48 protein-coding genes and 1 tRNA gene (2 of these 49 cut by a window edge) are annotated in these 56,771 nt (G+C 68.8%); 13 read left to right on the top strand and 36 right to left on the bottom strand.

Annotation, left to right across the window (positions count from 1 at the left end):
- The 4 genes from ACJ8AT_RS37630 to ACJ8AT_RS37615 form a co-directional block, all read right to left on the bottom strand.
- A protein-coding gene (locus ACJ8AT_RS37630) for a hypothetical protein (RefSeq protein ID WP_407742806.1) crosses the window boundary here: on the bottom strand, positions 1–529 show its 5' portion. Its footprint begins 146 nt before the window's first position; 529 of the gene's 675 nt are visible here — the first part of the coding sequence; it begins with the start codon at positions 527–529; its stop codon lies beyond the left edge, outside the window.
- Positions 530–604: 75 nt separating this feature from the next.
- Positions 605–4,351 (bottom strand): glycosyltransferase, encoded by a 3,747-nt coding sequence (locus tag ACJ8AT_RS37625; protein WP_407742805.1) that lies wholly within the window; start codon positions 4,349–4,351, stop codon positions 605–607.
- 128 nt (positions 4,352–4,479) lie between these two features.
- Entirely contained in the window at positions 4,480–5,820 is a 1,341-nt protein-coding gene (locus tag ACJ8AT_RS37620) for an ABC transporter ATP-binding protein (RefSeq protein WP_407742819.1), read from the bottom strand.
- Positions 5,821–5,834: 14 nt separating this feature from the next.
- On the bottom strand, positions 5,835–6,614 hold the full coding sequence (locus ACJ8AT_RS37615; RefSeq protein ID WP_407742804.1) for an ABC transporter permease: 780 nt from the start codon (positions 6,612–6,614) through the stop codon (positions 5,835–5,837).
- A gap of 240 nt (positions 6,615–6,854) precedes the next feature.
- Here ACJ8AT_RS37615 and ACJ8AT_RS37610 point away from each other — a divergent pair, with 240 nt between their 5' ends.
- From ACJ8AT_RS37610 to ACJ8AT_RS37600, 3 genes are all read left to right on the top strand, one after another.
- The gene (locus ACJ8AT_RS37610) at positions 6,855–10,109 is read left to right on the top strand and encodes an AMP-binding protein (protein WP_407742803.1); all 3,255 of its coding nucleotides are present in this window, start codon (positions 6,855–6,857) and stop codon (positions 10,107–10,109) included.
- A 61-nt stretch (positions 10,110–10,170) separates the two neighbouring features.
- On the top strand, positions 10,171–10,914 hold the full coding sequence (locus ACJ8AT_RS37605; protein ID WP_407742802.1) for a hypothetical protein: 744 nt from the start codon (positions 10,171–10,173) through the stop codon (positions 10,912–10,914).
- Positions 10,915–10,946: 32 nt separating this feature from the next.
- On the top strand, positions 10,947–11,561 hold the full coding sequence (locus tag ACJ8AT_RS37600; RefSeq protein ID WP_407742801.1) for a hypothetical protein: 615 nt from the start codon (positions 10,947–10,949) through the stop codon (positions 11,559–11,561).
- A 2-nt stretch (positions 11,562–11,563) separates the two neighbouring features.
- Here ACJ8AT_RS37600 and ACJ8AT_RS37595 read toward each other — a convergent pair whose 3' ends face one another.
- The 4 genes from ACJ8AT_RS37595 to ACJ8AT_RS37580 form a co-directional block, all read right to left on the bottom strand.
- A complete protein-coding gene (locus ACJ8AT_RS37595; RefSeq protein ID WP_407742800.1) occupies positions 11,564–12,946 on the bottom strand; it encodes a TolC family protein in 1,383 nt (460 codons plus the stop codon).
- 180 nt (positions 12,947–13,126) lie between these two features.
- Entirely contained in the window at positions 13,127–16,228 is a 3,102-nt protein-coding gene (locus ACJ8AT_RS37590; protein WP_407742799.1) for an efflux RND transporter permease subunit, read from the bottom strand.
- Between the two features lie 27 nt (positions 16,229–16,255).
- Entirely contained in the window at positions 16,256–17,380 is a 1,125-nt protein-coding gene (locus tag ACJ8AT_RS37585; RefSeq protein WP_407742798.1) for an efflux RND transporter periplasmic adaptor subunit, read from the bottom strand.
- 31 nt (positions 17,381–17,411) lie between these two features.
- The gene (locus tag ACJ8AT_RS37580; RefSeq protein WP_407742797.1) at positions 17,412–17,945 is read right to left on the bottom strand and encodes a GbsR/MarR family transcriptional regulator; all 534 of its coding nucleotides are present in this window, start codon (positions 17,943–17,945) and stop codon (positions 17,412–17,414) included.
- A gap of 353 nt (positions 17,946–18,298) precedes the next feature.
- Here ACJ8AT_RS37580 and ACJ8AT_RS37575 point away from each other — a divergent pair, with 353 nt between their 5' ends.
- The 3 genes from ACJ8AT_RS37575 to ACJ8AT_RS37565 all read left to right on the top strand — a co-directional run bounded on the left by ACJ8AT_RS37575 (position 18,299) and on the right by ACJ8AT_RS37565 (position 21,531).
- Positions 18,299–19,492, top strand: coding sequence for a vWA domain-containing protein (locus ACJ8AT_RS37575; RefSeq protein WP_407742796.1), 1,194 nt, complete (start codon positions 18,299–18,301; stop codon positions 19,490–19,492).
- Between the two features lie 12 nt (positions 19,493–19,504).
- Positions 19,505–20,722, top strand: coding sequence for an extracellular solute-binding protein (locus ACJ8AT_RS37570; protein WP_407742795.1), 1,218 nt, complete (start codon positions 19,505–19,507; stop codon positions 20,720–20,722).
- 140 nt (positions 20,723–20,862) lie between these two features.
- Entirely contained in the window at positions 20,863–21,531 is a 669-nt protein-coding gene (locus ACJ8AT_RS37565) for a hypothetical protein (protein ID WP_407742794.1), read from the top strand.
- Here the strand turns inward: ACJ8AT_RS37565 and ACJ8AT_RS37560 are convergent.
- Genes ACJ8AT_RS37560 through ACJ8AT_RS37550 form a run of 3 tightly spaced genes read right to left on the bottom strand, consistent with a single transcriptional unit; the run spans position 21,528 to position 23,798 of the window.
- Positions 21,528–22,517, bottom strand: a complete 990-nt coding sequence (locus tag ACJ8AT_RS37560) for an MvdC/MvdD family ATP grasp protein (protein WP_407742793.1) — start codon at positions 22,515–22,517, stop codon at positions 21,528–21,530. The two genes, ACJ8AT_RS37565 and ACJ8AT_RS37560, sit on opposite strands and share 4 nt — an antisense overlap.
- Positions 22,514–23,536, bottom strand: a complete 1,023-nt coding sequence (locus ACJ8AT_RS37555; RefSeq protein ID WP_407742792.1) for an MvdC/MvdD family ATP grasp protein — start codon at positions 23,534–23,536, stop codon at positions 22,514–22,516. Before ACJ8AT_RS37555 ends, ACJ8AT_RS37560 begins: the two co-directional genes overlap by 4 nt.
- 34 nt (positions 23,537–23,570) lie before the next feature.
- Positions 23,571–23,798: a microviridin/marinostatin family tricyclic proteinase inhibitor gene (locus ACJ8AT_RS37550; protein WP_407742791.1), complete on the bottom strand. Its 228-nt coding sequence runs from the start codon at positions 23,796–23,798 to the stop codon at positions 23,571–23,573.
- Between the two features lie 299 nt (positions 23,799–24,097).
- Between ACJ8AT_RS37550 and ACJ8AT_RS37545 the strand changes: the two genes are divergently transcribed.
- Positions 24,098–24,328: a tyrosine-type recombinase/integrase gene (locus tag ACJ8AT_RS37545; protein ID WP_407742790.1), complete on the top strand. Its 231-nt coding sequence runs from the start codon at positions 24,098–24,100 to the stop codon at positions 24,326–24,328.
- Positions 24,329–24,385: 57 nt separating this feature from the next.
- On the opposite strand, the gene ACJ8AT_RS37540 is transcribed toward ACJ8AT_RS37545, so the two are convergent.
- The 4 genes from ACJ8AT_RS37540 to ACJ8AT_RS37525 form a co-directional block, all read right to left on the bottom strand.
- Positions 24,386–24,460, bottom strand: a tRNA-Gly gene (locus tag ACJ8AT_RS37540).
- 73 nt (positions 24,461–24,533) lie between these two features.
- Positions 24,534–25,214, bottom strand: a complete 681-nt coding sequence (gene pgsA, locus ACJ8AT_RS37535) for a CDP-diacylglycerol--glycerol-3-phosphate 3-phosphatidyltransferase (RefSeq protein WP_407742789.1) — start codon at positions 25,212–25,214, stop codon at positions 24,534–24,536.
- 11 nt (positions 25,215–25,225) lie between these two features.
- Positions 25,226–27,259, bottom strand: a complete 2,034-nt coding sequence (locus ACJ8AT_RS37530) for a tetratricopeptide repeat protein (RefSeq protein WP_407742788.1) — start codon at positions 27,257–27,259, stop codon at positions 25,226–25,228.
- On the bottom strand, positions 27,216–27,899 hold the full coding sequence (locus ACJ8AT_RS37525) for a lytic transglycosylase domain-containing protein (protein ID WP_407742787.1): 684 nt from the start codon (positions 27,897–27,899) through the stop codon (positions 27,216–27,218). Before ACJ8AT_RS37525 ends, ACJ8AT_RS37530 begins: the two co-directional genes overlap by 44 nt.
- A gap of 84 nt (positions 27,900–27,983) precedes the next feature.
- Here ACJ8AT_RS37525 and nadB point away from each other — a divergent pair, with 84 nt between their 5' ends.
- The 3 genes from nadB to ACJ8AT_RS37510 are packed head-to-tail and all read left to right on the top strand — an operon-like array spanning position 27,984 to position 30,906.
- The gene (nadB, locus tag ACJ8AT_RS37520; RefSeq protein WP_407742786.1) at positions 27,984–29,573 is read left to right on the top strand and encodes an L-aspartate oxidase; all 1,590 of its coding nucleotides are present in this window, start codon (positions 27,984–27,986) and stop codon (positions 29,571–29,573) included.
- A gap of 6 nt (positions 29,574–29,579) precedes the next feature.
- Complete coding sequence (locus tag ACJ8AT_RS37515) at positions 29,580–30,311, top strand: rhomboid family intramembrane serine protease (RefSeq protein WP_407742785.1); 732 nt, start codon at positions 29,580–29,582, stop codon at positions 30,309–30,311.
- 1 nt (position 30,312) lies between these two features.
- On the top strand, positions 30,313–30,906 hold the full coding sequence (locus ACJ8AT_RS37510) for a TIGR00730 family Rossman fold protein (protein WP_407742784.1): 594 nt from the start codon (positions 30,313–30,315) through the stop codon (positions 30,904–30,906).
- Positions 30,907–30,912: 6 nt separating this feature from the next.
- Here the strand turns inward: ACJ8AT_RS37510 and ACJ8AT_RS37505 are convergent, their stop codons facing one another.
- The 9 genes from ACJ8AT_RS37505 to ACJ8AT_RS37465 form a co-directional block, all read right to left on the bottom strand.
- Positions 30,913–31,542 carry a hypothetical protein gene (locus ACJ8AT_RS37505; RefSeq protein WP_407742783.1) on the bottom strand — a complete coding sequence of 210 codons (630 nt, stop codon included), beginning with the start codon at positions 31,540–31,542 and terminating at the stop codon, positions 30,913–30,915.
- The gene (pyrE, locus tag ACJ8AT_RS37500; RefSeq protein ID WP_407742782.1) at positions 31,539–32,105 is read right to left on the bottom strand and encodes an orotate phosphoribosyltransferase; all 567 of its coding nucleotides are present in this window, start codon (positions 32,103–32,105) and stop codon (positions 31,539–31,541) included. Before pyrE ends, ACJ8AT_RS37505 begins: the two co-directional genes overlap by 4 nt.
- Complete coding sequence (locus ACJ8AT_RS37495; protein WP_407742781.1) at positions 32,106–32,945, bottom strand: ParB N-terminal domain-containing protein; 840 nt, start codon at positions 32,943–32,945, stop codon at positions 32,106–32,108. It lies immediately after the preceding gene.
- 71 nt (positions 32,946–33,016) lie between these two features.
- The gene (locus tag ACJ8AT_RS37490) at positions 33,017–33,685 is read right to left on the bottom strand and encodes a polymer-forming cytoskeletal protein (RefSeq protein ID WP_407742780.1); all 669 of its coding nucleotides are present in this window, start codon (positions 33,683–33,685) and stop codon (positions 33,017–33,019) included.
- A gap of 3 nt (positions 33,686–33,688) precedes the next feature.
- Positions 33,689–34,012: a polymer-forming cytoskeletal protein gene (locus ACJ8AT_RS37485; RefSeq protein WP_044192222.1), complete on the bottom strand. Its 324-nt coding sequence runs from the start codon at positions 34,010–34,012 to the stop codon at positions 33,689–33,691.
- 57 nt (positions 34,013–34,069) lie between these two features.
- The gene (bacN, locus tag ACJ8AT_RS37480) at positions 34,070–34,411 is read right to left on the bottom strand and encodes a bactofilin BacN (RefSeq protein WP_407742779.1); all 342 of its coding nucleotides are present in this window, start codon (positions 34,409–34,411) and stop codon (positions 34,070–34,072) included.
- Positions 34,412–34,460: 49 nt separating this feature from the next.
- A complete protein-coding gene (locus ACJ8AT_RS37475) occupies positions 34,461–35,300 on the bottom strand; it encodes a lysophospholipase (RefSeq protein WP_407742778.1) in 840 nt (279 codons plus the stop codon).
- Between the two features lie 14 nt (positions 35,301–35,314).
- Positions 35,315–37,183: a tetratricopeptide repeat protein gene (locus ACJ8AT_RS37470; protein WP_407742777.1), complete on the bottom strand. Its 1,869-nt coding sequence runs from the start codon at positions 37,181–37,183 to the stop codon at positions 35,315–35,317.
- Positions 37,184–37,226: 43 nt separating this feature from the next.
- On the bottom strand, positions 37,227–39,731 hold the full coding sequence (locus ACJ8AT_RS37465) for an ATP-binding protein (protein WP_407742776.1): 2,505 nt from the start codon (positions 39,729–39,731) through the stop codon (positions 37,227–37,229).
- Between the two features lie 194 nt (positions 39,732–39,925).
- Between ACJ8AT_RS37465 and ACJ8AT_RS37460 the strand changes: the two genes are divergently transcribed.
- The 3 genes from ACJ8AT_RS37460 to ACJ8AT_RS37450 all read left to right on the top strand — a co-directional run bounded on the left by ACJ8AT_RS37460 (position 39,926) and on the right by ACJ8AT_RS37450 (position 44,555).
- A complete protein-coding gene (locus tag ACJ8AT_RS37460; protein WP_407742775.1) occupies positions 39,926–42,121 on the top strand; it encodes an OmpA family protein in 2,196 nt (731 codons plus the stop codon).
- 33 nt (positions 42,122–42,154) lie between these two features.
- Positions 42,155–43,759 carry a hypothetical protein gene (locus ACJ8AT_RS37455; RefSeq protein ID WP_407742774.1) on the top strand — a complete coding sequence of 535 codons (1,605 nt, stop codon included), beginning with the start codon at positions 42,155–42,157 and terminating at the stop codon, positions 43,757–43,759.
- Between the two features lie 88 nt (positions 43,760–43,847).
- A complete protein-coding gene (locus ACJ8AT_RS37450) occupies positions 43,848–44,555 on the top strand; it encodes a hypothetical protein (protein ID WP_407742773.1) in 708 nt (235 codons plus the stop codon).
- 33 nt (positions 44,556–44,588) lie between these two features.
- Here ACJ8AT_RS37450 and ACJ8AT_RS37445 read toward each other — a convergent pair whose 3' ends face one another.
- The 12 genes from ACJ8AT_RS37445 to ACJ8AT_RS37390 all read right to left on the bottom strand — a co-directional run.
- The gene (locus ACJ8AT_RS37445; protein ID WP_407742772.1) at positions 44,589–45,143 is read right to left on the bottom strand and encodes a Uma2 family endonuclease; all 555 of its coding nucleotides are present in this window, start codon (positions 45,141–45,143) and stop codon (positions 44,589–44,591) included.
- 165 nt (positions 45,144–45,308) lie between these two features.
- Positions 45,309–46,235, bottom strand: a complete 927-nt coding sequence (locus tag ACJ8AT_RS37440; RefSeq protein WP_407742771.1) for a pirin family protein — start codon at positions 46,233–46,235, stop codon at positions 45,309–45,311.
- Between the two features lie 12 nt (positions 46,236–46,247).
- Positions 46,248–47,000 carry a TlyA family RNA methyltransferase gene (locus tag ACJ8AT_RS37435; RefSeq protein ID WP_407742770.1) on the bottom strand — a complete coding sequence of 251 codons (753 nt, stop codon included), beginning with the start codon at positions 46,998–47,000 and terminating at the stop codon, positions 46,248–46,250.
- On the bottom strand, positions 46,997–48,745 hold the full coding sequence (locus ACJ8AT_RS37430) for a 1-deoxy-D-xylulose-5-phosphate synthase (RefSeq protein WP_407742769.1): 1,749 nt from the start codon (positions 48,743–48,745) through the stop codon (positions 46,997–46,999). Before ACJ8AT_RS37430 ends, ACJ8AT_RS37435 begins: the two co-directional genes overlap by 4 nt.
- Complete coding sequence (locus ACJ8AT_RS37425) at positions 48,742–49,635, bottom strand: polyprenyl synthetase family protein (RefSeq protein ID WP_407742768.1); 894 nt, start codon at positions 49,633–49,635, stop codon at positions 48,742–48,744. Before ACJ8AT_RS37425 ends, ACJ8AT_RS37430 begins: the two co-directional genes overlap by 4 nt.
- A gap of 5 nt (positions 49,636–49,640) precedes the next feature.
- Entirely contained in the window at positions 49,641–50,030 is a 390-nt protein-coding gene (locus ACJ8AT_RS37420) for a PleD family two-component system response regulator (RefSeq protein ID WP_407742767.1), read from the bottom strand.
- Between the two features lie 23 nt (positions 50,031–50,053).
- Positions 50,054–50,386 (bottom strand): exodeoxyribonuclease VII small subunit, encoded by a 333-nt coding sequence (locus ACJ8AT_RS37415; protein ID WP_407742818.1) that lies wholly within the window; start codon positions 50,384–50,386, stop codon positions 50,054–50,056.
- 76 nt (positions 50,387–50,462) lie between these two features.
- A complete protein-coding gene (gene xseA / locus ACJ8AT_RS37410) occupies positions 50,463–52,199 on the bottom strand; it encodes an exodeoxyribonuclease VII large subunit (RefSeq protein WP_407742766.1) in 1,737 nt (578 codons plus the stop codon).
- Positions 52,196–53,854 carry an FHA domain-containing protein gene (locus ACJ8AT_RS37405; protein ID WP_407742765.1) on the bottom strand — a complete coding sequence of 553 codons (1,659 nt, stop codon included), beginning with the start codon at positions 53,852–53,854 and terminating at the stop codon, positions 52,196–52,198. The genes xseA and ACJ8AT_RS37405 overlap by 4 nt, the downstream gene beginning before the upstream one ends.
- A 111-nt stretch (positions 53,855–53,965) precedes the next feature.
- On the bottom strand, positions 53,966–55,549 hold the full coding sequence (locus tag ACJ8AT_RS37400) for an FHA domain-containing protein (protein WP_407742817.1): 1,584 nt from the start codon (positions 55,547–55,549) through the stop codon (positions 53,966–53,968).
- A gap of 21 nt (positions 55,550–55,570) precedes the next feature.
- A complete protein-coding gene (locus ACJ8AT_RS37395) occupies positions 55,571–56,464 on the bottom strand; it encodes a type II secretion system F family protein (RefSeq protein ID WP_407742764.1) in 894 nt (297 codons plus the stop codon).
- Positions 56,465–56,474: 10 nt separating this feature from the next.
- Positions 56,475–56,771, bottom strand: partial view of a type II secretion system F family protein gene (locus tag ACJ8AT_RS37390; protein ID WP_407742763.1) — the 3' portion only. It continues 549 nt past the right edge of the window; 297 of the gene's 846 nt are visible here — the last part of the coding sequence; the start codon falls outside the window, past its right edge — the gene reads right to left on this strand; it ends in the stop codon at positions 56,475–56,477.

The raw sequence follows: 56,771 nt of genomic DNA, 5'->3' as shown, positions 1-56,771 counted from the left end.
GGTCCGCGGGCCGCCGGCTGCCCATCAGGGGAGACAGCTCCCAGGCGATGGCCGAGCGCGTGCGCTGAGAGGCGGCCTCCGCGCGCACGTCCCGGACGTCATCGCGCCGATCGCGGCGGTCATCCCTCAAGTCGTGGCGATCATCCGCGGTCACCACAGGCCGGCCCCACATCTCGTCGCGCCGGACCTCGCGCCGGTCCCCGCGCACCTCCCGGTTGTCCCTCCGGACCTCGGCCCGGTCGCGCGACATCTCGGCACGGCCCTCAGCCAGCTCCTCACGCAGCAGCTCGCGCAGCCGCGCTTCCACCGCGAACATCTCTTGCTCGTTGCGCTGGGCCCAAGCGTTGTCGAAGCGGGTCAGCACGGCCTGCAGGTCGGCCAGATCCTGGCGATCGTCCCGGATCGCGCGCTTGTCCTGGCGCAGCTCCTTGTGGTCCTGAGCGCGTTCCTGGCGGTTGCGCCAGTCCTGGGCGTGCGCGGCGCCGGCAATGAAGAGTGAGGCAAAGAGGGCGGAGGAGATCTTGTTCATGGCGTGCGTCCTAGGCGTTCGGGGGAGTCTGCTGTGCTCCCATCCACGGTGGCCATGGACGAGCCTAGCGGATTTTTATTCGAACCCCAGAAGCCGGTGAAGCACCTGATCCACCTGCGCCTCCCAGGTGGTGCGCCCCACCCGCTCGATCGCCGCCGCGGAGAGGCGCTCGCGGAGCGCCGTCTCCTTCACGGCCCGTCGCAGCTGCTCCAGGATGCAGGAGACGGTGGGCTCGGCAAGCAGGCAGTTGCGCTCGTGCTCGAGCAGCCAGCGGTTGGCCGGGTTGTCGTTGGTGACTACGGTCACCCCGCAGGCCATCAGCTCGAAGGGCAAGTACGAGGGGTGCTTGGTGAACATGAAGCACAGCCCCACATCGCACTCGCGGTACAGGTCCGCCGTCTTCTCGTAGGGCAGCACTCCCAGGTTGGTGATGACGCCCTGGAGCCCATAGTGCTCCGGGTTCCACCGCTCGCCCGCCGAGACGATCTCCACGGCCGCGCCCAGCTCGGACTTGAGCTGACGCAGTGTGGCAAGCCCCAGCTCGAAGGCGTTCCGCTCACTGCCAGGGCGCCCGTAGAAGAAGATCCGGGTGGGGCCCTGCCGCCGCGGCCGCCGAGCGTGGAAGATGTCGCGCTCCACCGCCGGCTCGAACCAGCAGCCCTCCATCGGGTAGTGCGACGTGACGTAGTCGTGCAGGCCCTGCGTGTTGAAGATGCCGTACATCCCCAGCCGGTACGTCTGCTCGGCCAGCGCGGACTGGGTCCCCGCGGGCAGGAACGCCGGCTCGAAGTCCTGGACGAAGTACGCCTTCGCCGTCGCTCGAGGGTGCGACAGGACGGCGTAGGCGGACTTCCAGAGCGTCGCCACGGCGAGATCGCACTCGGGCAGGCCGGCGACCTCCTCCAGCCCCTGGAGCACGCGGAACGTCCCCGGAGGCTTCGGGAAGAGCACCGAGACCCGCGCCGTCATCTCCGCCGCCGTCACCCCCGGGTTGTCGTAGATGACCAGCTCGCTCTGGGCACCGTGGCGCTCGCGCAGCAACTGCGCGAAGCGGAGGATGGTGTGGATGCCCGCGTATGGGTGGTGGAATGAAGGCACGAACCACGTGATGCGCTCCAGCTTCCGCTTCTTGCGCAGCGCCGCGAGCCTCACCGGAGCCTGGGCCCGAGCCTCTCGCACCTGCGCGGAGGTGTGATCCAGCGCCGGGAGGTGATCGGCCACGTGCCGCTGTCTGCGCGCCCGCTCGACGGCGGCGGGATCCTGCCCGCTGGGGAGATCCCGTGCCAGCGTCCGCAGGGCCAGCTCCTCGCCGTCCTCCGTGTGGCGCCGCAGCGAGCAGTCCGGCCCGAGCAGCGTGAGGTTCGGGTTGTAGAAGGGATCGCCGCTCCGCAGATACGGACGATAGGAGACGAAGGACTCCCAGAAGTCACCCTCGGGGAGGCTGTCCAGCCGGCGGCTCGCGGACTCGTGGTGGTACAGCTTCGCGTGCGGGGTGTAGACGACGCGCAGCCCCCGGGCCACGGTCCGCAGCCCCAGATCCACGTCGCTGCCACAGACGATGAAGCGCTCGTCGAACCCGCGCAGCTCCTCGAAGAACTCGCGGCGCAACATCACGCAGGCGCTCGTCACCGCCAGGAAGTCGCGCGTCCAGTCGGGCAGGCCAAAGGGCGTCCACTTCCCATCGTCCGGCAGGCGCCAGAACGGGTGCCCCGCGAAGCCCGTCATCCCCACCATGACGCCCGCGTGCTGCACCGTGCCGTCCGGGAACAGGAGCTTCGCCCCCACCTGCCCCACCTCCGGACGCTGCGCCTGGCTGATCAGCTCCTCCAGCCAGTCCGGGTGGATGATCTCGATGTCGTTGTTGAGGAACAGCAGCAGCTCGCCCCGAGCCTCGCGCGCCGCGAAGTTGTTGACGGCCGGGTAGTTGAACGGGTGATCCCACGTCAGCTTGCGGATGCGCGGATCCGTGAGGCTCTCCAGCAGCGCGAACGTCTCCGGCTTCGTGCTGTTGTTGGAGACCAGCAGCACCTCGTAGTTCGAATAGGCGGTCTTCCCCAGCAGGCTCGTCGTGAGCGTGCGCAGCAGCTCCGGCTTGTCCTTGAAGGGAACGATGATCGAGACGAGCGGCTGGCCCTTCACCGGGTAGCGCACCCGGTAGTGCCCGGGGCTCACCTCTTCGGCCACGCCCTCCTCGCCCTGCCGCTTCAGGTGCTCGGTCAGCGCGCGGACTCCCGCCTCCGAGGCCGCCTTGCGATCCCGCCCGTCCGAACCGTCCGCGCCGCGCTGGTGGTAGAGCACCGCGGGCACGTGGGCGATGCGCCGAGCCCGCTCCGAGAGGCGCAGCAGCAGATCGTACTCCTGCGCGCCCTTGAACTCCGGCCGGAGCCCTCCCACCGTCTCCAGCAGCGCGCGGCGCACCACCGCGAAGCGGCGAATGTAGTTCACCGAGCGCATCAGATCCGGAGACCAGTCCGGCTTGAAGAACGGATCGAAGCGGCGGCCCGTGTCATCGCAGCGGTCCTCGTCCGAGTACAGCAGGTCCGTCTCCGGCTCCCGGCCGAGGCGCAGCACCACCTCCGCCAGGGCGTGGGGCGACAGCAGATCGCCCGCGCCCAGCAGCCCCACGAACTCTCCTTGGGCCAGGGTAAGGCCGGCATTGAAGGCCTCGGCGCTCCCTCGGCCCGCCATCCGGACGAAGCGGATGCGCGGATCCTCGCGGGTGTACTTCTCCAGCATCCGCACGGCCGAGGAGCCCTGCGTGCCCTCATCCACCACGCACAGCTCCCAGCGCTCGTAGGACTGGGCTCGGACCGACTCGATGCAGGCGCGCAGCAGCGCCTCCGGCGTCCCGGAGACCACCGAGACGAGGCTCACCAGGGGCCGCCGCTCAAGCCCCTTCACCGCCTCCGCCGCGTGCGCGAAGGCCTGGGGCTCACGCTCGCCATACCAAGCCGTGTAGTCATCCGCGCTCGGGAGTGACGCCGGGGTGCGCGTGCCCAGCATGTCCGCCAGGCAGAGGGTGATCTCCTGGTTGTAGGCAATCTGCCGCCGGAACACCTCGCGCCACAGCGGCGAGGACACCCGCGCTCCGAGCGACTGTGCCCGGCCGAGCGGATCCGCCTGCCTCAACAGCTCGGCCACCCGCTCCGCGGCCTCTTCCGGCGAAGGCGGACGAGGCTTCACCGCGTCCGCGAGCAGGTCCACCGCCTTCTGGTTCCACTGGCGCTGGCCCGCGAGCAGATCCCGCAGCAGCGGCCCGAGTGCCGTCAAGTACGAGCGCTTCATGAGCCTCACCGCGCGCCCGAGCCCCTGCCGGCGGTGGCTCGGGATCTCCCACTCCGTGGGCTCCAGCAGGGGCGTGAGCCGCTTGCGCACCCACTCGGAGAGGTCCGTCTGCGTGCTGGTGGCGCGCATGCCGAACAGGTGCTCGAGGACGGCGAGCAGCTCCCGATTGAAGGCGTGCTGCGGCCGCAGCATCTCCACGTGGAAGGGCTTCAGCCCTTGCGTGAACGCGCTCTTGGCCGCGGTGATGGCCTGCCCCAGCTGCTTTCGGTGAGACGCGGGGACCTGGAACTGGAACACGTCCGCCACCCGCTGGGCCGCCTGCACGGGCGTGTGGGCCCGCGCCTGGGACTCGGGCAGGCGCCGCCGCAGTTCCTCCTCCAGGAAGCGCAGGGTGCGCTCGTGGGCCGTCAGCTGCGCGCAGTCCGGGCCGCTGCACGGCCTCAGCTCCTCCACGAGCCGCCGCTGGGCCGCGATCATCTCCGCCAGATCCCCTGCTCCGAAGCGCCCGCCCGAGGACTCCATGTCGCTGTCCGGCAAGGTGGGCAGGGGCAGAGGCCGCGAGCGTCCGGGCGGAACAGCCCCCGTCGCGGGGCGAGGTGTCAGGGGGTCTTGGGGCATGGCTCACGAGAGGGCCCCGCCAAGCGCGGAGCCGCGAAGAGGAGCGATCAGAGTTCAGCGGCCCGGGGGGCCTCGGTCTCGACCGCGCGAGCGGCTTCCACGGACCAGGTGTGAGGAGGCCGGGTAATCCCCTGGTCCTGAAGGCTGGAGCGGACCTGCAACGGGTGCAGATCCCGCTGCAAGTCGTAGTCCGGCCCGTGCTTCGGGTGGGCTCGCACGTGGACGGAGTAGCTCCCCGGCAGCAGGCCCACCCGCCCCAGAGACATGCGCAGCACGCCCGAAGGAGGCAGCGGCACGGGCAGCGCCACGCCCTCAATGAAAGTGCTCGTCTCGTAGACCCGCGTCCCGTTCTGGAAGAACGCGATGCTGAACCCCACGTCCTCCACCGGACGCCGCGCCATGAACTCCAGGCAGATGTCGAGCGGCTCCTCGGTGTCCACCTCCTGGAGCTGCTCCCCCGAGGGCTTGCAGAAGCGCACCGAGGAGATCTCCACCTCGTAGCTCCCCGAGCGCAGGTGCGGCGAGACCTTGGGGCCCGTCAGCGGCTCGTTCACCTGCGCCGCCATCACCTGCGGCAGCGCCCCGCCATCCTTCGCCAGCGCCGCGGGGCCCAGGGCCATCGACTGCTCCTCCGCCAGCGCCACCGCCCGCTTGTACTCCTCCACCAGCGCCGAGGAGTTGCCCACGCCGCGCACCCGGCCCGCGTCGATCCACACCGCCATGTCGCACCACCGCTCGATGGTGCTCAGATCGTGCGTCACGAGGACGATCGTCTTCCCCGCCTTCTTGAACTCCGTCATCTTCGCCATGCTCTTCTTGGCGAAGTGCTCGTCTCCCACCGCGAGGATCTCGTCGACGATCAGGATCTCCGGATCCACGTGCGTGGCCACGGCGAACGCCAGCCGCGCGTACATGCCGCTGGAGTAGGTCCGCACCGGCTCGTCGACGAAGTCTCCCAGCTCGCTGAACTCGATGATCTGATCCATCCGCGCGCGGATCTCCGCTCGCGTCATCCCCAGGATGATGCCGTTGATGAGGATGTTCTCCCGCCCGGAGAAGTCCGGGTGGAAGCCCGCGCCCAGATCCAGCAGCGCCGAGATCCGCCCCCGCATCTCGATGGAGCCCGAGGTGGGCGTGTAGATGCCCGTCATCAGCTTGAGCAGCGTGCTCTTGCCCGAGCCGTTGCGCCCGATGATGCCCACCGTCTTGCCCTGGGGGATCGTCAGGTCGATGCCTCGCAGGGCCTCGATGTAGATCTTGTCCTCGGGGGTGCGCTGGCGCTGACCCTTCAGCCAGCGCACCAGCTCCGACTTGAGCGTGGTGTACTCGCGCCGGATGGTGCTCTTGCGGAAGCGCTTGACGAGGTTGCGAATGACGATGGCGTCCATGAGTCGTGTCTCGCTCAAACGATCTCCGCGAACTCCTCGCGGCGGCGCTCGAAGATGCCGGCGGCCATCCACAGCAGCACGACCGCGATGCCCATCCAGATCCCCAGCGGCGCCAGGTCCGGCACCCGCCCGTCATAGAAGAGCGCCTGGTACGAGGTGGCCATCACCGCCATGGGGTTGGCCAGCACCAGCAAGTCCCGGAACTTCTCGGGCAGCGTCTCCGCCCGGTAGAAGATCGGCGTGACGAAGAACCACATCGTCAGGATGTTGCTCAGGATCTGCTGCAGATCCCGGAACGTGACGTTGATGGCCGAGAACAGGTACACCAGCGCCATCGTCACCCAGAGCTGCACGAACAGCACCGCCGGGAACAGGAGGATGTGCCACGTCAGCGGATGGCCGAGCACCAGCCCCAGCAGCAGCAGCAGCGGCATGGCGAGCAGGAAGTTGACCAGGTTCGTGGTCACCACCGTGGTGGGCAGCACCTGCGCGGGGAAGCGCACCTTGGTGAGCAGATCCCTCCGGTCGCTGATCGCGCTGGCCCCGCCCACCACGGAGCTGGTGAACCAGATCCACGGCAGCAGGCCGATGAAGACGAAGTACGTGTAGTGCTCGATCTTCTGCCGCATCCACACCGAGAACAGCAGCGAGTACACCGCCATCTGCATCGTCGGGTTGAGGAACGTCCACAGGAACCCGAGCAATGAGCCGCGGTAGCGCGCCTTCAGCTCCCGCTGCGTCAGGCTCAGCAGCAGGCCGCGGTACTGGTAGAGCTCTCGGAGGTTGCGAAACATGCGGCGGTATCCCTACACCAGAGGCTGGCGCACCGCGAGCGTCCCGGAGTCTACCCGGCAGGCAGCCGGGCTCGGCCTGGGAGGCCTGCCCCCTGGGCCACAGGCCTCGTTGAGGGGCTCGGGATTGGATTTTTCCGTTGGTTTTCCAAGGGATGGACAGCTCCCTGCCCTTCGATGGATTCTCGGACGCCCAGGACCAACCCCCGGGACCGGACCTTTCCTCGCGGGTGACAGGACGCCGTGAAAGAGCACTCACAGTCCCCAGGTAGCGGCGGGGTTCGCCCGGTCTCGAAGGATGCGCGGACGTTCGCGGACATCCTCCGGCGCCGCTCGGCGGAGCTGGGGCAGGCGCCGGCCTTCACCTTCCTGGGCGCCCAGTCCTCCGAGGACGTCACCCTGTCGTACACGGAGCTGGATCAGCGGGCCCGCGCCATCGCCCGGGAGCTGGAGTCGCGCGGGCTGTCCGGGCAGCGCGTACTCATCGTCCTGCCGCCCGGCCCCGGCTCCGTCATCAGCCTCTTTGGCTGCCTCTACGCGGGGGTGATCGCCGTCCCGGTGCCCGTGCCCTTGTCCGACTCGCCTCGCGGCGGCACGGACCTGCTGGCCAGCATCGCGCAGGACTCCGGAGCCGCCGCCGCGCTCGTGGGCGGGCCTCGCCCCGCGGAGGGGCAGCGCCTCACGATTGAAGGGCTGGCCGCGCACATCGACCTGATCTCCGCCGAGGGAGCTGCCTCCTTGGCTCCGCCGCCGGATTGGGTGCCTCCGTTCGTGGATCCGCGCGCCATCGCGGTGCTCCAGTACACGGCGGGAAGCACCGGGACGCCCAAGGGCGTGCGGGTGACCCACGCCAGCCTGCTGGATAACTGCGAGGCCCTGCGCCGCGGGCTGGGCCACTCGCCCACGGACAAGATCCTCCTGTGGCTGCCCACGCACCAGGGCCTGGGGCTGCTCGAGGGTGTGCTCCAGCCACTGTTCACGGGCATCCCCGCGCTCCTGCTGCCGCCACGGGTCTTCTTCCAGCGGCCCCTGCGGTGGCTGGAGGCCGTGTCCACCCACGGAGCCACCATCAGCGGGGCTCCGGACTTCGCCTACGAGCTGTGCGTGCGGACCGTCAGCGAGGCCGAGCGGGACGGGCTCGATCTGAGCCGCTGGCGTGTCGCCTTCACGAGCGGCGAGCCGATCCGCGCAGAGACGATGGAGCGGTTCTCAGCGCACTTCGCGCCGTGTGGGTTCCACCCCAAGGCCTTCCGCTCGGTCTACGGGCTCACGGAGTGCACGTACCTGGTCTCCTGCGGCAAGTCCGAGGATGGGCCCACCCTGCGCGGAGTGAGCGTGGACGCGCTGTCCCTGCACCGCATCACCGAGCGCCCGGCGGCCGCGACGAAGCTGGTGAGCTGCGGCCCGGCGCCGAGCGTGCAGGTGATCATCGTCAACCCGGCCACGCGCGCGCTCCGCGGGGATCAGGAGCTGGGCGAGATCTGGGTCACGGGCCTGAGCGTCGCTGACGGCTACTGGGGCCGGGTGGGCACCGCCTCCGAGGCCTTCCGTGGAAAGCTCGCGGGCTCGTCCGCGGGCATGCGGGCCTTCCTGCGCACCGGAGACATCGGGGCCATCGCGGGCGGGGAGCTGTATGTCACCGGCCGGGTCCAGGACGTCATCATCTGGCAGAGCCAGGAGCTGCGGCTGCACGATCTCGAGTTCGACGTGGAGGCGAGCCACCCGGCGCTGGTGCCGGGAAGCTGCGCCGCCTTCGTGCACAAGCAGGGGCGCGACGAGCAGCTCATCCTCGTCGTCGAGGCCTTCCTCCCCACCGGGGCCCCCGCCACCCCCGCGAAGGAGCAGGCGCTGCTGCGGGAGCTCACCCGCACCGTCCGCCTGAACGTGAAGCAGCGCCATGGCGTGACGCCGGCCGAGTTCGTGCTGGTGCGCGCGCACAGCCTGCCGAGATCCTCGGTGGGGCGGACCTCCCGCAACACCGTGCGCTCAATGTACCCGTCTTTCGACTCCCCGCCCCTGCTGCTGGACCGCGGCGAGCCCTCCGCCGAGGCGACGGGGACGGTCGAGGCTTCCGCTCCAGCCCAGACGGGAGCCGCGCCCCGCCGCGAGGCGCCGCCCCGAGAGCCTCTGCCCACGGGGCTCGTGCCGCTGACGCCCGCGATGCACGCGGTGCATGCGCCGGTCCGGACGCTCCAGCACCCCACGGGCGCCAGCCGCATCTTCGAGCTGCCCGAGGGGGCTCGGGCGCACCACCTGGAGGAGGCCCTGCACGCCTTGTGGGCCGCGCACGAGACGCTGCGCCTGCGCTTCACGTGCTCGAGTCAGGAAGGCTCGGAGTCCTGGTCCGCGCTCATCACGCCCGAGAAGAGCCCGGTGCCGCTGACTCGGCTCGATCTCTCCTCGCGCTCGGACGAAGAGTGCTGGCAGACGGTCGAGAGCACCGCGCGCCAGCTAGGCGCGGAGATTGGCCAGTGCCAGAGCGCCCTGGTCTCGTTCGTCTTCTGTGATCGCGGGGCCCGAGCCCCGGCCTGGCTCCTGGTGACGAGCCACCCTGCCCTGCTGGATGAGTCCTCGTGGCGCATCCTCGCCACGGATCTCGCGGAGGCGTGCGAGCAGACCCGGACTCGCGGGCGCGTGCGCATGTCGCCCCAGAGCGGCTCCCTGGCGCGCTGGGTCCTGGAGCTCATCTCCGAGGTCCAGCTGCCTCGGATCGCCTCCGAGGCGCGCGCGCACTGGCTCTCTCGCGCTCAGCTGCCTGCTCCGAAGCGGCCTTCCGAGACGGACACCCCGGCCACGCCGGCCCCTGGGGCACTGGCTGTCGTGGATGCCGTCGCGCTCCAGCGAGCCTCGACCCTGCTCGACGTCTCTCGGGAGGCGCTCCTGCTGACGGCCTGCGCGTATGCCTACGGCACCCAGGTCCAGCGCTCCACGGTCCGCGTCAGCATGGAGCAGAGCGCCCGGGCGAGCGGCCACTACCACGTGGATGCCTCGCGCATGCTGGGCAACCTCGACTACGCCTTCCCCGCCGTGCTCTCCCTCGAGGACGAGGCTGCCCCACAGGAGCTGGCGCGGTACGCCCAGGTGGAGCTGCAACAAGCCCCGCTGGGGGGCCTCGCGTATGACGCCCTGCGGGCCTATGGCGAAGACCCGGCGCTCAGCGAGGCGCTCTGCGCCCTCCCCGTGGCGGACTTCACCCTGCACCTGGAAGATGAAGGCGCGCCTTCGAGCCGCGGGCCGCTGCGCACTCTGGCCATCTTCGAGAATGGACAGGCGTCGAGTGCGAACCTCTCACGGCTGCGCGTGGAGGCCCGGCTATCCGCGGGGCAGGCCCAGCTCGTGTGGTACGGCACGAACTCGGATGGCGCGCTGCTGGGTGCGCTCGCGAAGCTGACCGAGCAGACCATCCGCGCGCTCTGCGCTCAGGCGGACAGCGCTCGGCCCACGGGCGCGGCGGCGCATGGCCCGGCGCGAGTGCCCAGCGCCCAGGGCTCGCGCTGATATGAATCACGGATGAAATAAGTGTGCTGCTCATGAGCACGTCAGACTTTGAGTGGCTCAGATGAAGCATTTGTTCTTCGTAGTGCTTCTGTGCAACCTGACATGCGCAGCGCCCAAACCTATCGACCCCGATATCTGGCGGCCCAGGCCTGGAGAAGAGTTGGGCGACAGAATACCAGGACCCTTAAAAAACTTCGGACCGTTTGACTCTTTTGCGGACGCACTTGAGGCGGCTTGCCCGCGGATTCTCACGAAGCCTAACGCAACCATGCTCCACCTGCTGGGCAACAACTCGAACCCCGACAGGCAAGACCTGAAGACCGCGCTGCGCTTCGCAACTGAATATTGCGATTGGCTCTATTACACCCCAGATCATAAATACAAGCTAAGCATGATCTCCAACCTGGAAGAACCAGGAGACGATCTCAACATGACGGCCACCTGCAAGCTCCCTCCTAGCGTGGACGATCCCGCCTACTCTCCCAACAGCATCAAATACATATTCTATCTACACAACCACCCCTTCGCGGGCGAACTCTCTGACCGAGACATCAATCTGGCTGTTGAAATGGCCAATGCCCATGAACTGGTTGTGGACACAAAGAACCAGAAAGTCCCCTTCGCCGTCATTGCGTTCTTCTCGAATGCGCGAGATGGCGAGAAGCCCACATGCGATGGGTTCTATCAGTACATACCTGCCACCAGAGAGCTGCTGCGGTGGACCCAATCAGAAGGTCATTGGAAAGGCACGAAGACAGGCATCGTTATCTGGGAGAGCCCCACGCAGTTCACGATCATGAGGTGATAAATGGTCCTCGACCTTCTCCAGGATGAGCCATGAGGAAGACTTTCCAATTCGCGCTCGCCATGCTCCTTTCCGGATGCATGCGAGGCACATGCCCTCCTCAAGCTCCGCTAGAGGATGATCGGTCTATTGCCTTCCCACAGTTCTTCGAGCATGAGGCTGTGGCAGTTGGCCTACCAGGACAGACCTATGACCTGGACGGAGAGATGCTGCGAGCTTTGACGATTGCAACCAACGACTTCCTACCATCCGGCAACGCCAATATACCCTGCAGGAACAGACAAGAGGCGCAATCCTACCGAGCCATCCGCCAGGGGAATGTGATCTTTGTCTACATCTACGAAAAACCGTCGTACTGTGGCAGCCATTATCCTGCGGCGGATTCGGGCGTGAAATACGCCATCAGCACCGACGGTCGCATCCTTCGGCGCGTCATTGACGGCCAACCGATGGGTTCTCCCGCGCCAACACTACTTGATGGAGGCACCACAGAGTTCTCTGGGGTGCCGGGATCTTCCCCCACTTTTGACGCCATCTGGAACACACCGAATCCGGCATTGCCTTCAGCGGGTCAAGATGGAGGCTTCCCCCCCTCAAATATGAAGCCTCCAGCCTCCCCCTCTTCTCTAGATGGAGGCTTTCTCTAAACCTACTGCTGCTGCCCCTGAGCCGGAGGAGCGAACAGCCCTGCGGCCTTGATCACGCGCAGCGCAGCCAGCGAGGCATTGAGCGTCTCGCCGACGAACCCCATCTCGGCCGTGGCGAGCGACGTGTTGGCGTCCGTCACCTCCAGATAGGTGGTGGTGCCCGCCTTGAAGCTCACGTCCACCAGCCGCTGGCTCTCACGCGCCAGCTGAAGCTGCTGCTCGGCCTTGATGCGGTTGGCGCGCGCGCTGGCCAGATCCAGCAACCCCCGGCGGACCTCATCCCGAGCCCGGTTCTCCGCGACACCCGCGTTGGCCTTCGCCTCGGCGATCTTGGCGTTGCTCTCGCGCAGCTGCGCTTCCCGCAGGCCACCGTCCCACAGCACCCACTGCAGCCCCAGGGTGATGGCCCAGCTCGTGTTCGAGCCGGTAAAGCCGGTCACGTTGGCCCACCGGTAGATGGCGGACAGCCCCAGCGAGGGCGCGTAGCTCCACTTCACCTGGCTGCGTCCCGTCTCCGCCAGCTCGATGGTCCGCTGCGCCGCCACCACATCCGGCCGCTTCAGCATCGCCTTCTCCAGCTCCTCGATGCCCGCGGGCAGCACGGGCTCGGCGGGCACCTCCACATTGAAGTCCGCCGGCTCGTTCAACAGCGTGGCCAGCGCCTGGATGGTGCTCTGGTAGGCGTTGCGCGCGCGCACCAGATCCTGCTCGGTGCGCGTCTTGTCGATCTGGGCGCGCAGCAGCGCGATCTTGGGCTGGGCGCCAGCATCGAAGCTCAGCTGCGCGTCCTTCTCTCGGGCGGTGAACACATCCAGCAGCCGCTCCTGCACGGACACCGCCTGCTTGAGCCCCGCCGCGGCGAAATAGAGCTGCGCGGCGCCGAAGAGGATCTCCCGGCGCACGGCCTCGGTGCTGAGGGACGCCACGTCCTCGGCGATCCGCGCGCTCTTGATGGCCATGCACAAGGCCGGGGCGAACAGCGCCTGGTTGAGCTGCACCTGGGCGCCGATCTGGTTGAGCTTCTGGATGGGAGCGGTGATCAGCCCAGAAGGGACGATCGAGAGGTTGGTGGGAGCGCCCGGCACGTTCGGATCGGGCTGGCTCGTCGGCTGCCCGACGTCCCGGATCACGTAGCCCGTGGGCAACGTGATCTCCGCCCCGATGTTGTTGCGCGTGAAGAAGCCACCCGCGGAGATCTGCGGCAGGTAGCCGCTCCAGGCCTTGGAGGTCAACTCCTGCGCCTGGGACAGCCGCGCGCGAGCCGCCTGGAGCTCCAGGTTCTGGGACTCCATGTGAACGAGCATGTCCTGGAACGTCAGCGTCCGAGGTGCGGCGCCGGGCTCGGCGGCCAGGGCGACGAGGGCAACGAGGGCAAGGGGGTTCATGACACCCTCCTAGGCAGCGCGAGGCTCACGGCGAGGGATTGCAGGGGGAAGCACATAAGATGGTTCGCTCTGTTGGGTGAAAACTGCGAGGGCGGGAGCAGGTGCACCTCTCCCGTGCGGGTCGGAGACCACGAGTGGCTCAGGGCGCGGAGGACGTTGGCGTGTCCCCCGCGCCGTGAATCAGGCGGCGTCGGCCTTGTGGTGCAGCTCGGCGGCTGGCGCCTCGGTGTCGGCCGGGCGCTGACCCACCACGCGGCGCCGCAGACCATCCACCAGCGAGTAGAAGACGGGCACCACGCCCAGCGTCAGCAGCGTGGAGGTGGTGAGGCCACCGATGATGGCGATGGCCATGGGCACGCGAGTCTCGGCGCCGTCGCCACGAGCCATCGCCACTGGAATCATGCCGGCGATCATCGCGATGGTCGTCATCAGGATGGGCCGCAGGCGGATGGGGCCCGCCTCCAGCAGCGCGTCGCGAGTGCTCTTGCCCTGGGCCCGGAGCTGGTTGGTGAAGTCCACCAGGAGGATGCCGTTCTTCGTCACCAGGCCCATGAGCATGATGATCCCGATCATCGCGAACATGGACATGTACTGATTCGAGATGAGCAGGCCTCCCAGCGCGCCAATCACCGCGAAGGGCAGCGACATCATGATCGTGATCGGATCCAGCAGGCTGCCGAACTGGGCCGCCAGGATCATGTAGACCAGGATGATGCCCAGGAAGAGCGCCATCACGAACGCGAGGCCCGCCTTGGCCAGCTCCTTGCCCTGTCCCTCGAAGTCGGTGGTGACGGTGGGCGGCAGCTCCTTCTTGGCGAAGCCGTTGAGGAACCCGATCGCCTCGCCGAGGCTGTAGTTGCGCAGCTCCGCGAGCACGGTGATCTGGCGCTTCTGCGCCTGCCGATCGATCTGCGAAGGGCCCTCGTCCGGGCGGATGTCCGCCACGCTGCGCAGCTCCACGAGCTGCCCCATGGGCGTGCGCACCGTGAGGGCGCCCACCTGGTCGGGATCCGCCAGCACCTCGGGAGGCAGCTTCACCTTCACGTCGAAGGTGTCACCGCCCTCGCGGTACTGGATGACGGCGTCGCCGCCGAGGAAGGAGCGCAGCATGGTGCCGAGCATGGCCGCGGGCACGCCGACGCTGGCGGCGCGCTCGCGATCGATGTCCACGGAGAGCTGCGGCTTGCCGGAGCGATAGGAGAGATCCACGTCCACGAAGCCTGGCTGCTGCTTCATGGCCGCCTTCGTCTTCTCCGCCGCGGCGATGACTTCCTTCCAGTTGTCGCCACGGATGTTGAACTGCACGGGCTGGGCCCGGGCGCCACCACCGCTCACGGCCGAGTAGTCCTGGGCGTTGAGGTTCACGCCCGCGCTGCGCACGATGTTCTGGCGCACGTACTGCTTGAAGTCCTGCTGTCCATACGCGCGCTGGGCCAGCGGCACCAGGTTGACCATCAGCTCGCCCTTGTGGACCTCCTCCTGCACGCCGCCACCCGCGGAGGTGTAGACGCTGGCCACGCCCGGCAGCTTCTCGAGCTGCGCGCGGACGTTGCCCAGCTCCTGCTGGGTCCGCTCCAGCGGCGTGCCCACCGGCATCTCCACCGTCACCTTCGCCATGCTCATGTCCTGGGCGGGGATGAAGGTGAAGTTGATGAAGCGCGCCAGGAACAGCGTGAGGAAGAGCACGCCCACCGCCGTGGCCATGGTGATGGCCCGGTGATCCAGCATCCAGCGCAGCGCGCGCCGGTAGACGTTCTCGATGCCCGTCAGCACGCCCTCGATCCCCCGGGAGATGATCCCCGGCTCGCCGTGGTGCTTGAGCAGGCGGCTGGAGAGCATGGGCGTGAGCGTCATCGACACGAAGTACGAGATGCCCACCGCCACCGCCACCGTGACGCCGAACTGGTAGAAGAACTTGCCCATCATCCCTTCCATGAAGGCCACGGGGATGAACACCGCCACGATGGAGAGCGTCACCGCGAGCACCGCCAGGGCGATCTCCTTGGTGCCCTCGTAGGCCGCCTTGAACGGGGTGGCCCCCTCCTCCATGTGCCGGATGATGTTCTCGATCACCACGATGGCGTCGTCGATGAGCAGGCCGATGGACAGCGTCAACGCCAGCATGGTGACGACGTTGAAGGTGAAGTGCAGGGCCTGCATCACCGCGAAGGTGCCAATCACCGACGTAGGCAGCGCCACCGCGGACACCAGCGTGGAGCGCCAGTTGCGCAGGAACACCAGCACGATGACCACGGCGAGGATGCCGCCCAGCAGCATGTCCTCCTGCACCGCCGAGATCGACGAGCGGATGAACTTGGAGCCGTCCGTCACCGTCTCCACCTTCACGCCCTTGGGCAGCAGCGCGGTGATCTCCGACAGGGACTCCATCACGTCATGGGCCACCTGCACGGTGTTGGAGCCGGACTGCTTGCGCACCACCAGCGCCACGGCGTGCTGGCCGTTGAAGGTCGCCGCCGAGCGGGCCTCCTGGGGCCCGTCCACCACGTTGGCCACGTCCCGGATGCGCACCGGCGCGCCCGCGGGGCTGGCGATGATCAGGTTGCGCAGCGCGTCCACGCTGCGGGCCTCGCCCTCGAGCTTCACCACGCGCTCGGCGCCGGGCTCGGAGGTGCGGCCACCGGGGATGTCCACGCTCTGCGCGCGCAGCGCCTGCGTCACGTCCGAGATGGACACGCCGTAGGTGCGCAGCAGGCCCGGATCCACCACCACCTGGATCTCGCGCTCCTGGCCACCCACCAGATCAATGCCACCCACGCCCTGCTTGCGCTGGAGCGCGGGCTTCACCACGTCCTTGGAGAGCCGGGTGATCTCCTGGATGGGCAGCGGGCCGTTGACGGCCAGGGTCAGGATGGGGGCGGCGCCGATGTCAAACTTCTCCACCACGGGAGCGTTGGCCTCCTTGGGGAGCTTGGACAGCGTGGCCTGGACGCGATCGCGCACATCCTGGGCCGCGATGTTCACGTTCTTGTCGAGCGAGAACTGGACGATGATCTGCGACACGCTCTCCACGTTCACCGAGCGCAGCGTCTCCACGCCGCTGAGCGTGTTGAGCCCCTCCTCGAGCGGCTGGCTGACGTTGTTCTCCACCGTCTCCGGGTCCGCGCCGGGCAGCACGGTGGTGACGGTGACGACGGGGAAGTCCACGTCCGGGAACTGATCGACGCCGATCTTCGGGTAGGCGAAGACGCCGAACACCACCACCGCCAGCACGAGCATGGCGGTGAAGATGGGCTGATGAATGAATGTCTTGATGGGATCCATGGCGGTATACCCGTTCAGTCCTAGGAGTTACTGCACCACGCTCACGGCCAACCCCTCACGCAAGGCCGTGGCACCCTCCACCACGACCTTGTCCTGGGGCTGCAGCCCGCCGCGCACCTGCGCGAAGCGCGGAGTCACAGGGAGCGCCTGCACATCCCGGCGCGCCAGGCGCCCGTCTTCCACGACCCACACGTAGCTGCCCTTGTCATCCTTCAGCAGCGCCTGGGACGGCACGAAGAGGCCGGCCAGCGACTCGCTGCGCGAGAAGTCCATCTCCGCCAGCGAGCCCGGACGCAGCAGGACCTCGGGCTTGTTCGCCACGTCCGCCAGCACCTCCACGGTGCGGCTGTTGGGATCCACCACCGCGCCCACCGTGCGCACGGTGGCCTCGAAGGCGGTGTTGCCGGGGATGACCTTGCCGCCGACCTTCATGCCCGGCTTGAGCGCCCCGGCCATGGACTCGGGCACCGGCAGGCGCACCTCCAGCTCCTCCACGTTGGTGAGCATGAAGATGGGAGTGGCCGGCACCAGCGACACCGTGTCCCCGAGGTTCTTCATCCGGGCCGTCACCACGCCGTCGAAGGGAGCGCGCAGCGTCTGATCGTGCAGCATCTCCTGAGCGGCGCGCGTGGCGGCATCCGCCTGGGCGTAGGCCGCGGCGGCCTGGCGCTGTCCGGCCTGGACCTTGTCGAAGATGGCCTGCGCCGCGCTGCCACCCTCGAGGAGCTTCTTGGTGCGCTCCAGCTCGATGTTGGCGCTGTCCAGCGCCGCCTTCGCCATCTCCCGCGCGGCCGACGCCTGATCCACGGCGATGAGCAGGTTGGAGGTGTCCAGCACCATCAGCGGCGCGCCCTTCTTCACCTTGTCACCCACGTTCACCAGGAGCTTGTCGATGGTGCCCGTGGCTGGGGCGCTGAGGGTGGCCTCCAGCTTGGCGCGGATCTGCCCCGTCACGCGGGTGACGTCCCCCTGCAGCCTGTCGAGCGGAGGCGTCGCACGGACACCGAGCGTGGGCTGTCCGTTGCCGGCGCTCGCGCCAGCGGGGAGCTGCGCCTTCTCGCCCTTGGTGGCGTGACCTTCGGAGCAGCCCAGCCCCGCGGCGGAGGCCAGCGCGCCGAGCAGGAGGAGACGGGTCAGGGAACGTGGAGTCATGTGAGAGGGTCCTTGGAAGAAAAGGAAGAGATCAGGAGTGGGAACGGGAGGGCTCGGGGGTGGTGTCGGCTGGCTGCGGCGCTTCGCCGCGGTTGCGCCAGCGCTCGCGCCCGGCCTTGACCATCCCGAGGAAGAAATCGAAGAACTCGCAGGTGGAGTGGAAGCGCTGCTGGCGTGCGCCCTCGTCCGCGTCGAGGCGCTCCATGCGGGTGCGCATGATCTGCAGCAGGTTCGTGATGCCCTTGATGGCCTCCTCGAACTGGTGCTCCCAGGCCGAGTCGCTGAAGACGTAATAGTGACGGCGATCCCCCGGCACGCCGATCTCCTCCACCAGCCCCTTGGAGTGGAAGTGCCGGATGTTGGTCGACACCGAGGCGAGGCTCACCTTGAGCAGCTCCGCGATCATCCCGAGCGCCAAGGGCCTGGAGGCCAACATCAACAGCCCCAGCATGCGCCCGCCGATGCGCGGGAACCCGGCCTCGTTCTCGAAGTGCAGCCCCAGCGCCTCGATGAACCGATGGTCCTCGGGCGTGAGGAAAAGCCCGTCCTTGTCACCGTCCTCCACGTCAGCCTCCGCGTCAGGACCTTCAGAACGCGCAGAATGAATAGTTTCTTCGGTTCCTTCAGTCAAGACTGAAAGATTAAGAAATCTAAAGGCTTCGGATGATAGGAACATCACAGTTCGCGGATTCCCATGTGGGATAGGCCTGCCGAGGGGCGCCAAGGGCTTGAAAAGAGGGCTCCCGGAGGCCACTACCACCCGTTCCTCCTGAATGCACTGGGGATAACCCCCATTGCCTTCCGGGCCCGTGGCGCTCGCCTCGCTGCGTAGACCTTTTTTGAGCGAGGCCCGTTTGAGGGAGAGCCCGGCCGCATCCACTCGCGAGCCGACAGCCTTCCTCACACCGGAGACGCACCATGCTCAAGCCGCTCGCTCTTGGCCTCGGCCTGCTCACCCTTCCTGCCGTGGCGCTCGCCAACGGTCCCGTGGCTCCCCAGCAGGCCCAGCCCGCGCAGGAGAAGCCCGCGGTCCCGGCCGCCTCACCGGCCGCGCTCGATGCCGCGCACAGCGCTCCCCGGGTGCAGATCGCGCTGCTGCTCGACACCAGCAGCAGCATGGACGGGCTCATTGATCAGGCCAAGCGCCAGATGTGGACCGTGGTGAACACCTTCCAGAAGGCGCGCCGGGGCACGCAGCTGGCGCACCTGGAGATCGCCCTCTACGAGTACGGCAAGAGCACGCTGTCGGCCGAGGGCGGGTACATGCGCCAGATCGTCCCCTTCACCACGGATCTCGACAAGGTGTCCGAGGAGCTGTTCGCGCTGAAGACCAACGGTGGGGACGAGTACTGCGGCATGGTCATCCAGCGGGCCACGCGCAACCTGGAGTGGAGCAAGGCCCCGGGGGACTTGAAGCTCATCTACATCGCGGGCAACGAGCCCTTCACCCAGGGGCCGGTCTCCTACGCGAGCGCCATCGCCGACGCGAAGGAGCACGGCATCACGGTGAACACCATCTACTGCGGCGCGGCGAACGAGGGTGACAGCCCGGGGTGGGCGGCGGCCGCGAAGCTGGCCCAGGGCCAGTCGCTGAACATCGATCAGAACCGCGCCGTGGCGTACGTCGCCGCGCCGCAGGACGACGAGATCGCCAAGCTGGGCCGCGAGCTGAACAAGACGTATCTGGGCTACGGGAGCCAGGGCGCGGCGGCCAAGCAGCGGCAGGAGGCCCAGGACAGCAACGCCGCGGCGTTCGCGGGCAGCGCCACCACGCGCGCGGTGTCCAAGGCGAGCCGCCTCTATGACAACTCGGGGTGGGATCTGGTGGACGGGACGAAGAAGGGCGCGGTGAAGCTCGACGCGATGAAGGAGGATGAGCTGCCGGCGGAGCTGAAGGGCAAGGACGCCCAGGAGCGCCAGGCGATCGTCGACGCGAAGGCGAAGGAGCGCGCGGACATCCAGGGCCGCATCCAGAAGCTCCAGGCCGAGCGCGAGAAGTACGTCACGGAGAAGCAGAAGGCCGCCGCGGCCGAGGGTGGCGACACGCTCGACAAGGCCATCATCGAGTCGGCCACGAAGCAGGCCGCCGCGCGGGGCATGGCGCTGGAGTAAGCTGTCTCTCGAATGAGACACGGCCCCCTCCCCCTGCTCCTGCTGTTGCTGGCGGTTCCACTCCAGACCTGGGCGCAAACCGAAGTCCAGGTCTGGCACGGCTACCGGGCCGCCGAGCGCGCGGGGCTGGAGAAGGTGGTCGAGGCCTACAATGCGGCCAAGGCCAGCACGGGCGTGAAGGTCACCCTGCGCGCCATTCCCTCGGATGCCTTCACGGACAAGATCAGCACCGTTGTCCCGCGGGGCCTGGGGCCGGACGTGTTCATCTTTCCGCAGGACCGGCTTGGGGGCTGGGTGGAGAGCGGCAACATGCTCGAGCCGCTCGACTTCTTCCTGGATGACGCCACTCGGAAGCGCTCCATCCCCACCACGATGGAGGCGATGACCTACCACGGCTCCGTCTACGGGCTGCCCTTGAACTTCAAGGTCATCACCCTCATCTACAACAAGAAGCTCGTGGCGAAGCCGCCGCGCACCACGGGGGAGCTGCTCGCGACGTGCAAGAAGCTGCCGGCGCGGCCCGAGGGCTCGACCTGCCTCGTTTACCCGTACACGGATTTCTACTACCACGCGGCGTTGATGAACGCCTTTGGGGGCCGCGTGTTCGATCCGGGCCCCACGCCGCGCCTGGATGCGCCCGAGAACGTGAAGGCGATGGAGTTGCTGCTGCGCTGGGTGGACAAGGATCGGATCCTCCCGCCCGAGCCCTCCACGGTGCTGACCACGTCGCTGTTCAACGCGGGGCAGGCGGCCATGGTGTTCTCGGGCCCCTGGTTCCTGGGGGAGATCTCCCCGGCCATCGACTACGGGCTGGCCCCGCTGCCCACGGTGGACGAGGCGGGTGGCAAGCCGATGCGGCCGTGGATGACGGTGGAAGGTGCCGCCGTGGCCGCGCCCTCCAAGCACAAAGAGGCGGCGTTCGACTTCGTGAAGTACCTCACCGGCCCCGAGGGGGCGAAGATCATGGCGCTCGTGGGGCGGCAGAACCCCGCGTTCGAGCCGATCTACCAGGATCCGGAGATCGCGAAGGATGCGACGCTGGCGGCGTTCCGCACGCAGGCCGAGTCCGCGATCCCCATGCCCAACGTGGCGGAGATGACGATGGTCTGGTCCCCGATGACCTCGGCGATGAACGCCATCACGCGCAAGGCCTCCACCCCGAAGGCGGCGCTCCAGGAGGCCCAGAAGGCGGTGCAGAAGGACGTGGCCAGCCTGCGGCGCAAGAAGTAGCGCCCGGGCTCACCCCAGGCAGTCCCCTGCGCACAAGGGTGTGCCACGGCTTGCACACTCTGTGCACATGGCTGCGGAGTGAAGAGTGCTCCGCCCCAGCGAATGTCCCAAGGTCCACGGATTGCAGCCCGGCTCCGGCCATGACGAACACGATTGCACAGAGCCCCTGGAAGCTGCCCGTTCTGCTGTCCCTGCTGCTCCTCGTTCCGGGAGTGGGCCTCGCGGCGGAGAGCACGTCCCCGAGTTCCGAGCCCCTGCCGGGCACGGCCCCGAGTGCGGCCCTGCATCTGGTGGAGGAAAGTGAGAAGACCGAGCCAGCGCAGCACAGCAACCCCGTGCTGCGCGTGGCGGCGGAGATTGGCGGCGAGCTGGCGACCTCCATCGTGGTCGCCTACCCCGGGGCCTTCGTTGGGGAAGCGCTGTGCTCCAAATTCCATCTCTCGACGCCAAACTCCTTCCTTCCCTGTCTGGATTACGCGGGGTACGGCTTCTTGGTGGCGGTGAGCCTCGCCGCGCCGCTGGGCGTCTGGGCGGGCGGAACGCTCGCGGGCGGGCGGGGAACGCTCCTGGGAGCGTATCTGGGCATGGGAGTCGCGGCGGCCCTGGGATTCGTGGCCACGTTGCCTATCTACAATAACGACGTCCGGGTCTTCGTCGTCCCCCTCTTCTCCGTGGTGGGCGCCATCATCGGTTACGAGGTGTCACACTCCTCCGAGGTCTCGGCCCTGGACGCCTCGCTCGCCCGCGTCCAGCCCTTGATGACCGTCTCCGCGCATGGCGGCGCGCTGGGCCTGGGCGGTCGCTTCTAACCCACGAGCCCGCGCCGGCGCGCCGTGCGTGCCGCGAGCACGTCCGCGAGTGCCTCGGCAATGGGCAGGCCCGGGTGCCGCATCAGCCACATGAACTCGCCCGCGGGGTTCACCTCGAGGAAGAGGTGGCGCCCCTCGGGCGTGACGATGAAGTCGAACGCGCCGTAGTTGAGCCCCAACGCCTCCATCAGCCCGAGCACTCCCTGTTGGACGTGCTCGGGCAGCGTGTACGGCTGCCACGCTTCAATGAGCGCCACGCCTTCGCGGCGCCAATCGTTGCGCGCGCCCGGGAGCACCTGCGAGTCGATGGCCGCCGCCATCACCTGCTCTCCGACCACCGTCACCCTCAGCTCCACGGCCTTGTCGAGGCGTTCCTGGAAGGTCATCGGACACAGCTCCAAGCCCTCCAGATTCTCCAGGTCTCGCGCGCTCAGGGGCGTGGTGAACACCACCTGCTCATGGCCTCGCTCATCGTAGACGGCGAACGAAGACATCATCTTCGTCACCACGCCACCGGGACAGCTCTCAGCGAAGGCGCGCACGGCCTCCGGATCATTGGTCATCAGCGTCCGGGGGACCTCCAGTCCCAGGGAGCGTGCCAGTTCGAGCTGCAGCGGCTTGTGCTCCGCGCGCCGGATCTGCTCGAGCGCGTCCAGTTGGAAGACCCCGAGCGCCGCCAGCATCCCGAACACCAGACGCCGGCTCTCTTCCACCGAGGGCTGGCGGAGCTGCGGCTCGAGCTCCCGGGGGATACGGGCTCCCATCGCGCTGCGGCGGTACCAGACGGCTGAGATCTCCTCCAGTTCGAGTACGCCCGCAGGCCCTGAGAGCCTCCCGCCTCCGCGCTCGTCGAGCACGAGCCGAAGCTCGGTGGGGAACAGATCCGTGTCGAACCGGTAGCTCCGCTCGCCGCGCGCTTCCAAGGCACGCGTCACCGCAACGGGCGCCTCACTGTCGCCGGAGCGGGTCACGATGAGGATGGTCATAGGCTCTCCTGAGCGGGCTGTCGGGAGGGGCGGTCCTCGACGAGGAGTGCCTCGGCCAGAGCCGCGGCGATGGGCAAGCCGAGCTCACGCTCGAGCATCCCCCACTCGCCCCCGGGGTTCACCTCGAGGAAGAGGTGCCGTCCGTCCGGTGTGACGATGAGATCCGCGGCGCCGTACACGAGCCCTAGCTCTGCCACCAGGCGTGTCAGGCGGTGAGCCACCTCCGCCGGCAGCTCGCCGTGCCTCCAGGGACATTCCCGAGGGCTGGCCTGTCTCCAGTCCACCCGGCCCGCCTCGGAGCGCGAAGCCTCCATGGCGCCCACGAAGCAGCGCCTGCCCACGATCGCCACTCGTAGCTCGCGGGCCTTGTCGATGCGCTCCTGGAACACCATGGGGCTGAGGCGCAGCCCTTCGAGATCCTCCAGGTGCTCGGGGCCGATCGCGCTCGTGAACACGAAGGGCTGTCCCCCGTCCATGGATTGGCTCAAGGGCGTCAGCATCTTGGCCACCATCCGGCCCTGGAGCTGTTCGAAGAAGGAGCGCACTCGTGCCGCGTCATTGGTCACAAGGGTGCGCGGCACCTCCAGTCCCAGCGAGCGAGCCAGGCGAAGCTGGCGCAGCTTACCGGCGGCGGCCTGCCCGGCTTCGAGCGGGTTGACGAAGCGGCACCCCGCCGCCCGCAGTCCATCGAGAAAGCCGTCGAGCGCCGCCCGTGACTCCCGCAGACAGCCTTCGCGCCAGGAAGGCTCCAGGTTCTCCTCGAGCCTGGAGGGCACCAGCCGACGCAGCCACACGGACTGAACCTCGCTCCCACGAATCTCGTGGCCGGCGATACGGAGCGTGACCGCGGACCTCTCGGGGGCTACTTCCGTGGTCAGCTCCAGCTCGGCCGGGAAGCCATCCGTGTCGATGCGCAGGGCACAGGCCCCCCGCCGCGACAGTTCCTGCGCGACTCGGTCGACCGTGTAATGGTCACCGCTGTGGGTGAGGAGCAGGACGATGTCGCGTGCGGGGAGCATGACGAAGAAGGACCCACAGTAGGGCTACGGGCCGTTACTTGCAGACGTCGTCATCCCCATCCGAGGGGTACTTCAGGGTGACGGCCTCGTCCCCATCCGAGGGGTACTTCAGGGTGACGAACACGTCCGAGTCCGACGGGTACTTCTTGGTCTGAAGGCTGAGGCCACCCGACGCCTGCTCGAGCTCCTGCGCCTCCAGGAAGCGTGCGAAGAAGGGTTTCTTCCCCTTCGCCTGATCCTTGTCCGCTGCGTTCTTTTTCATCTCTCGTCTCCTTGCCGCCTGCCAGCCAGGCGGCGGTACGAGGAGTGGGATCGACGGGTGACCCCAGCCCTCGATGGAGTTGGATCCCACAGAGACGAAGTGTGACGGCCAACCGCTCCAGCAGAGGAGGCTGCAAAGCCGTGCACCAGTCCATCCTCGGTGAGTATCTGGGCACGGGCGCGGCGGCCGGTTCTGAGCGCCCACTCCTGATGCGCCCATGCGAGAGATCGAGCCCTGGCCTGCTCTCCGCTGCGTTCGACGTTGAAGGTCACAAAGCTCCGCATGCCCCTCCATCTTCCATGAACGGCATCGCCCAGCGGCTCGGGTGGCACGATCTCCGGCACAGCTTCGCGTCCCACCTCGTCATGCGCGGAGTGGCGCTCAAGGCCGTCCAGGAGCTGCTCGGCCACGCCACCATCGACATGACGATGCGCTACGCGCACCTGAGCCCGGACGTGAAGCGGGACGCCGTGCACATGCTCGATACGCCGAGCCCCACCAGGGACACATACGGGACACATGAAGCCTGAAATGCCCGCGGCCGGAACCCTTTGTTGAAGGATTCCGGCCGCTTGGACTTCTCAAATTGGAGCGGGAAAAGGGATTTGAACCCTCGACCCTCGCCTTGGCAAGGCGATGCTCTACCGCTGAGCTATTCCCGCGTCTGTCACCTCGCCGCCGCTGCACTCCGCGCCGTCGAAGCGAGGGCGGATATACCCACCTGCTCCAAGCCCGTCAAGCGTTCTGTGCGTCCGTTCCGCCACCCCGCCTGGCCAGCATGGCGAGGAACGCTCGGAAGTACACCACCGCGCTCCACACCGAGAACGCTCCCGACAAGTACACCAACACCTTCCCCACCTTGTTGTAGTCCACCGTCACCACCTGGAACCCCAAGTCCAACGGGTGCACGTAGTGGACACAGAGTGAAATCACTCCCACCAACTGCAAGCTCGTCTTCCACTTGCCCTCCTGCCCCGCCGCGATGACCATGCCCTCGCTCGCCGCGATGGTCCGCAGGCCGCTGACGATCAGCTCCCGCGCCAGCAGCACGATCACCACCCACGCCGCAATCCGCCCCAGCCGCACCATCATCACCAGCGCCGCCATGACGATGAGCTTGTCGGCCAGCGGGTCCATGAACTTGCCCACCACCGTGATCAGGTTCCACTTGCGCGCCAGGTACCCGTCCACCACGTCCGTGATGGAGGCCACCGCGAACACCACTCCCGCCATCAGCGAGTAGAACGGATCCGCGTCGTACGTGAACCAGACGAAGATCGGGATCAGCAGGATCCGCCCCAACGTCAGCATGTTGGGCAGGTTCCAGAACTCCTGGACGAGGACGCTCGGCTTGCGCCCAGCCCGGCGCCTCGCCCGCTCCTCCCGCTTGAGCTTCTTCCTGGTGGCTCGGTCCATGCGCCCCCCTTCTAGCGGACTGGGAGGCAGATGAGGGCAAATCCTTCGCCGCTCAGCTCCGCAGCTGTCTTGAGGACTTCACCTCCCGGCGCCTGCAGCAGGGAGACGACTCGGGGCGTCAGGTTGCCCTGCCAGCCCACCAGGTGCGTCAACGGCACCGTCACCGGCGCGTCCATCGTCACTCGCACCGAGCGCAGCGGGCCCGCCAGGTTCAACAGCACCTTCCCGTTGCCTCGCAGGTGCACCAGGTCCAGGTCCGGCGCCACCTCCGAGGGCACCCGGCCGTTCTCGAACATCACCGGCTCCTCGAAGGCGAACACGCACTCGTCGCGGAAGTAGGCGGACTCGTCGCCCAGGTCCACCGCCTGGAAGGTGTGCTGCCCGGCCGGCTCGATGAAGAGCACGCCGCGGCCCGTGGCTCGCACCACCCGCGCCGAGCCCTCTCCAAAGGGCTTGTCCGTGGTGCGGCCTCGGAAGCGCTTCATCTCCGGCGTGAAGGCGATCTGCCCCGTGAAGGCCACCAGCCCATCCAGCCGGGTGAGCAACTCGCCCTCCACCCGCGCCGAGAAGCCGCTGGCTCCCACCGTGAACGGGCTCTCGGTGCTGGCGCCTCCGAGGTCCATCGTGCTGGCAAGCTCCCCCAGGAGCGGCACTCCCCCTCCCCGCCATGATCCCTCTCCAGCGAGCCCCGAGACAGGGGCCTGGGGTACTGGCACTGGGCCGGGCTCGGCCGTGCTGGCGGCTGGGAGCTCCATCGGCTGCGCTTCCACCGCGACGGGAGCCACCTCCGGCGCGGCCTCGGGCTCAGGGCTCGGCGGAGCAACGGGGGCTTCGGCGAAGGCGACCTCAATGTCGGCTTCAGGCGAAACCACAGGGGCGGCGAACATCTGCGTCTCCTGCGCCGGCTCCTCGTGCTGCGCGATGGAGGCCAGGTCCTCCGGGTTCTCGGGCTCGGCGGTCAGCACCGGCATCCCATCCTCGGAGACCTCCTCCACCGATAGCACGGGCATGCTCGGCTCGGCGGCCGGAGGCGCCTCGGAGATCTCAGCCATGGGAATCTCCGGCGCCTGCTCCTCGGCGCTGGGCACGTACGAGGCCTGCACCGAGGCATTCGAGGTGGCCACCACCGGGCCTTCGGAGCCGGAGAGCTCACTCTCGGGGAAGTACGCTGGCGCCTCGGGAGCCTCCATCGAGGGCTCGGGCTCCGCTGGCTGCGAAGCCTCGGCCGAAGCCTGCTCCTCGACAGGGTGCCCGGACTCATCGAACCCGAACTGCGCCCCCCAGTCATCCTCGGCGGGAGCCGGAGGCGGCGGGCGCGGAGCCATGGCCACGGGCTCGGCGGGAGCCTCGGCGGCCTGCTCGGACGGAGGCGCTGGCGGCTCCGGCGCGGCCTGCTCCATGGACGACTCCTCCACCACCTCGATCTCCAGATCCGCATTCGAGGCCGGAGGCGTCTCCGGCACCGGGACACCGCCGTGCTCGCGCACCACCTCGGCGCCTTCGATCTCCGAGAAGCCCCGTGCCTTGGCCGGCTGCACGGGCGCTGGCCGGCTGAAGCCCTCGCCCGCGATGGCGCGGCCCATCTTCTCCGCCATGGCGTCACTGCCGGCCCGCAGGAAGTGCTCGCGCGCCCGGCCGTACTCGCCTTGCTGCGCCAGCGCCAACCCCAGGTAGTTGTGCGCCTTCTGATGGTCCGGGGCCAGATCCACCGCCACCTCGAACTCGCGCACCGCGCGCTGCAGCGCGTTCGTCTTCAGGTACACCAGCCCCAGGTTGACCCGCAGCGTGGGGTCCACCGGGTTGTCGCGCACCAGCATCTCGTACAGCTCGGCGGCGCGATCGAACAGCCCCAGCTTGAAGTACGCCAGCCCAAGCAGGTTCTGTCCCTTCTCGTTCTTCGGCTGCAGCTTGTGGGCGCGCTCGAGGAAGTCCTTGGCCTCGATCACCTTGCCCGCGGCCAGCAGCTCCCCGCCCCGGTAGAGGTGTTGCAGGAACTCGTCGTCAGCGGGGCTCGGCTCCCGCCCCGGCGCTCGCGTCGTCGCCATCGTTGGTTGCTTCGCGGCGCTCGTTCTGGGCGAGCCGCTCGCGCTCTTTGTAGTGGTAGTAGAGCTGGAGGACCTTGCGCACGTACTCCTGCGTCTCCTCGAACGGAGGCACGCTCCCTCCAGCCTTGCGCACCGCGTCCGGTCCGGCGTTGTACGCGGCGATCATCTTCACCATGTCCCCTTCGAACTGGTTGGCGAGCACCCGCAGGTAGCGCACTCCCCCTTCGATGTTCTCCTTCTCGTCGAAGATGTCCTTCACGTACATCTCCGTCGCCGTCTGGGGCATGAGCTGCATCAGCCCACACGCGCCCTTGGGGGACACGGCGTTCGAGTCAAAGTTGCTCTCCACATTCATGATGGCGCGCACCAGCGAGGCGGGGATCCGGTAGCGCTTGGAGGCCGTGACGATGTGGGGCTCCAGGTCCGGCGGCGCGCTGGCGCGGCCACGCACCGGCGCCTCGGGGGCCTGCGTCTGGGTGAAGGTGCCCTTGAGCTTCTTGGCCTTCTTGCCGCCTCCCGGAGGCACGTTCGTGTAGACGATCGTCCCGTCCTTCTCGACGTAGCGGTAGATGCCCTCGGAGGCAGCGGCCCCCAGGGGGACCATCAGCACGGCTGTCAGGAGGGCGAGGCCAAGGCGCATGGCCCCCAAACCTTAGACGGGTGCTCGAAAGTCCTCAAGAAAACGCCTTGTTTCCAGCACTTACAGCCATTAAGGCTGTCCTCCATGCCCCTGCGCTTCGATTTCCTCGTCCTGGGTGGCGGCGTGGCCGGCCTCTCGTTCGCCCTCCAAGCAGCACGGCATGGCTCCGTCGCCGTGCTCACCAAGCGGGAGCGGTACGAGGGCAACACTCAGTACGCCCAGGGCGGCATCGCCAGCGTGCTGGAGCCCACGGATTCCTTCGAGGCCCACGTCCAGGACACCCTGGTGGCCGGCGCCGGCATCTGCCACCCGGACGCGGTGGAGGTGACGGTGCGAGAGGGCCCCGAGCGCGTCCGGGAGCTCGTCTCGCTGGGCGCGGAGTTCAACCGGGGCGCCTCGGGCGAGTTCGATCTGACGCGCGAGGGAGGCCACTCGGCCCGGCGCATCGTCCACGCGGGGGACATCACCGGCCGAGAGGTGCAGCGGGCGCTGCTGGCCGCGTGTGACGCGCAGAAGAACATCACCTTCTTCCAGAACACGGCGGCGATCGATCTCATCCTCAACCAACGCCCCAGCCCGGGCCGTGCCAGCCGGTGCCTGGGCACCTACGCCCTCACCGAGAGCGGCCACATCGAGATGTTCCTGGGCAGGGTGACGGTGCTGGCCACGGGCGGCGCGGGCAAGGTGTACCTCTACACCTCGAACCCGGACGTGGCGACGGGGGACGGGGTGGCGATGGCGTACCGGGCGGGCGCACAGATCGCCAACATGGAGTTCTACCAGTTCCACCCCACCTGCCTGTACCACCCGGAGGCCAAGAGCTTCCTGATCAGCGAGGCCCTGCGCGGCGAGGGCGGCAAGCTGCGGCTGCGCAACGGGCAGACCTTCATGGAGCGCTACCACTCCCTCGGGGCGCTGGCGCCGCGCGACGTGGTGGCCCGCGCCATCGACGCGGAGCTCAAGCGCACCGGTGATGACTGCGTCTTCCTGGACATGACGCACCTGGGCCGCGCCTTCCTCACCGAGCGCTTCCCCAACATCTACGCCACCTGCAAGGCGTTCAACATCGACATGGCGGTGCAGCCCATCCCGGTGGTGCCCGCGGCCCACTACATGTGCGGCGGCGTGGTGACGGATCTGTCCGGCCGCACCTCGGTGGCGGGGCTCTACGCCATTGGCGAGGTGGCCCACACCGGCCTGCACGGGGCCAACCGGCTGGCCTCCAACTCGCTGCTGGAGGGGCTCGTCTTCGGGCACCGCGCCGCCCACGTCACCGCCGAGGAGGTGCGCGCGCTCGCGTCGCTCCAGCAGGAGCCCCCCGAGTGGGATCCCGGCAGCGCGGTGGACTCGGACGAGAGCGTGGTCGTCACCCACAACTGGGACGAGATCCGCCGCCTGATGTGGAACTACGTGGGCATCGTCCGCACGGACAAGCGGCTGATGCGGGCGCGGCGCCGGTTGGATCTGCTGCGCGAGGAGATCCGTGACTACTACTGGCGCTTCAAGGTGACTCGGGACGTGATCGAGCTGCGCAACATCGCCGATGTGGCCCACCTGATCGTCGACTGCGCCAGCCGCCGCAAGGAGAGCCGCGGCCTGCACTTCACGCTCGACTACCCCAACACCGACGAGCACCACTGGAAGCGTGACACCGTCGTCTCCCGGGAGATCTGACGTCCCATGGCGCGCTCGCCCCGCATCCTCGAAGATCCGTCCTCGGGAGAAACCCCACCCGAGCAGCAGCCCCCTGCCCGTCCGCCCGGGCTGCGCTGGACGCCGGTGTGCACCGCCATCATCGCGGGCTCGGTGGTGATGTACGTGCTGGGCCACGGCCACCTGTTGCCGCTGCTCTCCTCGAAGCCGGACGCCCTCGCGCTGGCGCAAGGGGGCAATCCGCTCGCGCTCTACGGGCCGCTCGTGCAGCAAGGCGAGTACTGGCGGATGCTGAGCTGCGTCTTCGAGCACGGCAACCTGATCCACATCCTCTTCAACATGTCGGTGGTGTGGACGCTGGGCTTCATGCTGGAGCGGGCCATCGGGAGCTGGCGCTTCCTGGGCCTCTCCGTCGTCACGGCCCTGGGCGCGTCCGCCTTCTCTCTCTTCTTCGACTTCGATCGGCCCATGGTGGGCGCCTCGGGGATGATCCTCGGCTGGGCGGGGGCCATGCTCCCCATTGCCACCGAGCAGGGCCGGCGGCAGTTGGGCACCTGGCTGGTACAGGTGGTGGTCATCAGCTTGCTGCCCGGCGTGAGCTGGGCGGGACACCTGGGAGGCTTCCTCTTCGGCCTGCCCTGCGGCGCGGCCCTGCGGATGGGACGTCCGGTGTACGCGAAGGCGCTCCCCTTGATTCTCTTCATCACCGCGGTGGTGGCGCTGTTCGCCGCGCACCCGGAACGGCGGTGGGGTTTCTGACATGGACCTGCGGACGGTGTGCGTCTTCTGTGGCTCTCGGCCCGGAGCCCGGCCCGAGTTCCTCGCCGGGGCCCAGTCGCTCGGAGAGGAGCTGGCGCGCCGCAAGCTCACGCTGATCTACGGAGGTGCCAGCGTGGGCCTCATGGGAGCCATCGCGGACGCCGTGCTCTCCGCGGGCGGCCGGGCGGTGGGAGTGCTCCCCCTCTCCCTGCAGCAGCGCGAGATTGGCCACCAGGGCCTGCACGAGCTGCACCTGGTGAACTCGATGCACGAGCGCAAGGCGCTCATGGCCAGGCGCGCGGATGCCTTCGTGGCCCTGCCGGGTGGCTTCGGTACTTTCGACGAGCTGTTCGAGATCATCACCTGGGGGCAGCTCGGCCTGCACAGCAAGCCCATCGGGCTGCTGGACGTGGGGGGCTACTTCCAGCCGCTGATCGCCATGCTTCGCCGGGGCGTGGAGGACGGCTTCATCCCCGAGGCCCACGAGCGCCCCTTCGCCGTGAGCCCCTCGGCGGGAGAGCTGCTGGATCGGCTCCAGGCCGGCCCGACGATGCAGACCACGGAGAAGTGGCTGCGCCGGACCGAGGAGACGTGAGCCCCTTCAGCGCGCGTGCACCCGCAGCTCGGTGTGGCCGAGCGTGGAGGCGATCCGCAGGTGCACGTACGAGGCGCTGTCCGGGATGACTGGCGTCCCGTCCGGGAGCCGCTTCGGGAAGCGCACCCGGTAGGCCACCCAGAACACCCCCAGGTACGGGTACGTGGCGCGCATGTTCAGGTCCGCCCGGCCAATGCGCTCGATGCTCACCGGCTCCACCTCCACCGAGGGCGTCACCATGACGATCCTCCAGATGGAGTTGCGATACGAGAAGTCCTCGAAGCGGTAGTCGTTGACGTGGACGCCCAGGAAGAACTCGTTGTACTGCGCCTCGTCGGCGCGCTCCTTCGCCAGCAACTCCTCCACGCGCGGCTTCGGCAGGTACTGGAACTCCGCCAGGCGCTTCACCCGCGCCTCGCGGAAGCGCATCGTCTGGAACGTCGCCGCGGCGAACATGCGCGTGTCGAAGCCGTCGTAGACCTCTCCTCGATCGGAGTACTGGTCGAAGAGTTCCTGATACTCCTGCTCGGCCCGGCGATCGGCCAGCTGCGGCGCCGGATCCCCAATGGTGGGAGGAGTGGTGGTGCAGCCTGAGAGCACCCCCAGCAGCGCCGCGACACGAAGCCCCTGCTTCACGGAATGAAGTCCTTGCGGTTGAAGAGCGTGAAGAGCCGGTAGCCAGCGGCCTCGACCGCCTCGCGCCCGCCCTCGAGCCGGTCCACCAGCGCGAACGCTCCGAGCACCTTCAGCCCCTCGGACTGCGCCCGCTCGATGGCCTTCAGCGTGGAGGCCCCCGTCGTCACCACGTCCTCGACGATGGCCACGGGCGCATTCAGCCCGAGCGCGGACAGGCCCTCGATCCACTGGCCCGTGCCGTGCCCCTTGGGCTCCTTGCGGACGATGAAGGCCTCCACCGGAGTGCCCGCCAGGTAGCTGGTGAGGCTCACCGCCGAGGCGATCGGATCCGCACCCAGCGTCAGCCCGCCCACGCCCACCGCCAGCGGGGCCTCGCGGATGATCGCGTCCAGCAGCAGCCGGCCGATCAGGAAGTGTCCCTCGGCCAGCAGCGCCGTGCGCTTGCAGTCGATGTAGAAGTCCGACTCCTTGCCCGAGGAGAGCACCACCTTGCGCTGCTCGAAGGAGCGCTCGGTGAGCAGCTCCAAGAGCCGCGACCGGTCTCGAGCCAGCGCGCTGTTCATCTACAAGCCCTCCAGGTACGCCACCAGCTCCGCCGAGTACCGCAGCTGCATGAGCAGCTCCGCCCGGCGGGACTCATCCAGCGAGGTGAACACGTCCGCCAGCAACGAGAGATCCTGGTTGAGCGCCCCCAGCCGCTGCGCCGCGTCCGCGGCCAGCTCGTCCGCGTCGACCTCCTCCTCCGTCGACTCGGGAGCGAGCTCGTCGTCCGTGGCCAGTGCCTTCTCCAGCATGTCGCGCGTGGCGGCGCTCAGGCGCCCTTGCGCCTCGAGCTGGGCGCGCGTGGCCTCGAGCTGCTCGCGATCCACCGGGCTGGCGTGGATGGCCGCCGCCAGCGCCAGCAGCAGCGCATCCTCGTCCGACAGCGACGTGTGGATGCGCGCCTGCACGCGATCCCGCTTGAGGAAGCGCAGCGCCGCGACCCGCCGGAAGCCGCAGATGATCTGGTAGCGGTTCGGTCCGCTGGGGCGGACGTCCACCGGGAAGAGCTGGCCCAGCCGCGCGACATCCGTGGCCAGCTTGGAGATCTCCCCCTCGGGGCGGATCCGGAAGGTGGCATCCTCCTCCACCTGATCCAGCGCAATGGCGGACAGGCTCGTCTCGCCCGTCAGCGGCCGCACTGGCACCTCGGGAGCGGCCTCGGACGGCTCCGGCTCCGGCTCTTCAGTGGGTGTCCCGGGCATGGACTCTCCCGCGCCCAGCAGGATGGCCTGCCCCGTAGGCCCTTCGGCTCGTGGCTCCGGATTCGGAGACACGCCCTCGCCCTGGGCCGGCGCGGAGGATGACTCCCCCGCGGTGTCCGGCTTCCCATCCTCTCCGTCGACCCTGTTCTCGGCGTCCATCGGCTCCCCTGGCTCGGCCCGGCGCCGTGCCGTCGCACGTCACCGTGCCGGCACGGCGAAAGCCGCCCGCTCTAGCGGGCCTTCTTTTTCACCACGACCTTCTTCTTGGCGCCAGCGCCAACGACGGGCGGAACTGGCGCGGTGGGCTCTCCCTTGCCCGCGGTCCCAGCGGCCGCGGCGCCTCCCGTGGCCCCGGCAGCCCCAGCGGCAGCCGGAGGAGGCGGAGGAGGAGGCACCGGCTTGGCCGCCGGCCTGGCAGCCGGCGGAGGCGGCGCAACGGGCCGTCCCCCCATGACAGGCCGAGCCGGAGGCATGGGACGCGCCGGCGCCGTACCCGGGCGCACCGTGGGCCGCGCCACCACCGGACGCGAAGCGGGCACGCGGCCCGGCTCTACCTCGCCCATGTCCACGCGGCCGCGGAAGCTGGCGCCGTCCACGATGATGACGCGCGGGGCGCGGATGTCGCCCACCATGCGGCCCTCGCGGGTGAGCTCCACGCTCTCGGTGGCGTTGATGTTGCCCACCACCACGCCGCTGACGATGGCGTTGCGCACCGCCACGTTCGCCTTCACCACGCCCGTGGTCTCCACGATGAGGGTCTTGCTGAGCGTCAGCTCGCCCTCCACGCGGCCACGGACCGTGAGGTCCTCGTCCCCCGTCAGCTTGCCGCTGATGAGGATGGACGGGCCCACCACCGTGTTATTGCCGGTTGTGCCGGCCGTCTCTTTCGCGAGGGCCACGCGTCATCGCTCCTTCTGATCCATGTCGACGTTGCCCTTGAAGGAGGCTCCGTCGGCGATGAGGATGCGCGGGGCCTTGATGTCGCCCACCACGCGGCAGTCCTGCTTGAGCTCGACCTTGTCGCTGGCGACGATGTTGCCCGTCACCCGGCCGGCGATCTCCACATTCTGCGTCTCGATGTCCGCCTCGACGACGCCGCTGCCCTCGACGAAGAGGCTTTCCTTGAGGGAGATCTTCCCCTTCACCGTGCCCTGGATGACCAGATCCTCGTCACCGGAGATCTCCCCGTCGATGACGATGCTCGAACCAATGACCGTGTTCGCCATGAGTGTTGCACCCCTCCGAAGGGTTGTGCTTCTTCGTCCCGAAGTGGCCGGGACTTGCTAGATGTCGTCCGGCAGCTTCACTTCCATCTCGATGGAGCCGTTGAACACCGCTCCATCCTCGATGATGACGCGCGGGGCCTTGATGTCACCGGCCACCTTGGCCGAGGCGTTGATGGACACCCGGGCCGAGGCGTCGATGTTGCCGCTGGCCTCGCCGTTGATGGTGAGCTCCTCGGCGCGGATGTCCGCCTGGACCTTGCCCGTGCTCTCGATGGTGAGGTGGTTCTTGAGGGCGATCTGCCCCTCCACCCGCCCCTCGATGACGAGATCTCCCCCGCCGGTGAGGCTGCCCTTGATGACGATGCCCTTGCCGATGATGCCCGTTTCGCCCTGTGCCATGCGGTGAACCTCGGAAGCGCCAGTCGCTGAAGACCGCGCCTTGATTATGTCAGAGATGGGCGGAGATCCAGCCGGAGATATCCCGGAACACTTCCTCGCGCCCCAGCTCGTTCAGGGGCTCGTGCAACATGCCGGGATACTCCTTGAACTTCTTGTCCGTGGAGCCGACCGTCTCGAAGAAGGACCGTGCCGCCGCCGGCGCGGCCACGCCATCGTTTGATCCACAAAGGATGAAAATGGGTGCTGTCACCCGAACGGCCTGAGCCGCGGCCTCGGCCTGGGCGCGGGTGGACTCGACGAACCAGCGCGGGGTGACGGTGCGGATGTAGAGCGGGTCCTCGGCGGTGGCGCGGACGATGGCCATGTCCCGCGTGAGGTGCTCGGGCTTGAGCTCGTTCTGGATGGGCAGCCACGGCACCACCTTGCCCACGATGCGCGCCGCGAAGAGCTTCGAGGCGGGAGGAACGATGGCCAGCTTGAAGTACGGGGCTGACAGCACCAGCCCGGCGATGCCCTCCAGCCCGCCGCGCGCCACCAGGGCGGCCGCCATCAGCCCGCCGTGGCTGTGGCCGAGCATGAAGGCCTTCTGCCCGCCGGCGGCCTTGCGGACCCGCTCCCAGAAGAGGGCCAGATCGTCCAGGTAGTCCGGCCACTTGTCGCAGAACCCCCGGCGTCCGTCCGCCCGGCCGTGGCCCCGGTAGTCAAAGCCGTGGACGGCGAAGCCCTCGGCCACCAGCGCCTCGGTGACGGGGCGGTAGCGGCCAATGTGGTCCGCATAGCCGTGCACGAGCGCCACATGGGCCCGCGGCGCGGCCTCGGGGAGATCCAACGTCCAGAAGAGCCGGAGGTGGTCCTTCGCGGTGAAGAAGCCCTCGTCGTGGCGCGCCATATGGGGCCGGGAACTTAGCGGCCCGCAGCCTCCGAGGACAGCATCTTCAGCTTCTGCTCCAGTTGCAGCCGCTGCAGGGGGGGATCGGCGGCCTCCGGGTCCAGCGTCAGGACCTCGATGGCTCGGCGCCAGGCGGACACCGCGTCCGAGCGGCGAGAGGCCTCCCGGTAGGCCTCTCCCAGGTGTTCCAGGATGACGGGCTCGTCCGGCTCGAGCTGCGAGGCCCGCTCCAGCGCCTCCACCGCGCGCTGGTACTCCCCGCGCTGGAAGTACACCCAGCCGAGCGAATCGAGGAAGGAGCCGGTATCCGGCTGTAGCTCCAGCGCGCGCAGCACCAGGCGCTCGGCCTCGGGGAGATCCTTGCACTTCTGGGCGAGCAGGTAGCCGATGAAGTTCATGGCCGAGGCGTTGTCCGCGCGGAGCGCCAGCACCGCGCGCATCTGCGCCACGGCCTTGTCCGCGTCCCCCTGCCAGTCGTAGGCGGTGGCCAGCGCGTACAGGAGGGCCTCGTCCCGAGGGTGCCGGGAGACGGCCTCACTGAGCAGCGCCACGGCCTCCGCCGGACGCCCCCGGCGGTGCTGGGTGGCGGCGAGTGCCGTATACAGCTCGGCGGCGGGGTTGCGCGCCAGCGCCTCCTTGAGCACGGCCTCGGCCTTGTCCGCGGAGCCTCCCCGCTCGAGCGCCCGGGCGTACTGCACCCGCAGGGTCACATCGTCTGGAGCCTCCTTCGTGGAGGCCTCATAGAGCGCGATCGCCTGGGCATGCTGCCCCACCCGGGAGAGCGCCCCGGCGCGGCGGGCGCGCACCTCGTCGAAGAGCTCGGAGGACTCGGGCACCTCGGCATAGGCGGCCGCGGCCTCGGCGAACTGGCGCTGCCGCTCGTGCACCAGCCCCGCGTAATAGGAGATGCGGGGCTCCATCAGCTTGCCCTTGCGGGCCGTGTCCAGCACCTCCGCCGCGGCGGAGATCTCCCGTGAGGCCAGGAAGGCGAAGGCCACGCGCACCGTCAGCTCGGGATCATTCGAGATCGACAGCAAGCGATCGAAGTACGCCCGCGCCCGGGTGGCGGAGCCCTGCTTGAGGGCAATGCGCCCCGCGGACAGCAGCACCTCGCGGTTGTCCGGGTCATGCTCCAGCGCGCGAGCCAGGGCTTCCTCGGCTTGGGCGGAGCGCCCGCTGCCCTCGTACAGCCGGGCCAGCGTCGTCCACACCTCCACGTCCGCCGGATCCCGCTCGACGGCGTGGGCGAGCAGCTTCTCCGCGCGGCTCTTGTCCCCGCGCTCGGCCAGCGCCAGCCCCAGGCGGCGGTAACCGGAGGCCTCGCCCGGGAGCGCCACGGCTAGCTCCTCCACCACCTTCACCGCCTCCTCCGGCTGCTTCATCTCCAGGTGGAGCTGAGCCAGCACGAGGTACGCCTCGGGCTCACGGGGCTTGAGCGTCACCGCCCGGCGCAGCTGCAGCTTCGCCTTCGGGTAGTGCCCCTCCTCCATCAGCACCCGGCCGATCATCACATGGGCCGGGTAGTACTGGGGCGACAGCTCCACCGCCTTGCGCAGCTCGGCCTCGGCCTTGGGGAGCTCTCCCAGGCGGGCGTACTCCTGGCCCAGCTGGGTGAGGAGGTAGGGGTTGCCCTCGTCCGTGGCGAGCGCCATGCGCAGCTCATCCACCGCCGCCCGGTGAGCGCCCGAGATCTCCAGGAGCTGGGCCTGGAGGAAGTGCGAGTAGCTGGCCGGCGAGGCGAACTCCTCCGGCTCCTGCCCCGCGTCGATGGCCTCGCGCATGGCCTCGCGGTCCACCTTGACGCGCTTGGGCGGCGCGGCGGCCGCGGACAGGCCCGCCAGCAGGAGCAGCGGCACGGCTCGGATGGCACGAAGGGAGCGCACGCGGGCTCTCATTCTAACGCCTGCGCGTCCGCCGCACAGGCCGTCAGCTCATGCTGGTGATGGGAGCGCCGAGCTTGTCCAGAATCCGATCCACCGGATCGCTGTCCTGGCTCACGTCCGCCACCGCCTGCTGGTAGGCGATGCCCGTGGCGGTCTGCATCTCCGGCAGCAGGCGCTGGAGCACGGTCCGCGCTCCGCCCACGTCGCACTCGGGCAGCATGATGGCGAACACGCCCGAGCCCATGTGGGCCACGGCGTCCGGGCCCCGCAGCTGCTTGCGCAGCACGTCCGGGGCGCCCCGGGGCATGTCCGGCAGAGGCCGCTCGGGCCGCAGCACCGCCACGCACATGTGCCGGTGGTAGCGGCGGCTCTTGGAGACCTCCACCTCCAGCTTCGTCAGCAGGCCGCGCTTGTCGTACAGGTTGGTGCCCGGATCGCTCCCCATGCGCACCGCCACCGAGGCGCCAGCCCGCTCGGTCTCCGCCGAGGCCGAGGGCGTCTTGAGGGCGCGCTCGGTGCGGTTGAGCAGCTCCATCGCGTTGAAGGGCTTGCTCATGTAGTCCACGGCGCCCAGGTTGAGCGCGCGGACCTTCTCCGCCACGCCCTGGTGCGCCGACAGGAGGATGACCGGGATGTGCGCCGTGTCCGTGGAGGACTTGAGCGCCACCGTGGCCTCCAGGCCGTCCAGCTTGGGCAGGAACACGTCCATCACCACCAGATCCGGCCGCAGGTTGCGCGCCTTGGCCACGCCCTCCTGCCCATCTCGGGCCACCTCCACGCGGTAGCGCGAGCGCAGCACCTCGGCGAGCACCGCGGCGATCTCCGCCTCGTCCTCCACCACCAGCACGCGCGGCTGCTGCGGCTCGATGGGCACCGGCGTCTGCGACTTGCGAGGCGCCTCCTGGGCCATGGGCAGCGTGAAGACGAAGATGCAGCCGCCCTCCGGCGCGTTCTCCGCCCAGATCTCTCCGCCGTGCAGCTCGACGAACTCCTTGCAGATGGCCAGCCCCAGCCCCGTGCCCTTGGGCCCATGGCGGTAGCGATCAAACACCAGGTGCACCTCGTCCGGAGGGATGCCCGGCCCGTCGTCCTGCACGGTGATCTTCACCGCGTCCCCGTCCGGCCGCGTCAGCCGCACCGCGCGCACCGTCACGTTGCCCTTGTCCTTCGCGTGCTGGATGGCGTTGGTGATGAGGTTCTGCAGCACCTCGTGCAGCTTCACCTCGTCACCGATGAGCATCAGGCTCTCGGAGGGCTCGGCGCGCAGGGTGATTCCCCGCTGCGCGGCCAGGATGTTCAGCTCGGTGGTGCTCTCCTTGCAGAGGTGGGCCACGTCCAGCTTGCGCGGCTCGATGGACAGCCGCGCCGCCTCGCCCTTGCCCTTCTCCAGCAGCGACTCGACCAGCCCGAGGATCTTCCGGCCCTGGCGGATCATCGCCTCCACGGACATCTTCTGGTCCGCGGTGATCTGGCTCTCCAGCAGCAGCCGCCCGTGGCCCAGCAGCACCTGCAGCGGGGCGCGCAAGTCATGGCTGCACACCGCGATGATCTCGTCCTTGAGCCGGTTGAGCTCCTTGAGGCGGCGGTTGGCGTCCGAGAGCTCGCGGTAGCGCTCCACGTACGCCAGCTCCAGGTCCTCGCGCTTGCGCTTGACGGCGGTGTGCAGGCGCGCGTTGCGGATGGAGTTGGCCAGCACCGCGGCGACGGCTTGCGCGAAGGCCTGCTCGTCCCGGCCGAACGAGGTGCCCACGCGCGAGTGCCGCAGGAAGAGCGCGCCCAGCAGCTCGTCCTGGCACACCAGCGGCTGCACCAGCACCGAGTGCACGCCCACCGCCATGATGTTGGGCCGCACCTCGGCCATCAGCGGATCATTCTCCGCGCGCTCGATCAGCACCGGCTGGCGCGTCTCCAGCGCCCGGCGCAGCTCCGGGTAGCGGGAGATCTCGATCTCCAGCTGCACCAGCGACGGATCCTCCTGCGTGGCCACCACCGTGCCCGTACGGGCGTGCGAGCCCTCCACCAGCACCACCGAGCAGCGATCCGAGCCGGTGACGCGGCCCACCTTGTCCACGGCGATGCGCAGGATGGCGTCCAGCTCCAGCGAGCTGGTGGCCGCCTCGGTGATCTCCAGCAGCATCCCCATCCGCAGCCGGGTGCGCTCCTCGGTCTCGCGCAGGCGGCCCGCGCGCAGCGCCGCCTCGAGCCGGGGCACCATCTCCTCGGCGCCGCGGATGATGCCGTCCACCGCCAGCTTCTTCAGGAGGTCGGCCGAGCGCGAGCGCGTCGCGTCCGCCAGCACCGGCACGTTGCGCAGCTGAGCAATGCCGCGCAGGCCCTCCAGCGTCTCCGCCGCTCGCTTGGCCGCCGAGGCCAGCAGGATGACCTCCGGCTGGAGGCTGCCCACCAGCTGCGGCACGCCCTCCATGTCATCGGCGATGGCGCACTGGAAGCCACTCTCCGAGAGCCGGGAGGCCAAGGATTCACTGGCCGTCCGTGCGCCGATCACCAGGACTCGGCCGCGCTGCTCCGGCGATACGGTGACTCTCAAGACAACCCCCGACGAACAGGGGCAGACTCGGCCCCAGGAGAAAATGGACTCAGGCCGTTGCCCGCCGGAGCCCTCATGATGTTGGCATCCCGAATCATGCCGTTGATCTCTCGTGCGGACCAGCAGACGACGCGCAGCCACCCAGGGTGGCCCAGGAATTGAGAGGGTGGACGCGAGGCGTATACTCCGCCGCCGTGCGTCCCCCGCGAACCTTCTCGCCGCTCAGCCTTCTGCGTACCTCGCTCCTGACGGCTACCCTCGTCGCGAGCCTTGCCCGCGCTCAGACCCTCGACGAGCTCTACCCCCGCCCCCACCATTCCCCACCCACCCCAGCATCACCCGCAGCAGTAAAATCCGCTCTGGCTGCGAATGACAAGCAGCCTGCCACACAGGCGCTCGCGGCTCCCACGGCTGGCGGGAAGCAGCCGGCGCAGGGAGCCACCGCCGAGAGCGAGCCGGTCATCGTCTCCACGCAGGAGCGCTTCCTGCCCGAGGGAGAGCAGCACAGCCCCTCCACCCTGCACAACGCGTGGACGGATCCGAAGAACCTGCGCCACACCTCCAGCGCGGTGGGAGACGTGGGGCTGCTGCGCGTGGCGGGCGCGGATCCGGGAGCCAGGGGCGTGCTGCGCTTCTCCGTCCTGGGCGAGTACTTCAAGAGCGGCGACTTCCCCGTCGTCGGCGCGCAGAACACGCGCAGCTCGGCCACCTTCTCGGCCTCGTATGTGCCGCTGGACTTCCTGGAGTTCTTCGCCGCGTACTCCGCCTCGGCGAACACCAACTCGCGCTCGTCCCCCAACCTGATCCAGGCGCTCGGGGATATTACGGTGGGAGCGCGCGCCTCGCGCCAGTGGACCCGGGGCTTCTGGGCCGGCGTCGACGTGCGAGCCCTGTCCTTCTCCGGCGTGGGCAATCAGGACGTGAGCCAGTACGTGTTCGGCTTCTCGCCGCGCGTGGTGGCCACCTATGACGTGCGGGAGCGCTACCCGAAGATCCCGCTGCGCGTGCACGGCAACCTGGGCATGGTGCTGGACGGGACGGGCAACCTGGTGAACTCCACCCAGCTCAACGCCGCCGAGGAGTACGCGCTCAACGTCAACCGCTACACCCGCGTGAGCCTGGCGCTCGGGGCCGAGGCGCCGCTGCCGGGAGTGACGCCCTTCCTCGAGTTCAACCTGGCCTACCCGCTGGGCGTGGAGGGCGATGGCCTGATCGCCCCGGACGGGCAGACCGTGTCCGCGGCCAGCGCGGCCTACAAGACACTCAACCTGGGCGCCAAGGTCACCGCCGTGCGCGATGTCACCTTCACCGTGGGAGCCGAGCTGGGCCTCACGCGTGCGGTGGGCCTGGGCGTGCCGGCCACCCCGCCCGTCAACCTGGTGCTCGGCGTCTCCTATGCCGTGGATCTGCTCGGGCGCGGAGGGACTCGGATCATCGAGACGGTGCGCGAGCGGAAGGTGGAGGGTGCTCCCCTTCCCACGACGGTCCAGGTGCCCCCGACGGCGGCCACGGTCCAGACGGCCCAGGTGTCGGGCGTGGTGCTGGATGCCCAGACCCATAAGCCCCTGGCGGGCGTGCTGGTGACGGTGCCCGGAGCCGGGCTGCCTCCGGTGGCGACCGAGGCTGGGACCGGGCGCTTCCTCACGCAGCCGCTGCCGGCCGGGCCGGTGCGGCTCGCCGCGCAGAAGGACGGCTACCTCCTCAAGGAGCAGGACCTGAGGCTCACGGCGGGGCAGACCTCCACGGTGGAGCTAACGATGGAGGCCATGGCCCGCCCGGCCGTCTTCACCGTCTCCACCACCGCGCAGAAGAAGCCAGTGGCGGCCACGCTGAGCTTCCAGGGCCCGAAGAACCAGGAGCTCACCACCTCCGACTCCGCCGCGCCCGCGAAGCTGGAGCTGCCCCCGGGCCACTACATCGTGAACGTCACCGCCAAGGGCTACCTGGCGCAGACGCGCGGCGTCCAGCTCTCCGATGGGGCCACCCTGGCGCTCTCCTTCGAGCTGGAGCCCGAGCCCAAGAAGAAGCTGGTGGAGGTCAAGGGCGACAAGCTCGAGCTCCAGCAGCAGCTCCACTTCGGCAACGGCAAGTCCGAGGTCCTCGCGGACAACTCCCCGCTGCTGGCGCAGGTGGTGGACGCCATCGTGCGCAACGGCATCAAGCGCGTGCGGATCGAGGCCCACACCGACAACCAGGGCGACCCGGCGGTCAACCTGAAGCTCTCCAAGGACCGAGCGCAGGCGGTGGCGGCGTTCCTTACCAAGGCCGGAATCGACGCGTCGCGTCTGGAGGCCGAGGGCTACGGGGACACACGGCCCATCGCCCCCAACCTCACGCCGCGTGGGCGCGAGCTCAACCGGCGTGTGGAGTTCCTCATCCTGGAGCGGTGATCCCAAGGGCCGGCACGCGGTAGAGTCCGGCCCATGAAGGACTCCCTCCGACTGACGCTGTCGCGTGCCGTATTCCTGCCTCTCTCGATCCTGGCCCTCTCCTGCGGTGGAGGGTCCTCCAAGCCGCCCCCGAAGGATCCGCCGCAGGCCACGCTGAACGTGCCCAAGCCCAACACGGCTGGGCAGAAGCTCACGGTGCAGGTCAGCGCCACGGGCTGTGATCAGATCCAGAGCCTGTCGATCTACGACCGGGATACCTTCCTCAAGAGCGTCCCCTACAGCGGGCCGGGCATCGTGCCGGTGGATCTGGCGGCCAACGAGATCAAGTACACGAACGGCATCGCCGCCCAGCTTTCGCTCAAGGCGCGCGTGGTGTGCACGGACGGGCGCCAGAATGACTCGCAGCCGCAGCCGGCCACCTTCTTCCCGGCCGCCGAGGTAGTCGAAGCCCCCAGCGGCGGCCAGCTGGTGCCGGACAACTTCGTCACCGAAGGCACCCTGCCCTACATCTACTTCATCGGGTGCGGCAACGCCGAGGGCGGCATCCCCAAGCTCTTCAAGGTCGACAAGAACGGCAGGAGCCAGGTCGACCCGGTCAACATGCCGTTCCTGTGCACCTCGGGCACTGTCATCACCCCCAAGAACCCCGTCTCGGGCAAGCGCTGGGTGTGGACGCCCGGCGCGGGCGCCATGGCCATCGACTCGAACCTGAAGATCACCGCCCAGGTGGACATCCCCCTGGATCTGCTGGCCGTGGGTCAGGACGGAGACGCCGTCATCTCGGACCTGGGCTCGGGCGGCTCTCCCTCCCAGGTGGCCCGCATCAGCCACGTGGACGGCTCCATCAAGTGGAGCTACCCCCCCCGGGGCTTCGTCATCAACACGCCCTTGCCTCGGGTGGACGACGTCATGGTGGCCACCATCACCACCGACAGCGCTCCCACCGGCAAGGCGAACATCGTCGTGTCGCGCGTGGACTATGGCCGGCAGAACCCGGCGACGGGCGGAATCGAGCTGGGCAACTACATCATGAAGACGGTGGCCAGCAACGGCGTCCTCCCGAACTCGGCGCCGCCGAACGCGTTCAGCCCGGATGGCAACCAGCTGTACCTGTCCTTCACGGGCGTGGGGAACATCACCCAGATCTTCGCCTGCTCCACGCAGGCCGCCGGGTGTAGTGGAACGTCGCAGCGCTGGGCGACTCCCCCCACGCTCAATGCCCCGCTCGCGGCGATGGTGCCCTACGCCGCCGGCACCAAGCTGGCGGCCATCGCGGTCCAGAAGGTGTGGTTCCTCGATGCGAGCACCGGCGCGGTGCTCAACAAGGGCGGCGAGCCGCTCATCCCCGAGGGGGGGCTGGTGGTGCTCCAGGTCCAGTCCGGAGCGCCGCCCTATGCCCAGGCCTTCTACTTCCTGACAGGGCCGGCTCCGCGGGAGAACCTGCCGGCACCGCAGCCCCTGGAGATCGTCGCCACGGATGATCCCGCCAAGGGCGAGCTCTACCGCTACCAGATCAACGCCGGCAGCCTCTCGGCAGCGATGGATGACTCCGGCACGCTCTGGCTGCGCGTGGGAGGAGATCTCGTGCGCCCGCTGTCGCCGCCGGAGTACCGGCAGCAGGTCCCCGTCACGCCATAGGTACTGAATCGGGACAATCTCAAGGTCGAGGCGCTCCACGAGGCGCAGGCTCGTGATACACCCCCGTCCCACCACAGGAGGTGGATCTATGAGTACCCAGGTGTCCGGCTGGACGACCCTTGCTGAAGACCCCCCAGTGCTGGTGAAGGAATACAAGTTCGGCTCCGGCAGCGCCAACGCGCTGGCGGTCGCGTTGCCCGAGCGCAAGTGGATGATCATGAGCCCGCCCGCGAGCATCACGCCCGCGGATGTCGAAGGTTTCTCGAAGCTGGGCACGGTGGCCGCCCTGATCGAGAACAACGGCCTGCACCACCTCGGGCTCGGCCCCTGCCGCGCGCAGTTTCCAGAGGCCGTCACCTATGCCGCGCCGAGCGCAGCCGAGCGCATCCGCAAGAAAGGCCAGGACTTCGGGCAGCTCGAGCCGCTCGAGAAGCTGCAGCCGCTGCTCGGCAACAAGGTCGCGCTGATCCCCGTGGACGGCGCCAAGTTTGGCGACGTCTGCGTGCGGGTGCAGACCGAAAAGGGCACCTTGTTCTATGCGGGCGACTTCATCGCCAACATCCAGACCCTGCCGAAGAACCTGCTGTTCAAGCTGATGTTCAAGCTCACCGATTCGGGGCCGGGGCTCAAGGTGTTCGGCCTGTTCTTCTGGTTCTTCGTGTCCGACCGCAAAGCCGCGCGCGCCTGCCTGATCCGCGAGTTGGAGCAGAACCCGCCCACCATCCTGGTCCCCGCCCACGGCGACGTGGTCGCGCGCCAGGAGGTCGGCCCAACGCTGATCAGCATGCTGCGTTAGGCCCTGACCCCGGTTGACTGCTCAGAACGCTTCCTACTTCTCGCCCCAAAGGAAGGACAGCTCCAGCTCCAGGGACTCGAAGGGCTCGGCGCGTACGCGCGCCAGGCCCGTATGCGTGACGAGCAGCACGTAGCGAGTCCCCTCCAACCGGAACACCTCCAGCGTGCGCGCCTCTGGATCCATCAACCATACGTGCCGCACACCCTCGCGGGCATAGAGGGGAAGTTTGATGGCTCGATCCAGCGCGGCGGTGGAGGCAGAGAGCACCTCGCACACCCAGTCCGGCGCCAGGGAGAGAGCCGCCGTGCGCGGAGGCCGAGGCATGCGCTCCCGGCGCCAGCCCGCAAGGTCAGGCACCAAGACATCGTCGCCGAAGTGCAGCTCGGGCTCATCGAGGATGATCCACCCGCCAGGTCCGTCACGTCCTTCATCGAACGGGCCCGACAGCTTACCGCCCAGCCGAGAAGCCGCGACCGCGTGGGGGACCGCCGGCCGGGGACTGACGTGCAGCTCCCCAGCGATGAGCTCCCCCACCACGTGCGGAGGCAGTGCCTCCAGATCCGCGTAGGTGGCCGGCTTCCTTCCCATGACTTCCCCATCTCCCCCAACGCCCATCCCTGTTTCCATGGGGGTTGGGCATAGCAATCCGGTCTGACGCAAGAGGTCAGGCCTTGGGATCCTCCCTATCAGGTTGGCCCTGCTGGGCGCCGGATGCAAGGGGCTCCGGCGAGAGCACGTCCCTGGCTCGACCCGCTACGGGTAGACGACGGGGGGCGGCGGATCGTCGGGGAGCGGGATGAACTCGGTCTCCCCTGGGACCTTGGGGAAGCGCTCCGCTTTCCAGTCCTCCTTCGCCTGCTGAATCCGCTCCGGCGAGCTGGAGACGAGGTTCCAGTAGAGGTGCCGCGGCCCATCCATCGGCTCGCCGCCGAGCAGGATGACGCGGCTCTGGGCCTGCGCCCGGATCAGGGCTTCGCCGCGCCGGTTGAACACCAGCATCTCTCCCGCCTGGAAGACGGTCGAGCCCACCTGGATGCTCCCTTGAAGGACGTAGGCCGCGCGCTCGTCGTGCTCGGGCTTGAGCGTCAGGGCCGCTCCTTCGTCCAGCGAGACGTCCGCGTAGAACATCTCCGAGAACGTGCGCACGGGCGAGCGAGCACCGAAGAGACTCCCGATAACGAGGCGCATCCGCAGGCCCGTGTCCTCGATGACCGGCAGCGGATCCGCCCCGAAGTGCGAGAACGAAGGCTCCGTCTCCTCGTCCTTCTTCGGCAACGCCACCCAGAGCTGGGTCCCCAGAATCGGGCGGGCTCGCGTGCGCTCCTCCTGGGGAGAGCGTTCGGAGTGGACGATCCCACGGCCCGCCGTCATCCAGTTCAGCTCTCCCGGCACGATGCGCGCGACTGTGCCCAGGCTGTCCCGGTGGAGGATTGCTCCCTCGATCAAGTAGGTCACCGTCGCCAGCCCGATGTGCGGGTGGGGCCGGACATCCAAGCCGTGCCCCTCGAGAATCAGGGAGGGGCCGATCTGATCGAAGAAGATGAAGGGACCCACCATCTGGCGCGGGTTGGAGGGCAGCGCGCGACGCACCTGGAGACCGTCTCCGAGATCTCTCGTGCGAGGAATGATCACCGCCTCGAGTTCGTCAGGCAGTGGGTTCACGTCTTGATTCGAGCTCATGCCTCGCTCCCTCTATGCACCTGCTCGCGGCTTGTCGGCGACGAGGAGCGCTTCCACGTTGCCGGCAGGACCGGGCACCGTTGAGTCCATGAGTCCTCGCACCGTGAGCCCCTGCTCTCGGGCGAAGGCCACCACCGCGTCGATGGCTTCCTGGCGGGCGGCGGCGTCCCGCACCACGCCGCCCTTGCCGATGCGCTCCCGCCCCACCTCGAACTGGGGCTTCACCAACGCCACCAGCAACCCACCCGGCTCCAGGAACGGCAGCACCGAGGGCAGCACCTGGGTGAGCGAGATGAAGCTCACGTCGATCACGACCACTCCCACCTTCTCTGGGAGATCCTCCCCGGTGAGGTAGCGCGCGTTGACGCGCTCGCGCGAGCGCACGCGCGGGTCCGTCCTCAGCTTCTCGTGGAGCTGGCCGTAGCCCACGTCGATGGCGTGCACCCGGACCACGCCCTCTTGCAGGAGACAGTCGGTGAAGCCGCCGGTGCTCGCGCCAATGTCCGCGGCCACCTTCCCGCGCACGTCCAGCCCGAAGCGCTCGATGGCGCCCTTGAGCTTGAGCCCTCCGCGCGAGACATAGGGCAGCACCTCGCCCTTGAGCCGCAGCTCCGCCTCCACGGGCACCTGCGCGCCGGGCTTGTCCACCCGCTGATCCCCCACCACCACCTGGCCGGCCAGGATGAGCGCCTGGGCCTTGGCTCGGGACTCGGCCAGGCCTCGCTCCACCACGAGCACGTCCAGGCGCTCCTTGCGCGACTTCACCGGCCCGCTCCCAGCAGCTCGCGGCCCGCGCGCCTCAACCCCTCGACGTCCAGGCCCAGCTCCGCGCGCTGCACCCGCGCGTCTCCGTGCGGGACGAAGGTGTCCGGCATCCCCAGGAGCCGCACGCGCGGCGAGCGCCCGTTCGCGGCGTACAGCTCCAGCACCGCGCTCCCGAGCCCTCCGTGCGTCGTCCCCTCCTCCACCACCAGCACGTGCCCACAGGCCGCGGCCTCCAGCAGCGCCGGAGCATCCAGCGGACTCACGTAGCGCGCGTCCAACACGCTCCACCCCGTCTCCGCCCGAGCCGCCGCCAGCGCGTTCAGCCCGAGCGGCCCCAGCGTCACCAGGGCCAGCCGCGGCGACTCGGCCTTCAGCAGCCAGCGAGCCCCCTGGAGGGGAGCCACGCCAGGGTGCAGCTCGGGCGTCAGGGGAGGCAGCGTGCCTCGCGGGAAGCGAATGAGGCTCGGCCCCGAGGACTGGAGCGCGGTGGCCAGCATGGGAGGAAGGTCCTCCCCCACCACCGGCGCCATCAACGCCAGCCCTGGCACCGCCCGGAGCGAAGAGAGGTCATAGGCGCCCTGGTGCGTGGCTCCATCCGCGCCCACCAGCCCCGCGCGGTCCACCGCGAAGACGACGGGCAGCCTCGGCAGACACACGTCGTGGATCACCTGATCAAACGCGCGCTGGAGGAACGTGGAGTAGATGGCGCATACGGGCCGAGCCCCCGCCGCGGCCAGGCCCGCGCAGAAGGTGACGGCGTGCTGCTCGGCGATGCCCACGTCGTAGACCCGGCTGGGGTAGCGGAGCTTCAGCCCCACCAGCGCGGAGCCCTCCAGCATGGCCGGCGTCACCACCACCACGCGCGGATCCCTCGCCATCGCCTCGTCGAGCGCCGCGGAGAAGGCCTCGCTGAAGGTGCGCTGGCCCTTGCGCGAGCGCACCAGCTTGCCGTCACGCCACTCGTACGGGCCCATGGCGTGGCCGCGCGTCTGCGTGTCCTCCTCAGCCGGAGGAAAGCCCCGGCCCTTCTGAGTCATCGCGTGCACCACCACGGGCCGCGACGAGGCCCGCGCCTCGCGCAAGGCCGCCATCATCGGGCCGAGCTCGTGCCCGGCCACCGGACCGACGTAGGTGAAGCCCAGCCCCTCGAAGAAGTCCCGGGCCTCGCGAGTCCGCAGCAGCGCGGGGATGGCGCCCACGTTGGCGGAGATGGACATCTGGTTGTCGTTGAGCACCACCACCAGCGGCAGCGTCGAGCCTCCCGCGTTGTTGAGGCCCTCGAAGGTCAGCCCTCCGGTGAGCGCGCCATCCCCCACCACCGCCACCACGTGCCCCTTCTGGCCCAGCACGCGCCGCCCCTCGAGCATCCCCAGCGCGGCCGAGACCGCCGTGCACGCATGCCCCGCAAGGAGCGCATCGTGCGGGCTCTCCCGAGGATCCAGGAAGGGCGCGACACCGCCCGCCTGCCGCAGCGTGCCCATGCGCTCGCGCCGCCCGGTGAGGAGCTTGTGCGCGTAGGCCTGGTGCCCCACATCGAAGAGGATCGCGTCCTGCGGCGAGTGGAACACCCGGTGCAGCGCGACGATGAGCTCCACCGCTCCGAGCGAGGCCCCCAGGTGGCCACCCACCCGCCCACAGACCGAGATGATCTCCTCGCGGAGCTCCTCACACAGGCGCGGCAGCTCCGCCTCGGGCAGCGCCCTCACATCCGCGGGCGCGTGAATGCCCGGGAGGAGTCGCGTCACGAGTTCCGCTCCAAGATGTAGCGCGCCAGCAAGGACAGCGGGCCTCCCTTGCCTTCGATGGGCTCCACGGCCGTCACCGCGTCCCTCACCATGCGCTCGGCCAGCACCCAGGAGGCCTCCAGCCCGATGACGGCGGGGAAGGTGTGGCGGCCCGCCGCGGCATCCGCTCTCACCGGCTTGCCCATCTTCTTCGCATCCCCCGTGACGTCGAGGATGTCATCGGCGATCTGGAATGCCAGGCCCACGGCCTCGCCATAGGAGTCCGCCTGGTGGAGCTGCTCGACGCTCCCGCCCGCGGACAGCACGCCCATGCGGCAGGCCGCCCGGATCAGCGCGCCCGTCTTCATGCCGTGCAACTTCGTGAGGTAGTCCATCAGCGCGGGCCGGTCCTCGGCGATGTCCAGCACCTGCCCGCCCACCATGCCCGTGGCACCCGCCGACAAGGCCAGCTCGCGGCAGAGCGGGATCCGGACCGGCTCCGAGCCTGCGCCCACCAGCCCGAAGGCCTCCGTGAGCAGCGCGTCCCCGGCCAGCACGGCAATCGCCTCGCCGAACACCTTGTGGGAGGTGGGACGGCCCCGGCGCAGATCGTCATCATCCATGGCCGGCAGATCGTCATGGATGAGCGAGTAGGTATGGACGTACTCCAGCGCGCAGGCCGCGTCCTCCGCGACGCGCAGCGCGCTGCTCTGCTGGGAGACCGCATCCGCGAAGGTCAGGCACAGCACCGGCCGCAGCCGCTTGCCCCCCGCCATCAGCGAGTAGCGCATGGCCTCGGCCAGTAAGGGGGGAGTCCCTGAAGGCTCCCAGCGGGCCGCTCGCGCGTGCAGCAGCGCCTCCACGCGCGCCTGCTGCTCCTGCAGGAAGTGCTTCAAATCAAGCGTGCTCACGGGAGTCAGTGCTCCTCCGGTACCGCGGCCGGCACCAGCTCACGAATACGCGCGGTCAGGCTCTCGAGATCCAGCGGCTTCACGAAGTAGTCGGCGGCGCCAGCCTCGATCCCCTTGCGGCGATCCTCGGGCTCCCCGCGCCCGCTGATGAAGATGACCGGAATGTCCCGGAAGTTCTCGTTCTTCTTCACGGCCTTGCACAGCTCGAAGCCGTCGATCCAGGACATGTTCACGTCCAGGAGGATGAGGTGCGGGCGGCGCAGCTGCAGCGAGGAGATCAACCGCAGCCCGTTGGCCGCGCTCGCCACCTCGAAGCCCTCCGTCTCCAGCGCCATCGCGAGCAGCTCGCGCGTGTCGCGGTCGTCATCGACGATGATGATTCTGGGCTTCTCCATGCCGGCTCCGCGCGCTGCGCCCGTCAGAACGGAACGTCATCCTCGGGGGGTGACTTGCTCGCGGCCGAGGCCCGAGGCGCCGCCGCGGGCGCGGGCCGGTTGCCCGCCACCAACGGAGCCGCCCCTTCCCGGCCCTCCTCGTCCACCAGCAACTGCTCGATCCGCTGCTCCGCCTCGTTGAGCAGCTTCTCGCCCTTGCGTACCAGCCGGATGCCCTCCTCGAAAGCCTTGAGCGACTCCTCGAGCGACAACGCGCCGCTCTCCAGCTTCGCCACCATCTCCTCGAGCCGCGCCACCACGTCTCCGTACTGCTCGGGCGCGGCCTCCGCCGCCTTGCCTGACTTCGACACGTCCAGCTCCTCCAACCCAGTGGATTGGGCGCGCGACTCTAGAGGACACCCCGCCCCAGGGCCAGCCCGGACTGCCGCTCTGTCAGCAATCCACCGGCCCCTTCACCGCCGTCACGGTGGCCTCGATCTCCTCACAGCCATCCAATGACTTCGCTCCACTACTGGCGAGTTTGATACCCAGCACCTCACCCGGCTGCACATCCGAGATGGTGCGCACGACGGCCCCATCCCGCCGCCGCATGGTCACCGAGTAGCCACGAGCCATGACCTTCAGTGGACTCATGGCATCCAGCCTGGCCTCCAGGCGCTGGAAGCGCCGCTGAGCCTCCGAGAGCACGAGCCGCTGCAAGCTCGCCAGGCGGGCCTTCTTGTCCGCCAGCTTCGCCCGCTCCGCCGCCACCCGCGCCGTGGGAGAGGCTCGCTCCAGCCCGAGCTGCCCCTTGGCCAGCTCGGCCCGCCGGGAGGAGATGCTCGTCCGGGCCGCCTCCTGGAGCCGCGCCGCCAGCCGCAGCAGGTGCGAGCGCTGCTCGCCGAGCCGGGCCTGGGGCCTCGCGCGCTGGAGCCGCTCATGCAGCCCCCGGAGCTGCTCCCGGCGCTCGCGCTGAGCTGGACGCAGCGCGCGCATCATCGCCTCGAGCTGCTCGGAGAGGAACAGCCGCTCCTGCCCCATGCGCCGCCGGGGATCCACCAACCGCCCGGCCAGGCTGCCCTGCCGCTCGCGCAGCTCCACCAGCCGCCGCGTCGCCGCCTGGCGCAGCCGCGAGGCATGGGTGGCCAGCGTCAGCTCCAGATCGCTCAGCACCGGCGAGAGCCGCTCGGCCGCCGCGCTGGGCGTGGGCGCCCGCCAGTCCGCCACGAAGTCCGAGATGGTGAAGTCGATCTCGTGCCCGATGGCCGACACCACCGGCACGGGCGCGGCATGGATGGCTCGCGCGACGAGCTCCTCATTGAACGTCCAGAGATCCTCCACCGAGCCGCCGCCGCGCGTGACGACGATCACGTCCACGTCCGTGCGGCCCAGCCGCTCGATGGCCCGCGCCACCTCCGCCGCCGAGCCCTCGCCCTGCACGCGTGCGTCGCACAGCAGCACGCTCAGCCGCGGGTTGCGCGAGTGAAGCACGCGCAGGAAGTCCTGCAACGCCGCGCCGGTGCGGCTCGTCACCACGCCGATGCGCCGGGGCAGGAAGGGCAGCGGGCGCGGTGGCCGGACACGCCGGTCACCCATGAGCCCCTCGGCGGCCAGCCGCTCCTTGAGCTGCTCGAAGGCGAGCGCGCGAGCGCCCTCCCCCACCGGCTCCACTCGCTGGATGATCAGGCTGTAGCGGCCCTGGGGCGCGTACACGTCCACGCTGCCCTCGGCCACCACCTCCAGCCCATCCCGCAGCGAGAAGCGCAGCCGCGCCGCCTGCGAGGCCCACACCTTCGCGTCGATGCAGGCCTCGGCGTCCTTCAGGGTGAAGTACAGGTGGCCCCGCGCGTTGGCGCCCCGGAAGCCGGACACCTCGCCGCGCACGAGGACGCGGGGGTAGCGCGCCTCGATGGTCTCCTTGAGCTGCCGGGTCAGCTCGCCCACCGTGAGCACGGTGCGAGCGGGACGGGCCGGAGCCCCGGGCAGGGAGGGCAGCGGCGCCGAGACCTCGGACACGCTCGGCTTCTCCATGGGCGGCGCCTTCTCGGGCGGGGCGGGCGGCTGAGGCGGAGGGGGCGGCTCGGAGGGAGCCACCACCACGAGCGGCTGGCTCGCTGGCTCGATCGCCCCGAACAGATCCCCCTGCCCGGCGACAGAGGTCTCTTCACCCGCCTTGCGCCGACGCTTCATCGCGAGAGCTGATCAAGCCACTTCTGCGCCTTCTCGTGCGTCTCGTCATCCGCGGGCGTCATCGCGAGCACCTCCTTGAACTTCGGGATGGCGTCCTCGGGGTTGGAGTCCTTGAGCGCATAGGCCTGGAGGAAGACATCCTTCGCCTTGCCGCGCAGATCGTTGAGGATGTTCGAGGCCCCCGCGTGGCTGGGATCCGCCTGGAGCGTGCGCCGGGCGTACTCCACCGCACGCGCCCACTGGCCCGCGGCCTTCGCCGCCGAGGCGCTCTTGTAGAAGATGTTCGCCGCGCGCGTGCCCGCGTTCCGCGCCATCTTGCTGGGCCCGCGCGAGCCGGTGATGTCCTTGTCCAGCGACAGCAGGCGCGCCAGCCCCTTGGCGTCCAGATCCTCCAGCTTCTTGTAGAGGTTGTTGAACTCGGTGATGTCCTTCATCAGCGTCTTGCACTTGGGCTGCTTGGCCGAGCACGCGTTGAGCAGCGCCACCGCGCCGGACACGTCCGCGTCCACGAAGCGGGCCACGGCCTGCTCCCAGGGCGGCGCGGTGGGCGGCGGCGGCGCCGGCACCACGGGCCGATCACGGATGGTGATGAGCCGCACGGCCTCGTCGTTGATCAGCTTGGCGTCGCGATGCTCGGGGAAGGTCGCCAGCACGTCGTCGGTGATGGCCTTGGCCGGATCCAGCTGCTTGTTGTCCAGCAGCGTCCGAGCCTCCTTCGTCTGCACGTCGGCGGTGTCCTGCAGATGGCGCTTCAGCTTGGCCACCTGCTCGAACATCGTCGTCTCGGCGGTGATCTTCTCCAGCTCCGCCTTGGCCACCGCCAGCTTCTTCTCGCCGAGCGCCGCCTGGGCCGCGTTGAAGTGCTCCTGGTTGGGGATCTCCTTCTGCACCCGCTCCAGGTAGTCCTGCAGGCCGGGATAGTCGGGCGCCGCCGTCTGCAGCTCCTCCAGCTTGGCCTTGGCGTCGGTCCACTTCCCCTCGCGGATGAGGTTCTTGGCGTCCTGGAAGATGGCCGACAGGCGGGCGCGCTCCTTGCCCTCCTGGATCTTCACGACCAGCTCGCGCTCCATGATGGCCTTGCGGCGCATCTGCAGGACCACGAGGCCCGAGCCCGCCACCACCAGCGCGAGCGCCACCACCGCCACGGCGAACTTCTTCTTCTTCTGCGCCGCCGGATCCACCGGCTTCGCCATCGTGCGGCCCGGCCGCACGCGCTCGGGCCGCGCCGGACGCGCCGGGGCCCCAGCGCCCGTGGCCGCGCGAGGCCGCGACGGGCCCGGAGTGATCGCCACCATCATCGTGGAGTTGGCCACGTCGGAGAACGTCACCTCCGTGTCCCCCATGGTGATGACGTCGCCGTTGGCCAGCACCGTCTCGTCGGTGATGGACTCACCGTTGACGAGCGTGCCGTTGCCCGAGCCCAGATCGCTCACCGTCCAGCCGCTGCCCACCTGGCGCAGCATGATGTGCTTGCGCGAGACGGAGGTGTCCTGGATACAGATGGGGTTGTCCGTCGCGCGTCCGACGACGTACTCGCCCTCCTCCAGGTTGAACTCTTCACCGGCCTTGGGACCGGCGGACACCACCAGCTTGGGACCATTGAACGGCATGGGCTCGGCAGCCCGCACCGCGGCGGTCGCCCCCGTCTTGCGCACGGGCCGTTGCTGGCCCGTCGCACCGGGGGGAGTGCCTGTAGAGGTTGAGGACCGACGTCGTGCCGGGGGAGGATTCGCCATGGTAAATCACCGCTTCCTACGAGACCGCGACTATATCGGAAGCCCGTACTGGTTCGCTTTCTCTAGCGCCAGATTGTGGCAGCGATGCTCGGTCGTAGGGAAGCGCCTCATGACCTCCTCCACGGTGGCCTTGGCCTTGTCCCCATCCCGGAATTGCAGGCTGCGTTGAAAATCGAGCATCAGCACCCGGCACTGCCGGTCCAGCTCGCCTGCTGTCTGAGCGAGCATGTAGAGGACGTCTTCATAGAGATCCGGCTTCTTGTCGAGCGCCTCGAGCGTGATCCACGCCGTGCGGAAGAGCTTCCAGGACTTGAACAGGTTCTCTGAGCCTACATCCTTCTGCTCATAGAAGCGGCGGGCCGAGGTCGCCTCGCTGCTGGCCTTGGCGAGCAGCTGATCCACGGGCAGCTCGGGGACGGGAATGACCTCTACATACATGTTCCACACCCGCCAGTGCTCCTGGCCCGGAGGGTTGCGCACATTGTCGAAGGTGAGCTGGTTGGGCCCGTCCCGGCGCAGCACGCGCAGCGGGAGGATCAGCTCGAGCTCGCGCTCGTTGGCCTCGGCGTTGTCCACCGGCACCCAGCCCAGATCCACCCCGTTGAGGCTGATGCCCACCTCTTTGGCCTGGGCGATGTCCCGGGCCTGGTAGTGCAGGATCGCGACCGCGCGCGTCGGCGAGGAGAACTGGAACTGGAACGTCTTCTCGTCCGGGCGCTTCCAGGTGACACCCTCGCCCAGGCCGAAGGAGTCCCCGAGCGGAGCCAGCCCCAGCTCGGTGGGCTCCGGCCCCGTGGGCCCGGCCAGCTCGCGCACCGGGCGGAACTGGCTCGCGATGATGGCCACCGCCACCACGATGACGAGCCCCGCCAGCACCCCCGCGAGGGACTTTCCCTTCGGCGAGAGCTCCGACCACCAGACCAGGAGATGCCCGCCGAGCGTCGCCACTCGCTGACGGCGGAGCCGGGCCCGCTCGGCGGCGGACGGCGCGGGGCCGGAGTCTGACGTGGAGCCCGCACGCGCGAGCGCACGGGAGGCCGGCGGCGCGGCCTTCACCGTGGTGGTGGAGAGCTCCTCCATCTCGGCGAGCGTGGACGTGGGAGCGGGGACCTGGAGCTCGACGAGCGTGGCCGCGGGACCGGGAGGCGCCAGCTTCACGGTCGGAGGCTCAACGGCCCCCATCTCCACCTCGGTGAGGGTCCGGTGGCGACCGGTGTCCTCCTTCTCGATGGCCTGCATCTCCTGCTGGGTCTGCGCGCGGGTGATGAGGGTGCTCGAGCGGGGCCTCACCTCACGGGCGGGGACCAGCCGGGTGGGCTCGGCGGGCGGCGGGGTCAGCGGGGTGAAGATGAACTCCACCGAGCCGAACGCCAGCCGATCGCCCTTGTGGAGCTCCTGCTCCTTCTCGCGTCCGAGCGGCTTGCCGTTCCAGAGCGTGCCGCCGGTGCTGCCCAGATCGACGATGTAGAGCCTGCCGCCCCGCGTGAAGATGCGCGCGTGGCGGCGGGACACGCCGTGATCGTGCAGCACCAGCTCGTTCTCCGAGGTGCGCCCGATGCGAATCTCATCATCCTCGAAGGAGATCTCCCGGCCCTCCTGGAGCCCCTTCGAGATGCTCAGCCGGAACCCCAGGGCCTACCCCCCGACGTTGCCGAACATGAACTGGAACACGATGGGCCCGAACAGCACCATGAACACCGTCGGGAAGATGCAGGCGATCAGCGGGAACAGCATCTTCACCGGGGCCTCGCCGGCCAGCTTCTCGGCGCGCTGGGTGCGATCAATGCGCATCTGCGTGGACTGGATGCGCAGCACCTTACCGAGGCTGGTGCCCATCTTGTCCGCCTGGATCAGCGCGGTGACGAAGGTGGTGAGCGGCGGCAGGTCCACGCGGACGATCATGGCCTTGAGGGCCTCTTCACGCGTCTTGCCCATCTTCAGCTGCTTGAGCACCAGGGCCAGCTCATCCTTGAGCGGGCCGGCCTTGCCCTTCTCCACCACCTTGGCGAGCGCGCCCGTGAAGTCCAGGCCCGCCTCCACCGACAGCGTCAGCAGGTCCAGGTTGTAGGGCAGCGCGCGGGAGATCAGCAGGTGGCGCTTCTTCACCTGATCGTTCACCCAGATCTGCGGGTAGAACATGCCGAAGGCGGCCCCCAGCAGCGCCCAGGCCAGGTTCAGCCCCAGGCCGTTGGAGAGGATCAGGCCCATCAGCAGGCCGATGACGAAGCCCACCTCCTGCAAGGCCATGATGTCCTCGGGCTTGTAGCCCTGCGGATCACCGGCCTTGATGAGGTTCTTGCGCATCTTGGCCTCGTAGCCGGGCCACATGAACTTGCGGTTCATGGCGCCCAGCTTGCGGATGGCCACCGAGCCGATGCCGCGGACGCCGCCCGCGGACTCCTCGGAGACCTCCGAGACGAAGCGCTCGAAGAAGTTGTTGTAGATGCCGATGCCCAGGAAGGCCGCCGCGCCCGCGGCGAACACGGCCGAGCCACCCAGCAGGAAATTGGTGATGATAGAGCCGTCCACGAGCGCCTCTTTAGATGTCGATGTTGACGATGCGCCGGATGATCAGGATGCCCAGCACTTCCATGATGGCGATCACGGTCACCAGGATGTAGCCGAACAGGTGGTTCATCATCGGCTCCATCAGGTCGGGGCGCATCGAGTTGAGCACCATGCCGAGCACCGCGGGCATGGACGCCACGATCCACCCCTGCAGCTTGCCCTGAGAGGTGAGCGCGTCGATCTTGCCCTCCAGACGGAAGCGCTCGCGGATCACGGTGGAGATCGTCTCGAACATCTCCGCCATGTTGCCGCCCAGTTGGCGCGCGAT

This window comes from Hyalangium sp. (assembly GCF_045802625.1).
Taxonomy (GTDB): Bacteria; Myxococcota; Myxococcia; order Myxococcales; family Myxococcaceae; genus Hyalangium.
Note: the sequence above shows the minus strand (reverse complement) of the source record. Positions and strands in the feature narration are given on the sequence as shown.

Excerpts from the sequence above, each read along its gene's own strand:
- ACJ8AT_RS37620 (WP_407742819.1), bottom strand. The coding sequence starts at position 5,820 with ATGGACGCCATCGTCATTCGCAACCTCGTCAAGCGCTTCCGCAAGAGC.
- ACJ8AT_RS37615 (WP_407742804.1), bottom strand. The coding sequence starts at position 6,614 with ATGTTTCGCAACCTCCGAGAGCTCTACCAGTACCGCGGCCTGCTGCTG.
- ACJ8AT_RS37605 (WP_407742802.1), top strand. The coding sequence starts at position 10,171 with ATGAAGCATTTGTTCTTCGTAGTGCTTCTGTGCAACCTGACATGCGCA.
- ACJ8AT_RS37600 (WP_407742801.1), top strand. The coding sequence starts at position 10,947 with ATGAGGAAGACTTTCCAATTCGCGCTCGCCATGCTCCTTTCCGGATGC.
- ACJ8AT_RS37595 (WP_407742800.1), bottom strand. The coding sequence starts at position 12,946 with ATGAACCCCCTTGCCCTCGTTGCCCTCGTCGCCCTGGCCGCCGAGCCC.
- ACJ8AT_RS37590 (WP_407742799.1), bottom strand. The coding sequence starts at position 16,228 with ATGGATCCCATCAAGACATTCATTCATCAGCCCATCTTCACCGCCATG.
- ACJ8AT_RS37585 (WP_407742798.1), bottom strand. The coding sequence starts at position 17,380 with ATGACTCCACGTTCCCTGACCCGTCTCCTCCTGCTCGGCGCGCTGGCC.
- ACJ8AT_RS37575 (WP_407742796.1), top strand. The coding sequence starts at position 18,299 with ATGCTCAAGCCGCTCGCTCTTGGCCTCGGCCTGCTCACCCTTCCTGCC.
- ACJ8AT_RS37570 (WP_407742795.1), top strand. The coding sequence starts at position 19,505 with ATGAGACACGGCCCCCTCCCCCTGCTCCTGCTGTTGCTGGCGGTTCCA.
- ACJ8AT_RS37565 (WP_407742794.1), top strand. The coding sequence starts at position 20,863 with ATGACGAACACGATTGCACAGAGCCCCTGGAAGCTGCCCGTTCTGCTG.
- ACJ8AT_RS37560 (WP_407742793.1), bottom strand. The coding sequence starts at position 22,517 with ATGACCATCCTCATCGTGACCCGCTCCGGCGACAGTGAGGCGCCCGTT.
- ACJ8AT_RS37555 (WP_407742792.1), bottom strand. The coding sequence starts at position 23,536 with ATGCTCCCCGCACGCGACATCGTCCTGCTCCTCACCCACAGCGGTGAC.
- ACJ8AT_RS37550 (WP_407742791.1), bottom strand. The coding sequence starts at position 23,798 with ATGAAAAAGAACGCAGCGGACAAGGATCAGGCGAAGGGGAAGAAACCC.
- ACJ8AT_RS37545 (WP_407742790.1), top strand. The coding sequence starts at position 24,098 with ATGAACGGCATCGCCCAGCGGCTCGGGTGGCACGATCTCCGGCACAGC.
- pgsA (WP_407742789.1), bottom strand. The coding sequence starts at position 25,214 with ATGGACCGAGCCACCAGGAAGAAGCTCAAGCGGGAGGAGCGGGCGAGG.
- ACJ8AT_RS37530 (WP_407742788.1), bottom strand. The coding sequence starts at position 27,259 with ATGGCGACGACGCGAGCGCCGGGGCGGGAGCCGAGCCCCGCTGACGAC.
- ACJ8AT_RS37525 (WP_407742787.1), bottom strand. The coding sequence starts at position 27,899 with ATGCGCCTTGGCCTCGCCCTCCTGACAGCCGTGCTGATGGTCCCCCTG.
- nadB (WP_407742786.1), top strand. The coding sequence starts at position 27,984 with ATGCCCCTGCGCTTCGATTTCCTCGTCCTGGGTGGCGGCGTGGCCGGC.
- ACJ8AT_RS37515 (WP_407742785.1), top strand. The coding sequence starts at position 29,580 with ATGGCGCGCTCGCCCCGCATCCTCGAAGATCCGTCCTCGGGAGAAACC.
- ACJ8AT_RS37510 (WP_407742784.1), top strand. The coding sequence starts at position 30,313 with ATGGACCTGCGGACGGTGTGCGTCTTCTGTGGCTCTCGGCCCGGAGCC.
- pyrE (WP_407742782.1), bottom strand. The coding sequence starts at position 32,105 with ATGAACAGCGCGCTGGCTCGAGACCGGTCGCGGCTCTTGGAGCTGCTC.
- ACJ8AT_RS37495 (WP_407742781.1), bottom strand. The coding sequence starts at position 32,945 with ATGGACGCCGAGAACAGGGTCGACGGAGAGGATGGGAAGCCGGACACC.
- ACJ8AT_RS37485 (WP_044192222.1), bottom strand. The coding sequence starts at position 34,012 with ATGGCGAACACGGTCATTGGTTCGAGCATCGTCATCGACGGGGAGATC.
- bacN (WP_407742779.1), bottom strand. The coding sequence starts at position 34,411 with ATGGCACAGGGCGAAACGGGCATCATCGGCAAGGGCATCGTCATCAAG.
- ACJ8AT_RS37475 (WP_407742778.1), bottom strand. The coding sequence starts at position 35,300 with ATGGCGCGCCACGACGAGGGCTTCTTCACCGCGAAGGACCACCTCCGG.
- ACJ8AT_RS37455 (WP_407742774.1), top strand. The coding sequence starts at position 42,155 with ATGAAGGACTCCCTCCGACTGACGCTGTCGCGTGCCGTATTCCTGCCT.
- ACJ8AT_RS37450 (WP_407742773.1), top strand. The coding sequence starts at position 43,848 with ATGAGTACCCAGGTGTCCGGCTGGACGACCCTTGCTGAAGACCCCCCA.
- ACJ8AT_RS37445 (WP_407742772.1), bottom strand. The coding sequence starts at position 45,143 with ATGGGAAGGAAGCCGGCCACCTACGCGGATCTGGAGGCACTGCCTCCG.
- ACJ8AT_RS37440 (WP_407742771.1), bottom strand. The coding sequence starts at position 46,235 with ATGAGCTCGAATCAAGACGTGAACCCACTGCCTGACGAACTCGAGGCG.
- ACJ8AT_RS37420 (WP_407742767.1), bottom strand. The coding sequence starts at position 50,030 with ATGGAGAAGCCCAGAATCATCATCGTCGATGACGACCGCGACACGCGC.
- xseA (WP_407742766.1), bottom strand. The coding sequence starts at position 52,199 with ATGAAGCGTCGGCGCAAGGCGGGTGAAGAGACCTCTGTCGCCGGGCAG.